Origin of the sequence: Rhodococcus mengyinensis (assembly GCF_048381435.1) — a bacterium.
Lineage (GTDB): Bacteria > Actinomycetota > Actinomycetes > Mycobacteriales > Mycobacteriaceae > Rhodococcus_F > Rhodococcus_F opacus_D.
Genome location: NZ_JBLWIT010000140.1, coordinates 1 through 54,898 on the forward strand (window position 1 = coordinate 1; position 54,898 = coordinate 54,898).

A 54,898-nucleotide genomic window follows, 5' to 3' on the forward strand; every position below is an offset into this window, starting at 1 on the left:
GTGGCGGGCGACCACTGCGGGTTGCGGTCCTTGTCCACGACCTGCGCCCGGATGCCCTCGACGAGGTCGGGCGAGCTCAGGCAGGCGACGGACACCCGGAACTCGTCGTTGAGCACTTCCTCGAGGCTGCCGGCCTGCCGTGCGCGGCGCAGCGATGTCAGGGTGACCGCGCACGCGGTCGGCGACTTCGAGCGCACCTGCTCGGCCGCCTTCTCCGCCTCGGGCACCCCACTGCCGCGCAGCCGGGCGACGATGTCGGCGACACTGTTCGCCGAGTACGCGGCGTCGATCCAGCCCTGCTGCGCCAGCAACTCCGAGACCGGAGCCGGTTCGGTGAACTGTGCGAGCGCGTCCTGAACCGACGCGGTCGACAGCGCGTCGAGGAACTGCTCGATCTTCTCCGACGGGATGAAGTGGTCGGCGAACCCGCACGCGATCGCGTCGCCGGCACTGAGCCGGGCGGTGGTCAGGGCGATGTGGGTGCCCAACTCGCCCGGGGCGCGGGCGAGCAGGTAGGTGCCCCCGACATCGGGGACGAAACCGATCCCGGTCTCGGGCATCCCGATCATCGACCGCTCGGTGACGATCCGCACGCTGCCGTGCGCCGACACCCCGACCCCACCGCCCATCACGATGCCGTCCATGATCGCCACATACGGCTTGCCGTACCCCGCGATGGCCGCGTTGAGGATGTACTCCTCGCGCCAGAACTCCCGCGAACCGGTGCCCCCGTCCTTGGCGTCGTGGTAGATCGACACGATGTCGCCGCCGGCGCACAGGCCCCGCTCACCCGCACCGGTGATCACCACCGCACGCACCTCGTCGTCGCCGGACCACCCGGCCAAGGCCGCCGCGATCTGCCGCACCATCGCATGATTGAGGGCGTTGATCGCCCTGGGCCGATTGAGCACGATCCGGCCCAGCCCGTCCCGCTTCTCGACAATTACCTCAGATTCAGAATTCACGTAGGTCACCCTGCCGTTCCACTATTTCCGACGACGCTCCGGGCGATGACCACCCGCATGATCTCGTTGCTGCCCTCGAGGATCTGATGGACCCGCAGGTCCCGGACGATCTTCTCGATTCCGTACTCGGCAAGATAGCCGTAACCGCCGTGCAGTTGCAGCGCCTTGTTGGCCACCTCGAAACCGGTGTCGGTGGCGAAGCGTTTGGCCATCGCACACAGTTCGACGACATCGGGAGCGCCGTCCTCGAGCGCGGCCGCCGCCCGCCACAGCAGGGTGCGGGCCGCCTCCAGTTCGGTGCGCATGTCGGCGAGCTGAAACTGCAGCGCCTGCGAGTCGATCAGCGGCGAACCGAACGCCTTCCGGTCCGTCAGGTAGGCGACGGCCCGCTCCAACGCGGTCTGCGCGCCGCCCACCGAGCACGCCGCGATGTTGAGCCGGCCACCGTTGAGGCCGGCCATCGCGATCCGGAAGCCACCGCCCTCGGAACCGAGCAGATTCGCCGCCGGCACCCGCACGTCCTCGAAGATCACCTGACGGGTGGGCTGGGCGTTCCAGCCCATCTTCACCTCGTTCGGCCCGAAGGACAGACCCGGCGACCCCTTGGGGACGATGAACGCCGAAATCCCCCGCGGCCCGCCCTCCCCGGTGCGGGCCATCACCACGTACACATCCGAGGTGCCGGCACCGGAGATGAACTGCTTGACCCCGTTCAGGACGTAGTCGTCGCCGTCGCGGACCGCCCGGGTACTCAGCGCCGCCGCATCCGAACCGGCACCCGGCTCGGTCAGGCAGTAACTGCCCAGCTGATCCATCGAACACAACCCCGGCACCCACGCGCGGCGCTGCTCGTCGGTGCCGAACCTGTCGATCATCCACGTGACCATGTTGTGGATGGAAATGTAGGCGGCGATCGACGGGCACCCCTTCGCGAGCTGCTCGAAGATGCGGGCGGCATCGACACGAGTGAGCTCGGATCCACCCACGTCCTCGCGGATGTAGATCCCACCCATCCCCAACGACGCCGCCTTACGCAGGACGTCCACCGGGAAATGCTTGGCCTGATCCCATTCCACGGCGTGCGGCGCGAGATGCTCGGCCGCGAAGTCGCGGGCAGTGTCGCTGATCGCCCGCTCGTCATCGGTCAAGGTGAACATGGAGTTCCGTTCAGTTCATGGTGGGGATGACGAAGTGGTTGGTCTGTTCCTTCTTGCCTGAGGGCCAACGCTGCGTCACGGTCTTGGTCTTGGTGTAGAAGCGGAACGAGTCGGGACCGTGCTGGTTCAGGTCGCCGAAGCCGGAGCGCTTCCAGCCGCCGAACGTGTGGTACGCGATCGGCACGGGGATCGGGACGTTGACGCCGACCATGCCGACGTTCACGCGGTTGGTGAAGTCGCGGGCGGTGTCGCCGTCGCGGGTGAAGATCGCGACGCCGTTGCCGTACTCGTGCTCGGTGGGCAGGCGGAGTGCTTCCTCGTAGTCCGCGGCACGGGCGACGAGCAGGACGGGTCCGAAGATCTCTTCCTTGTAGACGCGCATGTCGGTAGTGACCTTGTCGAACAGGGTCGCGCCGGCGAAGAAGCCGTTCTCGTGGCCCTCGAGGGTGAAGCCGCGGCCGTCGATGACGGCCTCCGCGCCCTCGTCGATGCCGATCTGGATGTAGCTGTTCACCCGCTCGAGGGCGTCCTTGCTGACGAGTGGACCGAAGTCGGCGGACTCGTCGTCGCTGCGGCCGATCGTGAGCTTGGCGACCCGTTCGGTCAGCTTGGCGACCAGCGCATCCGCCGTCTCCTCGCCCACCGGGACCGCGACGGAAATGGCCATGCACCGCTCACCCGCAGAGCCGTAACCAGCGCCGATGAGGGCGTCTGCCACCTCGTCGAGGTCGGCGTCGGGCATGATGATCGCGTGGTTCTTCGCGCCGCCGAAGCACTGGGCACGCTTGCCGTGGGCCGCGGCGGTCTCGTAGATGTACTGCGCGATCGGCGTGGAGCCGACGAAGCCGACAGCCTTGACGCGGTCGTCGGTGAGCAGGACGTCCACCACTTCCTTGTCACCGTTGACCACGTTGAACACGCCTGCGGGCAGACCTGCCTCGAGGAACAGCTCGGCCAGACGCAGCGGCACCGACGGGTCGCGCTCGGACGGCTTGAGGATGAACGCGTTGCCGGCGGCCAGCGCGGGGCCGGCCTTCCACAGCGGGATCATGGCCGGGAAGTTGAAGGGCGTGATGCCCGCGACGACACCGAGCGGCTGACGCATCGAGTACACGTCGATGCCGGTTCCGGCGGATTCCGTGTATTCACCCTTGAGAAGGTGCGGGGCGCCGAGTGCGAACTCGATGACCTCGAGGCCGCGCTGGATGTCGCCCTTCGCGTCGGGGATCGTCTTGCCGTGCTCGGACGACAGGAGGCGCGCCAGTGAATCCATCTCCTCCTGCGCGAGCTGGAGGAACTTCATCAGGACGCGGGCCCGCTTCTGCGGGTTGAACAGCGCCCATTCCCGCTGAGCATCCACCGCGTTCGCGATGATCGCCTCGGTCTCGGCCTTGTCGGCGAGAGGCACACGCGCCTGCACCTCACCGGTGTTGGGGTCGTAGACGTCGCCGAACTTGTTGGAGGCACCGGGGACGCGCTTGCCGCCGACGAAGTGGGATAGCTCTTGAACCATTGTGCGAACCCGTTTCTTGCTCGATGATGAAGGAGTTCCGAATATGTAGCCCATCCTATAGTTGGATGTCCATGTATGTCCAGACCATACGATCGATCATGCAGAGTCACTCTCCCGAGGAGCTGAACTTCGTCCGCATCCTCCGGACCAACCCGTGCATCACCACCATCCTGGACCGCGCACCCCAACTCGGCCTCTCGGAGTGGTACCTCACCGCAGGCGCCGTGTTCCAGACGGTCTGGAACCACCTCGACGGCCGCGACCCGCAGTCGGGAATCAACGACTACGACCTCTTCTACTTCGACGACAGCGACACCAGCCACGAGGCCGAAGACGACGTCATCCGCAAGGCCGGCGCACTGTTCGACGACCTCGACGTGCGTGTCGAGGTCAGAAACGAAGCACGGGTGCATCTTTGGTACGAAGACCACTTCGGCGTGCCCTCGACACCCTTCACCGACTGCAAGGACGCCATCGATCACTTCGCCTCCACCACCTGCTGCTACGGCATCCGGAGAACACCCAGCGGAGACGACGAGATCTACGCTCCCCACGGATTCGCCGACCTCTTCGACATGATCCTGCGCCCGAACCCCGTCCTCGCCCCGCGGGAGGTGTACGAATCCAAAGCCGCCCGGTGGCAGAGGGAATGGCCTCGCCTGACGGTGGTGCCGTGGCCGGAGTGAGCAGTCAGTGCTTCCGCACGATGTGCTCGGGCTCTCCCGGTTTCCAGATGGTGATGTCCATGTGGCCGTCGCCGACCTCCACTGCCGAGCCGCCGGTCAGGTCGGCTCGGTAGCAGTGATCGAATTCCTGCCCCCGGATGTCGAACCCGGTCTCGTCGAACAGCGCCTGCGCGAAACGCTGATGCAGGGCCTTGTCCTGGACGTCGTCGACGACACCCCACAGTTTCGCGTCGCCCTCCTTAACCTCGGTGTCGACGGTCGCGGTGTGCAGGCAGAAGCGCGGATCGCGAGCCAGATCCCGGAACTTCGTGGTGTTCGGCATTCCGGCGATCCACAACTGATTCTCGAAGAATCTCGGCTCGACCGGGCTGATCCGCGGGAATCCGTCGGAGCGAAGCGTGCCGAGCATGCAGAGGTTTCCGGTCGCCGCGTGTCTGCGGGAGAAGATAGCGGCAATCCGCGGAGCAGCTTCGGCGAACTCATTCCAGCTGGCCATGCCACGACCCTACGACGAATCCCGTGGCCGCTGGGTCAAGACGCCCGCAATTGCGCGATGAGCACCGCCTCGACCTCCGACTGTCGTGCCGCGGCCGGGAGCGGCGGGGCCGCCGATCGGTAGTGGTGCCCGGTCGCGGTACGCAGGTCGATGAAGTGGGTGCGCCCGGGCCGGTGTATCGGACGGGCAGCCCAGCCGGGCGCCTCTTTCGCGTAGTTGCATGCCTCGCAGAGCCCGGACCCGTTGTGCGCGCTGGTCGCCCCGTGCTTTCGGTGTGACCGGATGTGGTCGTGATGCCGGATCGGCGCATCGCACCACGGGGTGCGGCACGTCCGGTCGCGCAGGTCGATCAGCTTTCGCAGGCCCTTCGGGAACGTGCGCGACTGCGATTCCATCGCCGTCAACGCCCCCGACTGCGGGCACGAATACACCCGCTGCAACGACGTCTCCGCGTCGGCATCGACAGAATCGGCCACCAACTGCCGCGCAATCCCGGCCGGTACCGGCCCGAACCCCTGCAACTGCGCCGCCTCGTGCCCACCGGCCAGCAGAGTCTCGTCCGAGAGCACCAGATTCACCGCCACCGGAACACCCGCTGCCACCGACGCCCCGGTGCCGCGGTCGAACAACAAGTCCACCATCAGCTGATTGCGGGTGCGGCCACCGCTGTTGCCGGTCGCGATCAGACTGTCCGCATCCCGACCCAACGTCGCCTGCAGACACACCGCCCGCTCCACCGGCATCAGCACACTCAGATATGCCATCGAATCCGGCGCCGGCCGCGTCGTCACCCGACGCTCCGAGACCGCCGTGCGATGCCGGGCCACGACCGCCGCGGCATCGAGTTCGACCGCCAACGCTTTCGCCCGCGCGATCAGACCCCGGTCGCCGACGCCGTCGAGGGTGGCTGGGCCCGAGCACAACCGGCGGTCCACGATGCCCCGATCCGTCGCCGACAGGCACGCCGTCTCCCGCACGAGCAGTGTGGCTCGCCATTCGTTCAACCGGCCCGACCGCAACAGGGCCAGGGTGTGCGGCATCTCGTGCACCAACGCCCGCGCGAACCCGAGATGCCGACCACCGCGGTTCGGGGATTCCTTGCGCGCCAAAGCAATCTGCGAGGCAATGCCGCGGTCCCACTCCACCCGCGGCAACCCGGCAGCCTTGCGGTCCGCACGGATAGACGTGGCGACGCCGTCGGTGATCACCGCCTGCACCGCACACCCGACCGACTTCAACGTCTCGATCGCGTCGAGCAGATCGATGCCCAACCCCGCATCGCCACTCGCCGCCTCGGCACATTGCAACCGCGCCGTGAATGCGCGCACTTCCTCGAGAAGTAGTGCCCCCACAACCAACCTCCCCCAAGGCCGTTAGAATGTATGTTCGATTCTAGCAACAGCCCTTGCCCCGTGGCAATAGTCCGCGTTGACTCATCAGAAATGCCCGCGTAGTCCATCCGTCGCCTCACCTGAAAATGCCGGCGTAGCGGTCACCTCTGCAGAGTTGTTGCTGCTCAATCAGATTTGGGTGCTGCAGTCGCAGCTGACAAACTCCTTCTACGTGCCGCAGAAACTGGCGTCGAAAGAACGTGACGGCGCGAAGGTGATCAAGAAGTACGAGATCGCCACCACTCCACATCGTCGTGCAGACCAGCCCGAGGCCGTCACTGGAGAGGACAAGCAATCCTCGCCGACAGATACTCCCGATCAACCCCACCGCCATCCAACGTCAAATACAGGCATTGACCACCGAGCTCATCGCCACCGCCACGAACACACCAACGAGAGAAGCCGCTGCCACGGGGGCATTTCTGGATGAGTCAACGAATCAGACTTCGCGGACATCGTGACATGAGGCAACAGGGAGCCACCGAAATCAGAGCCCCAGCGCCGCGGCCGCTGCCAGCGCGAGGGTTTCGTCGACGGCATCGTAGCCGCCGGACCCACCACCCGGTCCGCCGCTGTCGGCGACGCTGCGGCGGGCGGAGAGGTGCACGGCGTCGACCCCGGTGCCCGCGACCGCGGCGATGTCCTCGACGCGGATCCCGCCACCTGCCATCACTTGAATTCGCCCGTGCGCGTGAGCGACCATGCCGGACAGAGCTTCGAGACCGTCGATGCACCGCGGTGCTCCGCCCGAGGTGAGAACCCGGATGATGCCCGACCGCGCGAGCGTGTCGACGGCGGTCGCCCTGTCGGCGACGACATCCATCGCACGATGGAACGTGACCTCGACCGTGTACGGGTCGATGCCGTCGAGCAGGCGGCGCAGAGCGTCGCGGTCGACGGACATGTCGGGAGTGAGTGCGCCGAGCACGACCCCGGAGGCGCCTGCGCTCACCGCGGCCAGGACGTCGCGAGCCATGACGGCGATCTCGTCGGCGTCGTAGACGAATCCACCGGGCCGGCAACGGATCAGCGGGTGCACCGCGATCCCCTGGGCCGCGATCGCTTCGATCATGCCGATGCTCGGCGTCAACCCGCCGGTCGCGCCGAGTGCGGTGCACAACTCGACGCGCACCGCGCCGGCACGTCGTGCGATCCGGGCGCCCGCGACATCCTGGACCGCCAATTCGAGTACGGGTGTCATCTAGAACGACTGCCAGGAAGGCTTGTGTTCCAGCGCATACCGGTAGTAGTCGGCGAGTTGCAGCTTGCTCGCTGCGGCTTCGTCGATCACGACGGTCACGTGCCGGTGCAGCTGCATCACCGATGCCGGGCAGAACGCGGAGAGCGGACCTTCCGCGGCTGCGGCGATCGCCTCGGCCTTGCCCTTGCCGAACGCGATCATCACCAGGTGCCGGGCCTCGCTGATGGTGCCCAGACCCTGGGTGAGGACGTGGTGCGGGACGTCGTCGACGCTGTCGAAGAACCGCGCGTTGTCGAGGCGGGTCTGCTCGGTGAGTGTCTTGACGCGGGTGCGTGAGGTCAGCGCGGAGCCCGGCTCGTTGAAGCCGATGTGGCCGTCGGTCCCGATGCCGAGAAGCTGCACGTCGACGCCGCCTGCCTCGGCGATGGCTGCGTCGTACCGCGCACCTTCCTCGGCGATGTCGGGCGATTCGCCGTTCGGGCTGAGCACACGATCGGTGTCGAGGTTGACGTGGTCGACGAACTCCGAGCGGATCACCGAGAAGTACGACTGGTCATGGCTTTTCGGAAGTCCGACGTACTCGTCCAGCAGGAAGGCTCGTGCTCGCGAGAAGTCCAGTCCGGACTCACGGTGCCTGCGTGCGAGTTCCCGGTAGCTCCCGAGCGGGGACGAGCCGGTCGCGAGGCCCAGCGTCGTCGGACCGCGTCGCACGTACCCCTCGACGATGTCGGCGACGGTCGAGCTGATCTCCGACGGCGTCTGCCGGATTACGATTTCCATGCGAGTCCTTCCGTTTCGGCGGGCATTCCGCCGACGAACACGCCGCGGGGGCGCAGTTGGTGATCGGTCACGACGATATCGGCGCGGCGGCCCGGGGCCAGGGTGCCGCGGTCGGACTCCAGGCCGAGCAGCCGGGCGGGAGTCCTGGTGGCGGAAGCGACGGCGTCGACGAGTCCGATGCCGCTGTCCACGACTGCGGTGCGCACCACGTCCAGCAGCCGTGCTGTGCCGCCCGCGATGGCCCCCTCGGACCCGTCGGCGGTCGCGAGCCGGGCCACACCGTGCGCGACGCGCACGTCCAGGGGCCCGAGCTGGTAGTCGCCGTCCGTGACACCGGCGGCGGCCATGGCGTCACTGACGAGGACGATCTGGTCGGGCCCGACGGTATCGAACACCATCGACACGGTCTCGGGCGCGAGATGCACTCCGTCCGCGATCAATTCGACGACGATGTCGCCGCGACCGGCCGCGGCCAGGAACGCGGCCACCGGTCCCGGCGCGCGGTGGTGCAGCGGCGGCATCGCGTTGAAGAGGTGGGTGGCGGTCAGTGGGCCGCCGGCGGCGTCGGCGATCCTCGCGGACGTGGTCGCCGCGTCGGTGTCGGTGTGGCCGAGGCTGGGTAGCACGTCACGCCGTCGCATCGCGGCGAGAAGTTCGCCGAAGTGCGCGGTCTCCGGCGCGAGCGTCATCGACCGGACGGTGCCACGCGCGGCGTCGCAGATCCTTTCGAACAGATCGGGATCGCCCGGGATCACGGACGCGGGATCCTGCGCGCCGCACCGGGCACCGGAAATGAACGGGCCCTCCAGGTGGATCCCGAGGAGCTCACCGCGTTCCACCAGATCGGCGAGAATCCTGGCCTGCCGGAGCAGGTCCTGCTCCCCCGCCGAGACGAGGCTGCCGAGCAGTCCGGTGGTGCCGTGCTCGCGGTGATGGTCCGCGGCCTGCCTTGCCCCGTCTGCGTCGGTGTTGGGAAATCCCGTGCCGGCGCCGCCGTGGCAGTGCAGGTCGATCAGACCCGGCAGCAGTATCGACGAACTCGGTTCCGGCAGCGGCACCTGTCCGCGGTACTGCACCGCGGACCCGACCCAGGAGATTCGGTCGCCGTCGGTGGTCACCACGCCGTCGGCGATGACGCCGTCCTCCACGACGACCTCGCCCCGCAGGATCATCGAGACGCTCCGGACGCGAGCGCGGCGACCGCCGATCGTGCGGACTGCGGGGACCGTGCGCCGCGTGCGGCGGCGGCCATGTCCCGGCACAGGCCGAGGTCGGTGGCGGCCAGACTGGCACGCACGGCACCCAGCGACGGGGCCACCATCGACAGGCTGGTGACGCCCAACCCGACCAGCACCGGCGCCAGCGCGGGATCGGACGCGGCCTCCCCGCAGACGCCGACGGGTGCGCCTGCCTCCGCTCCTGCCGCGCCGACCAGGCCGATCAGGTCCAGGACGGCGGGCTGCCACGGGTCGAGCAGTGGCGCGAGACTGCCCGCCATCCGGTCCGCGGCACACGTGTACTGGCTCAGGTCGTTGGTCCCGATACTGACGAAATCGAGGTGCTCGAGCAGGTCGCGTGCACGCAGCGCTGCCGAGGGGATTTCGATCATGGCCCCGACCGTGGCGATACCGGCTGAGCGGGCGAGCGCGGCGAAGCCCTCCGCTTCCTCCGCCGTCGCCACCATCGGCGCCATCACCCACAGGTCCGCGCCGGTGGTGGCCGCCGCGGCGCCGAGCGCCTCCAACTGGGTGGCCAGGACGTCCGGGTAGACGGTGCCGACCCGCAGCCCCCGCACGCCGAGTGCCGGGTTCTCCTCCGCGCCGAGGTCGAGGAACGGCAGTGGTTTGTCGGAGCCGCTGTCGAGGGTCCGGACCACCACCTTGCGTCCCGCGAACTGCTCCAGCACCGACGTGTAGGTGGCGATCTGTTCGTCGAGGGTGGGCGCGATCCGCCTGCCGAGGTACAGGAATTCGGTGCGGAACAGCCCGACGCCCTCGGAATCCGCGGTGGCGTCGCGGGTGGCGTCGTCGACGGTGCCGATGTTGACGAGCAGTCCGACGGGTGCCCCGTCCCGGGTGCGGCCGGGTCCACTCGTGGCCGTGACCCGCGCTCGCGCCTCCGCGACCTGCTCGGCCACCTCTGCCTGCCGAAGGTCGCCGGGGTCGACGACGATCTCGCCGGTCGTCCCGTCGAGCACCACCGGTCTTCCCTCGACCAACCGGTCGAGGTCGGCGCAGTTCACGATCGCCGGCAGACCGAGGGATTTCGCCAGGATCGCAGTGTGGCTCGTCGGCCCGCCCTCGGCGGTGAGCAGACCGACCACGTCGCTGCCGCCGAGCATCGCGGTGTCCGCGGGCGACAGGTCCCTGGCGACGAGAACGAACGGGTACCCGGGATCGGGGATGCCGGGCATCGGCACTCCCAGCAGCACCGCGACCGCGCGATGCCCGAGGTCACGCAGGTCCGCGACGCGTTCGGCCAGGTACCCACCGAGGGCCTCGAGTTTGGCGCAGTAACCGTCGAACGCGACGCTCACGGCGTGTGCCGTCGGCATGCCGGCGCGAAGGTTCTCCTCGGCGGCGGACACGATTCCCGGGTCGCGGGCCATGGCCGCCGACACGAGCAGGATCTCGGACGCGACGCCGTCCACCTGGGCGGCGCGGGCTTCGAGGTCGCCGGACACGGTCGCGAGGGCGTCCCGCGCACGGGCGGACTCGGCCGTGATCGATTCGCCGACAGGGTCTTCGGCCGACGTCGCGACCGGTGTCCCGAACGCGAGCCAGGGTGCGCAGACCAGCCCCGGACTCACCCCGAGGCCGTGTACGAGAAGTTCCGTAGCCGTCGACATCAGGCGGCGTCGAGGTCGGAGGCGAGCAGGTCTGCGAGGCGGTCGAGGGCCTCCTCGCTGCCCTCCCCTTCCGCGGTGATCGTCACCTCGGTACCGAATTCGGCGCCGAGGGTCATCACCGCGAGCATGCTGCCTGCGTCCACCGGCGCGGACTCGCCGACCGCGATCTGCACTGCGACCGGTACCGCCGCGGCGGCCTGAGTGAACTTCGCAGCGGGGCGGGCGTGCAGTCCGACCTTGGAACCGATGAGGACCGTTCGTGTAGCCATGCTCACTGACCTGCCTTTTCCGTGTCGGCGTTGGTGTCGGCGTTCGTTTCCGCGTCGTCCTCCCGGCCGGGAGTGCGCAGGTTCCACTTCTTGATGACGAAGCTGAACAGGACGTAATAGATGACCGCGTACCCGAGCCCGATGGGGATCAGCATCCACGCGTTGGTGGCCTTGCCGAAGTTGAGCACGTAGTCGAAGAAGCCTGCGGAGAACGTGAATCCGTCGTGGATGCCGAGGGCGTTGACGAGCGCCATCGACGTGCCGGTGAGAAACGCGTGGATCAGGTACAGCGGCCAAGCCACGAACATGAACGCGAATTCGAGGGGCTCGGTGATGCCGGTGAGGAACGCCGTCAGCGCGGTGGAGAGCATGATCCCACCCACGACCTTCTTCTGCGACGGCCGGGCGTTGCGCCAGATCGCCAGTGCGGCAGCGGGAAGGGCGAACATCATGATCGGGAAGAAGCCGGTCATGAAGATGCCTGCGCTCGGGTCGCCGGCGAAGAACCGGTTGAGGTCGCCGCGGACCAGCTCACCGCTCGCGTCCTGGTAGTCGCCGACGAGGAACCACACGGTGGAGTTCAGGATGTGGTGCAGTCCGGTCGGGATGAGCAGGCGGTTGGCCATGCCGTAGACGCCGCCACCGACGACGGAGTTCTCGGCGACGGTCTCGCCCACCCACGTCAGTGCGGAGTTGAACGCCGGGTACAGGAACGCCATGAGGACACCGACGACGAGACCGGTGACGGCGGTGAGGATGGGAACGAGCCTGCGCCCGTTGAAGAATCCGAGGTAGTCGGGCAGTTTGGTGCGGTAGAACCGCTGCCACAGAATCGCGGACAGCAGACCCATCACGATGCCTGCGAGCACACCGTAGTTGATCAGCGCCTGGTCGCCGTTCGGATCGGTCTTGCCTTCGAGGACGACCGGCGACATGGCCTCGAACACGCCGTTGATGACCATGTATCCGACCACGGCGGCCAGGGCGGTGGAACCGTCGGCTTTCTTGGCCCATCCGATGGCGATACCCACCGCGAAGATGAGGGGCAGCCAGGTGAACACTGCCTGGCCGGCTGCGGAGATGACGGACGCGGCGGTGTGCATCGGCTCGAACCGGCCGAGGAGGTCGTCCTGGCCGAGCCGCAGCAAGATGCCGGCCGCGGGAAGTACCGCGATCGGCAGCATCAGGCTGCGCCCGAGGCGCTGTAACCCGGCAAACACCGCTGATTCCTTTTTCGGGCTGTCTACGACAGTCATATCGGCCTTCTCTGTGCGCTTCGGTCGCCGAATCGGCGTCTGGTGAGTCCCGAAACCGGTGGCGGCGAGCGCGTCGTACGGCTTCGGGAAAACTATTGTGGACCAGCACCCCCAACGGGTACTGTCCGGTCATAACCAGTTGCTAGTTTGACCAGGTGAGCACAGGATGTCAACAGGCAAATGTGATCCAGCTAACCCGTCCGACACCATTCACCTGCGGCTCGAACACGAACTACGAGGGAGAACCGATGTCCAAAGCGGACGCAATCATCAGCGGCCTCGGCGGTGCCGACAACATCGTCGAGATCGAGGCCTGCATCACCCGGCTGCGCACCGAGGTCAAGGACGGCGCCAAGGTCGACGAGGCCGCGCTCAAGGCCGCAGGCGCCCACGGCGTGTTGAAGGCGGGCAGCGTCGTCCAGGTCATCGTCGGCCCCGAGGCGGACACGCTGGCCGAGGACATCGAGGACATCCTGTGAGCCTGTCCGTGCAGGCTCCACTGCCCGGCCGCGTGCTCGCCCTGGCCGACGTGCCCGACCCCGTGTTCGCCGGACAGATGGTGGGTTCCGGAGTCGCGATCGAGCCGGCGCGTGACCGCGGCGCCCTCGACGTGCTCGCGCCGATCTCGGGCAAGATCCTCAAATTGCACCCGCATGCGTTCGTCATCCTCGGCTCGGCGGGCGGCGGTGTGCTGGTGCACCTGGGAATCGACACCGTGAAGCTGAAGGGCGAAGGGTTCACCCTGCTGGCAGCGGAAGGCGACGACGTCGACGCCGGCGACCCCGTGGTGCGGTTCGATCCGACCGAGATCGACGGCACCGGATACTCCGCCATCTGCCCGGTCGTCGTCATGGATTCCAAGCCGGATTCGGTGTCCACCGACACCATCGGGTCCGACGTGGCCACCGGCGACGCCCTGTTCGACTGGACGGCGCCGTAGAAACATCGACGTGGTGCGGGTCGGCAAGGAAGCGCCGGCCCGCACCCTTGTTGTCCGGGCGCCAACGTTGTCCAGTGCCAGCGACCTGCTCGACTCTGTAACAGACCGGTCGGTCCGAACGATCAAGGTGCCGAGACGATATGCCGACAACAAGGAGCGAGAACTATGGGTTCGTCTGAAATTTTCACCGATCTGGTCGCCTGGGGTGCCGAGGGTTTTCTGAACGGAAACCCGGTGCAGTCGGCAGTGGGTGCCGTGCTGTTCCTGGGGCTGGGACTCTGGGACCTCGTCACGGGTGCACCCATCGTCATCTGACCGGCCAGACGCTCGACAACGGAGGTACACGATGACATCGCCCATGGAGTCCGTCCCCCAGCTGTCCACGCTCGTCGGGTCCTGGACATTGGACCCCGCTCGCACCTCGATCACTTTCCACACCAAGGCGTTATGGCTACTCCCGGTCACCGGGACGTTCCACGCCGTCGAGGGCGCCGGAACGGTCGGCGACGACGGACGTATCACCGGAACTCTGGTCGTCGACGCCGCCTCCGTGAACACCGAGAACGCCACACGCGACAAGCATCTGCACTCCGCCGACTTTTTCGACGTCCAGAAGTACCCCACCATCATCTTCACCGTGACAGACGCACGCCCCGCCGAACCGGGACACCTCCATCTCGACGGCGATCTGACCGTTCACGGCCAGACTCGACCGCTCACCGTCCCAGCCCAGGTCGTCGCCACGGAGGACACCGCGACGATCACCGCCGAAGTGCACCTCGACCGCAGCAGCTGGGGCCTGACCTACACGAAAAAGGGCTCCCTGCTCGCCACCCGCGTCGTGATCAAGGCGCACTTCAGCAAATCCTGATGACGCGGACGGAACGACCGCGGCCGTATTCGGTGGCTCAGACGCTGCGCTGAGCCCGCTCCCCCTGGACTTCCATCTGGAGTTGATAGCGATCGGACCGGTACCAGCTGCGGGTGTGCTCGACCGGTGTGGGGCCGCTGAAGGACACCCGGTCGAAGTACATCACCGGGGCGCCCTTCTTGATGCCGAGCAACGTCGCGATCTCCTGGCTCGCCCCGTCGGCGCTCACGGTCTGCTCCGCCCGGTCGATCGGCATGCCGTACTTGTCGGCGGTCGCACGGTAGATCGAGCCGGTGAGGTCGAGGTCCAGCAGGCCCGGAAGCAGTGCGGCGTTGAACCAGCCGTCGTCGACGCTGACCGGTTCGCCGTCCGCCAGCCGCAACCGTTTGACGTGATAGGCGCTGGTGTCCGGGGCGATGCGCAGCGCCTTCGCGGTGGCCTCCGGCGCCGCGTCCTCCTCGCTCTGGAGCACCACCGTCGTCGGCTTGTGGCCCTGCGCCCGCATCTCCTCCGTGAACGAGGCCAGGTGGAGTTTCGACTGCACCGGACGATGCGCCACGAACGTGCCCTTGCCACGCACCCGCACCAGGTGACCCTCGTTGACGAGCTGCCCGATCGCCTCACGAACCGTGATCCGACTGACGCCGTAGTCCTGCATCAGTTTTCGTTCACTCGTCATCAGGTCGCCGGGCTGAAGTTCCTTGGTGCACTTGTGCAGCAGGATGGCACGGAGTTGCTCGTGCTTCGGAATCACGCTGTCGCGTAGATGTACGGGCATCATTCCGGCGGCTCCAGCTCTGTCAGTGGTGGGACACATCGGATCAGGCAGTCGGACTGCAAAGGTCCCGTCCGGTCCGGTCCAACCACGAGAATACGTGATCCGGACGCTCCGGCCTACCGTGCGGCCTCGGCCAACGCCTCCAGATACTTGCGCGTCATCACCCGCTGCACGACCCGGCCGGCGGGTCCACCGAGCCGGGTGAACCACCGATCCGGTGTGGAGAACGCCGAGATGGTGGCGAGCACGGTGCCGTCCGGCCGCTGTTCGACGACGAAGCTCTCCTCGCCGCGCTCGGGGTGGCCCGGCAGCGTCCCATAGGCGAATCCCTTCCGGTTCGGTTCGTCGAGCACGTAGACGACGCGGCAGGAGAACGTCAGCCGAAACGGACCGATGCCCCATCGCAGTTCGACCGACGTGCCGGGCGCGGCCGTCGGAGCGTCGGCCCGTACGTCGAGCCCGGCGCCGCGGTGCATCCCCCAGGTACACAGGTGGGTGGCGGCTGCGTCGAATGCGTCTGCCCCGTAACCGATCACCTTCCGCTCGGTCAGATGGTGATATCCCGGAGGGAAGGGAACGTGGCGGCTCGCACCCACCTCGGGGTACGTGAACGCAGGCAGGTCGTCTCGGGAGGTACTGATGGCGGGATCCTCTCGGTCCGGACGTCACGAGCAGGTGGGAAGGCACGTTACCCGGCGCACGGTCTCGAGCCCGTCAGGGGTCCCCGGCCAGTGCCGCGCCACGACTTGCGGACCTGCGCGGCGAACCACCGAACGAAGCGTGAGGCCGATGACGATTACGTCGTCGGCGTATCCGATGACGGGGACGAAATCGGGTATCAGGTCGATCGGAACCGCGAGATAGGCCAGCAGCAGGACGAGCCGGACGCGCACACCCCGGGGCAGGTCCGGATCGGCGGCGAGCCGGCGCAGGAGACGGAGCAGGTCCGGCAGCACCCGGATCGCCTCCCCGATCCCGGTGCCGTCGGGTCTCGATCGCCACAGCACGAGCGCCAGTACCACCCAGACGGCCAGCAGGCCCGCTGCCGCGCCGATCAGGACGGGCCATGCCGCCGCCCACACCTGCCCCGCATCCATACGGCCGCGCCTATTGCTCCGACCGGACCGCGGGACGGATGTTCTGGTCCGCGAGCGCACCGTCCGATCCCAGGAGGCCACGGAGGTTGTGTAGTTCCCGCCGGAGGTTGGTGCGGGCCTGCTGCTCACTCGATTCGGGCCAGAACAGCCCCGCGAGACGGGTCCTGGACTGAGCGAGACCGGCATGCAGCACGAGGTAGGCCAGCAACGCGATCGCCCGTGACGAGATGGGGCCGACCCTGACATCTTCCGGGTTCGATACGCGCTGTTCGCCGAGCAGGTAGACCGTCAACATGACTGACCAGCTCCCGGTCGCGGAACGAGGCGAGCTTCCGCGTCCTCATCATCGCACGGTCAGCGGAAGTGCTGGTACAGCGCTTTCAGCTCCCGGATCGCGGCGTCCACCGCACGCTCGTCCTCACTGACCGATCGGATCGCCTTCCGCAACAGCAGCGGGTCGAGGTCGTCGATCGCCGCCCGGAAGTCGGCGTCGGGCAGGGCGGGCAGCGGGGACTCGTCACCGAACCAGTCGTCGACGTCCGCGTCGGAGGAATCGCCGCCGACGCCGTCGATCAGCATGTCCAGGTCGACGCCCCGCAACGTCAGGATTTCGAGCGGGTTCTCGTCGATGCGTTCGGTGGTGAGGTACGCGACCGCCGCCGCATGCTTGCAGGGCCAGCCGTCGTCCGGGCAGGTGCAGTCGTAATTCAGCGCGGACGCCCCGGCGGGCAGCAGCAGGGGTCCGAGAACCTCCGGAACTCCGCCGCCCGCCAGCATCGCGAGACTGCCGGGTTGCCGACGCACCAGCGCGACGAGTTCCGCGACCTCCGCGTCGTCGAGGCGATCGATCGAGACGGTCGCGACGAACGGCTGGAGCTGACTGCCCTGGACCTCCCCCGTCACCATCCCTGCGGCGATCTCGAGCGAGATCACCTGACCGCTGCGCGCGTAGCTTCGCCCACGGCTCATCCGGCCCTTGTCGGCGACGAACTCGATGATGTCCACGAACTCGCGGCCCCACCACGTGCGCCCGAACGATCCGCGCTGGGACCGTGCCTCCAGCCCGCCCGTCACCGGTCGACGCTTGCCGTACTGACCGAAGTGGGGCCCCGGTCGCCGATTCGTCATTCGCCCACCGCCTCGTCGCCGAGCCGGAGCAGTTCGCCCAGTTGTTCGGTGCTCATCTCCGTCACCCAGTTCTCGCCCGTCCCGACGGCGAGATCGGCCAGCTCCTGCTTGGTGGCGATCATCGCGTCGATCCGCTCCTCCAGGGTGCCGACGCACACGAGCTTGCGCACCTGCACGTCCCGCCGCTGACCGATCCGGAACGCCCGGTCCGTGGCCTGGTTCTCGACCGCCGGATTCCACCACCGGTCGAGGTGGACGACGTGATTGGCCGCGGTGAGGTTCAAACCCGTCCCGCCCGCCTTCAGCGAGAGCATCATGATCGGCGGCCCGTCGTCGCCCTGGAACGAGGCCACCATGTCGTCGCGTTTCTGCTTGGAGACGCCCCCATGCAGAAACGGCACGGGAGTACCGAACCGCTCCGCGAGGTACGGGGTCACGAGGTCGCCGAATTCCCGGAACTGGGTGAACAGCAACGCCTTCTCGCCGTCCGCGACCACGGAATCCAGGATGTCCTCGACGAGCCCCAGCTTGCCGGAGCGGTGCTGTCCGCGCCGCATCACCGCCGACCCGTCGCGCAGGAAGTGCGCCGGGTGGTTGCACACCTGCTTCAGTTTCGTCAGGGCGGCGAGGACGGCGCCCTTGCGCTTCATCCCCTTCTTGTCCTTGATCTGCGCCATCATGTCGTCGACCACCGCCCGGTACAGCGCGGCCTGCTCCGCGGTGAGGTTGGCGCGGACCGTCATCTCGAACTTGTCGGGGAGGTCGGCGATGACCGCGGGATCGGTCTTGACCCGGCGCAGCACGAACGGGGACGTGACCGCACGGAGCCGGGCGACGGCCGTCTCGTCCTGCTCCCGCTCGATCGGCACCACGAAACGCTTGCGGAACATCGCCTCCGAACCCAGGATGCCCGAATTCGCGAAGTCGAGGATCGAGCGCAGTTCGTCGAGGCGGTTCTCGACCGGAGTGCCCGTCAGCGCGACGCGGTGCGCCGCCGGAATGCTCCGCGCCGCCCGCGCCTGCGACGTCTTCGCGTTCTTGATGTGCTGCGCCTCGTCCAGAACGACACGCCGCCAGTCCTGCTCCTTCAGGTGCGCGACGTCGCGGGCCAGCAGCGCATACGTGGTGATCACCAGATCGCTCTGCGCAACGGCGGCGGTGAACTCCGCACCGCTCAGCCGCTGCGGACCGTGGTGGACGAGCACCCGCAGCGAGGGAACGAAGCGCGCCGCCTCGCGCTGCCAGTTCCCGACCACCGACATCGGACACACCAGCAAGGTGGGCGTGGGCGCCTTCTCGTGTGCCAGCAGCGCCAGCAACTGCAGCGTTTTGCCGAGACCCATGTCGTCGGCGAGAACGGCCCCGAGGCCGAGGCGGCTCATGAACACCAGCCAGTCGAGCCCCCGCTTCTGGTACGGGCGCAGCGTCGCGTCCAACCCGTCCGGGGCCGGCACGTCCTGCGGCTTCGTGTCGCCGTCCAGCAACGCGGCCGCCCAGCCGGTGGCCGTGACCTCCTCGACGGGAAGATCGGACAGATCGTCCGCGATCAGGTCCTTCAGCAGGTCCACGATGGCCCGGTCGCCGCTGGCGTGCCGCTCCGCCACGTAGCGCGCGGCGCGGGAGAGCACCTCCTGATCCGCCCGGACCCACTCACCACGCAGCCGCACGAGATCGCTCTTGGAGTTGACCAGCCGATTCATCTCCGCGGCGGTGAGCACCGTGTCGCCGAGTGCCAGCTCCCAGTTGTACTGCACCAGCTGGTCTTTGCCGACGGCCCGGTTCTCCGCGCTCGCCGGAGTGCTCGGCGAGCTCACCCGCAGACGCATCGACGGCGACGCCACACTCCACGCCCGCGGCAGCAGCAGGCTGATGCCCTTCTCCTTCAACGCCGCCGCACCGTGCCCCACGAGGTCGATGACCACGGCGGTGGGCAACATCAGGTCCAGGCTGTCGGGATCAGTGGGAACATCCTGCAGTCGCGGGTAGGCGGCCACGGCCTCCGTCAGCTTGCGCACCCCGATCTGCAGGCGACTCGCCTCCGTGCGGTGCAGCGGAATCGGCACCGGCGCTTCGCCTTCCGGACGAAGACAGACCTCCAGTCGCCACAGCACCGTGTCCGGGTCCCAATCCCCCTCCACGTCCACGTCTTCCGGCTCGAGGAGCCGCAGCACCAGTTCGGGCTCGTCCACCTTGAGGCTGTCACGCCACCCGTCCAGCGAGCCCGACAGCTGGGCGGTGCCCTCGGCGAACTGGTCACCCCGCACGAGCGCGTCGATCAGCGGATGATCCACGTCGCTGCCGGAATCGTCCGGGTGCCTGCGTTCGAGGACACGGCGGGCGACGGGGTCGGTCAGCTCGGTGACCATGTCGTCGAGCACGGCCCTGGGGGTCGTGCCGTGACGCTGGACCGGCGGCATCGCGACGGCCAGCTCCGTGAGCCACGCACGCTGCCGTTCACCGCCGAGCAGCCGCCAGCGCGGCCACCAACCGCCCTCCGCCCGGTGCACCTCGGGCACCACCCGCCCGGCCCGCGCCCACCGCTCGACACCGCGGGCGACGTGGGCGAGGTAGCGCAGATCCCCGGCGACCCGGGGGTCGCGGGCCGACACCGACAGCAGGAACTCCGTCGCATCCGGTGGTGCGAGCGCGACCGCGGCCCACTCGAGCATCTCCGGCCCCGACGGTGTCGGCATCGGCACCTTCACGTGATGCCGGAACTTCCGTGCCAGCACCCGCCCGACCGCATCCGTCGGCTCCGGGGCGGCCGGATTCCGGTCCTCAACCCACAGCATGAGACCCGATCCCGGTGTCCAGAGGCCGTGCAGCATGCACCCATCCAAGCAGGCGCGACCGACAGCGCGTGAAGTCCCTGCTCGAGACATGTAACCCTCGACGATATTCCACCGATGAACGAGTTGGCGGCTGTCCACGCCGGTAACTCACCGGGATCGCTGCCGAACGTGATCGCAGTGATCGGAGGAAGTCGAAATGGACATGGAACAGATCTTGGAAGTTCTCGTTCAACTCATCCAGGTCCTCGGACCGTTGATGGGTGGTGGCGGAGGCACAGGCTCGCTGGGCTCCTGAGAAATCCGCACGGAGGCCCGCCGGAAGATTGTCGCCGGCGGGCCTTCTGCCTGCCTGAACCCGGAGTCCCGATCGTGATAGGACTGTGGGCGTGAGCATGGCATACGGCTTCAGCGAGTACGGCGGCCCCGAGACGCAGCAGTTCTTCGACGTCCCCGTTCCCTCCCCCGGCCCCGGACAGTTGCTGGTCGCCGTCCACGCGGCCGGCGTGAATCCCGCCGATTGGAAGGTGCGGGCGGGCACGCGCAAGGACACCGTCCCCGTCACCCTTCCCGCCGTTCTGGGCCGGGAGGTCGCCGGTGTGGTCGCGGATGTCGGCCCCCGGGTGACCGGCTTCGCGGTCGGCGACGCCGTGTTCGGCGCGACCGCCACCGGATTCGGCGGATACACCGAGTACACCCTGCTCAACACGGCCTCGGCGGCGCACAAGCCCGACCCGGTCTCGTTCGCGGACGCGGCCACGCTCCCCGTCGCCGCGGGAACCGCGTACGACGCGCTGACCACCCTGGACCTGGCGCCCGGCAGTCGGTTGCTCGTCGTCGGTGCGGGCGGCGGCGTGGGGGTGGCGGCGCTGCAGTTGGCCGCGGCGCGGGACGTCACGGTGATCGGCGTCGCGAGCGAGAGCAAGCGGGAGGTCGTCGAATCGCTCGGTGCCACCTGGGTGGCGTCCGGAGACGGACTGGCCGCACGCCTACCCGGCCCGGTCGACGCCGTCTTCGACCTCGTCGGCGGTGACGCGCTCGCCGAGGCCGCGCGGGTGGTCGCGGATCCGGCGGCGATCATCAGCGTCGGCGACTCGCTCGCCGCGCGCGATCTCGGCGGCTCGGGAGTGGAACGGCGTCGAACGTCCGCGGTGTTCGCGGAGGTGGCCGCACTGGTGGCGGACGGGACCCTGGACCCGCGGGTCGCCCACCGATTCCCGTTCGCACACGCCGGTGACGCTCTCGCCATGGTCGAGTCCGGTCACACGAGCGGCAAGGTCGTGATCGAGTTCGGTGAGCAGGTCTGGCTTTCACCCGTTCCGAGGTAGATGCTGGAGAGACGTAACTGCCGGACACTCGGGAGTCGGTCATGAGCATCCTGATCCAGGTTCTCGAACAGGGGTACGCGCTCACCACTCCGTGGGAGCAACGGAAGTACGCCTTCGTCGATGCCACGCACATCGTGACGATTCGACTGGACGGACAGTCGGGCGTGTGGCTCGACGGGATGAAACACGGTGAGGCACACAGGCTTGCGGTCACCCCCACCCCCAGCGAGGCGATCTTCTTCCTCCTCCGCACCCTCGACCTGCTCGCCGAGTGCAGGCAGAGCGGAGGTTCCTGGGTGATCGGCCACGACGGAACGCACCTGTCGTCGATCGCCGCTGTGCGCCTGCCCTTCACTTGACCTGTCGGGGGCCCGGTGCATACTCCCCCGTGGTAGGGGGAGATGGGTCGAGCGCCGGGGGACGCATGAGACTTCTGTACGTGGCCGCGTGGCTGGCGGCGATCCTGACGGTCTGCGGTTGCGGGGTGTCGCTTCTCGACCTCAGCGGCCCCGGCCCCGCTCCGGGCAGTCCGCCCCGCGCACACATCGAGGAGTTGCTCGGCCGGGTCGCGACGGTCGAGTCCCGTCCGCACCCCGGCGGATACCAGCGCGGGTGTTCCGGCAAGGAGTTGTGTGTCTTCGGCCCGGCCTGGACCGACGACCAGGACGCCGCGGCCGGCCACGACGGGTGCGACACCCGCAACAACGTTCTCGCGCTCGATCTCCGCTCGGTGGCGTTCCGCGACGGCACCCGCGACTGCGTAGTGCTGAGCGGGGTCCTCGCCGATCCGTATTCCGGCGAGGTGCTCCAATTCGACCGAGCCGACGCCAAAGCCGTTCAGATCGACCACGTCTACCCCTTGGCGGCGGCGTGGGACATGGGCGCGTCGACGTGGTCGCCCGAGCGTCGGCTCCGGTTCGCCAACGACGTCACGTTCAATCTGCTGGCCGTCAACGGTGCGGACAATCAGGACAAGGGCGACCGGACCCCGCAGGACTGGCTTCCGCCGAATCCGGCGTACCACTGCTTCTACGCCGGCAAGTATCTCTCCGTGGCGGTGGAGTACGGGCTTCCGGTGACGCTGGCGGACCGCGACGCGCTCGCCGAGGTGGCGGAGAAGTGTCCGTGAGCGCCTCAGTAGACGGTGCCTCAAGACACGGTGAAGGAACGCGTGTGCCAGCCGGTGGCGCCACCCGGAATCGGCGGCGTCCGCTCCTCCACCTGAACGTTGCCGCCCAGATCCGTGGCGCGCACCTGGAGGGTGTGCAGGCCGGACGTGGCCTGCCACTCCCAGGTCCACTGCCGCCAGGTGTCGATGGTGTACTGGGGGGCGAGGGTCGCGGTCTGCCATTCGCCGTTGTCGACCCGCACCTCCACCTTCTCGATGCCGCGGTGCTGCGCCCACGCGGTTCCGGCGACGAGGACGGGTCCGGGTGCGGTGGGCGCGAACGAGGCGGGCACGTCGATCCGCGACGCAGTCTTGATCGGACCCTTCGCCGACCATCCGCGCTGGGTCCAGTAGGCCTCCGCCTCGTCGAATCGCGTGAGTTCCCAATCCACCACCCATTTGGTGGCCGACACGTAGCCGTAGAGACCGGGGACGACCTGCCGCACCGGATAACCGTGCTCGAACGGCAACGGCTGACCGTTCATCGCCACCGCGAGAATCGCGTCGCGCCCGTCCCGCAGGGCCTCGACCGGGGTGCCCGCCGTGAAGTCGTCGCTACTCGTGGACAGCAGCATGTCGGCACCGGGCTGCACGCCGGCCTCGTCGAGGATGTCCTTGATCGGGTAGCCGATCCACGTCGCGTTGCCGGCAAGGTTTCCGCCGACCTCGTTGGACACGCACGTCAGCGTGATCACCCGTTCGACGGGCGTCCTCGCGATCAGGTCGTCCCACGTCAGCGTGAGCTCGCGGTCGACCATGCCGTGGATGCGCAGTTGCCAGTCGTCCGTCGTCAACCGCGGGACCCGCAGTGCGGTGTCGATCCGGTAGAACTCCTCGTTCGACGTGACGAACGGGGTGGCGCCCGGCACGTCGACGTCGGTGCCGGGAGCGATCGGGGCCGCCCGGTCCGACACGTCGGGAAGGGCGAAGGCGCGGCGGTTGTCCAGAGCTCCCGCGGCCTGCTGCCCGAGGTACCGGCCGGCGGCTCCCGCGGCCGCGGCCGTCGCGGCGGCGGCCGCGGCCAACAGTAGAAAAGTCCGGCGCGGCAACCACGAATCCTCGGCATCGGAGTCCTCGGGCGCCCGCGCGGCGGTCGTCAGCACCCGCAGAACCGCGATGCCGGCGACGACTCCCACCACGGTCGGCAGCGCAAACATCCACGTGGCGCTGGGACGCTGGGTCGAGGCAAAGATTCCCACCAGCCCGAGAACCGCCAGGATCGCGCTGCCGAACGGGGCGCGGGGACGCTCGACGATGCCCGCTGTCGCAGCGAGGAGCACGATGAGGATCGTCATCCCGACGAACAGTGCGGGTTTGTCGTTGGTGCCGAACGTGTCGATCGCGAACTCGCGAGCCCAGGCAGGACTGCGGTCCACCGTCGTCGATCCGACCGCGTAGAACGGCGACGAGTTCGGGTCGATCAGCACCGACAGCAGTTCGCCCACCCCGAGCACGACTCCGGCGGCGATCACTCCGGCGAGCGCGCGGGAGAACAGGTGCCGCCGTCTCCGGGGCGTCCGCGCCGCCTCGTGCCGGTCACCGATCGTCGTAGTCATCGCAGCCCTGCTCCTTTGCCGTCGTCACCGTGTATTCGGAGCTGAGAACGCGCACGGATGGGAGCCCACTACTAGTATTTACCGGATGAACCAGCTCGACAAAGACACTCTTCTCTGCATCTCGCTCTCCGGCCGCCCGAGCAACATCGGCACCCGGTTTCACAATTATCTGTACGGCGAGCTGGGCCTCAATTTCGTCTACAAAGCGTTCACCACCAACGACCTCCAGGCTGCGGTCGGCGGCATCCGCGCGCTGGGCATTCGCGGCGCCGGTGTCTCCATGCCGTTCAAGGAGCAGATCATCGAGTACGTCGACGTGATGCACGAATCGGCGTCGGTCATCGAGTCCGTCAACACGGTGGTCAACGAGGACGGAGTGTTGCACGCCTACAACACCGACTACCAGGCCATCGCGAACCTGTTGCGCGACAACGCGTTGCCCCACTCGCTGTCCGTCGCGGTGGCCGGGAGCGGCGGAATGGCCAAAGCGGTGGTCGCCGCCGTGCGCGACTACGGCTTCACCGACGTCACGGTGGTCGCCCGCAACGAGACGACGGGCGGTGCCGTCGCGAAGCAGTACGGATTCGACTGGCAACCCGAACTCGGCGCGGCACGGCCGGGGCTCCTGATCAATGCCACCCCCGTCGGCATGGCGGGCGGTCCCGAAGCGGACGATCTGGCGTTCGAACTCGATGCGATCGATGCGGCGGAGGCCGTGTTCGATGTGGTTGCCATGCCCGCCGCGACGCCGCTGATCCGGGCCGCGGCCGAACGCCACAAGACCGTCATCACCGGCGCCGAGGTGATTGCACTGCAAGCGGCGGAGCAGTTCGTGCTCTACACCGGTGTCCGCCCGTCCCCCGAAGAGATCCGCAGGGCCTCCGAGTACTCACGGTCGTGAGGTGAGCACCGAGGAGTTCTTGCAACGGCTCACACGCAACTCGAGCGAGCTGCTGCAGGAACTCCGTGTCGCGCAGGCAGGCGTGCAGATCCCGTCCGCCTCCTCGCGGTCGCCTTCACCGGGACGGCATCCTGCGCAAGGCCGACCTGTTCGCGCCGGCTGTGAGGACCCGAACCCCGCATTTCGGCGCGACCGCGCCCGCGCACTGTTGTCCTACAACAGCTTTCGCGGGTCGTGATTCCAGCACGCCGCGGACCGCACTCGCATCCGAATCTGGATTAATTCAATTTTGGGTCTTGACATGAATTGTGACCCCTGTCACGCTTCTCTATACGGAATCATTATTTCGCATTGTGGAAGAAGGGTCGCATGGATCTCGATGCAGGACTCCAACGATTCAACGAGGCTTCACACTCCGAGGCAACGGAACTGGCGCGAATCTGCCTGGATATTCCCCGGTGGGCAGACGAACTCGTGTCCGCCCGGCCGTACACCGATCGCGCCTCACTTCTCACCGCCGCCAGGTCGGGCTCGGGACCGCTCTCCGCGGACGAGATCGAGCAAGCCCTCGCGCACCATCCCCGAATCGGTGAACCCCCGGGAGGCGACGACGCCCAGGCGCACCTGGCACGCTCGGAGCAGTCGAACGTCGATTCGTCCGATGCGGCGGCGCAGAAGCGGCTCACCGACGGCAACCGCGCCTACGAGGACAAGTTCGGCCGGGTCTTCCTCGTCCGCGCCGCCGGCCGCAGCACGTCCGACATCCTCACCGCACTCGACCGCCGGCTCCTCAACGACGAGGACAGCGAATTAGCCGTTGTCGCAGAGGAACTGCGCGACATCGCCGCACGTCGGCTCGCCGGGATGCTGGACGCATGAGCGAGATCAGCCAGGTCACCACCCACGTGCTGGATGCGGCCGAAGGCATGCCCGCGCGGGAGGTGCCGGTCACGCTGACGGTCCAGCGGCAGTCCGACTGGATCACCGTGGCCGAGGCCGTCACCGACGACGACGGACGCGTCACGACCCTGGGTCCCGCCCGACTCGAGCCGGGCACCTACCGGATCGTCTTCGACACCGGACGCTATTTCGCCTCGAAGGGACGTCCGGCGTTCTACCCCGACATCACCATCACGTTCGCGCTGACCGACAGCGAACAGCACTACCACGTACCAGTCCTTCTCAGCCCGTTCGCATACTCGACCTACCGAGGGAGCTAATCATGAGCAAGATCGTGCTCGGCCAGAACCAGTACGGCAAGGCAGAAGTCCGGTTGGTCAAGATCACCCGGGACACGAAGCGACACGAGATCGAAGACGTCACCGTGACGTCGCAACTGCGCGGCGACCTCGACGCGGTGCACACCGACGGCGACAACGCGCACGTCGTGGCCACGGACACCCAGAAGAACACGGTGTACGCGTTCGCCCGCGACGGCGTCGGCTCGATCGAGACGTTCGCCATGCGGCTCGGACAGCACTTCACGGGGGAATTCGAGTGGATCACCGGCGGCCGGTGGGAGATCGAGCAGTACTCGTGGGCGCGGATCCCGGTCGACGGCGAGGGCCACGACCATTCCTTCGTCCGATCGAGCGACGAACGGCGAAACACCGTGGTCACCATCGACGGCGATCGGACGTGGATCGTGTCCGGTCTCAGCAACATGGTGGTGTTGAAGTCGACGGGCTCGGAGTTCCGAGGCTACCCGAAGGACAAGTACACCACGCTGCAGGAGACGTCCGACCGGATCCTCGCGACGTCGGTGAGCGCCCGGTGGCGGTACCTCACCACCGACGTCGACTTCGACAAGACCTTCGAGAACGTGCGGGCAATCATGCTGGAGGCCTTCGCCACGACGCATTCGCTCGCGCTGCAGCAGTCCCTGTTCCAGATGGGTTCGGCGGTACTCGAGGCGCACCCCGAGATCGCCGAGGTGAAGTTCTCGATGCCGAACAAACACCACTTCCTCGTCGACCTGGAACCGTTCGGACTCGACAACCCCGGCGAGGTGTTCTTCGCGGCCGACCGCCCCTACGGGTTGATCGAGGCGACCGTCGAGCGCGAGGACGCTCCCGACGCCGGCCGCGCCTGGGATTCCGTTCCCGGATTCTGCTAGGAGCGCGGCGATGAAGCGGATCGGACACCGGGTTGCCGGAACTCCCGGACCCGAGGACGAGCGTTTGCCGCTCGGAAAGTCGTATGTCTACGGTTTGCAGCACATCCTGACGATGTACGGCGGCGTGATCGCGCCTCCCCTGATCGTCGGCGGCGCCGCCGGACTGACCGGCGTCGAGATCGGACTGCTCGTGTCGGCGGCTTTGTTCGTCAGCGGTGCGGCCACACTGCTGCAGACCCTCGGCGTTCCGTATTTCGGGGCAAAACTTCCCCTCGTTCAGGGCATTTCCTTTGCCTCGGTGTCCACGATGGTGGCGGTGGCCAGCGGTCCGGGCGGACTGCGCTCGGTGTTCGGAGCCATCATGGTCGCCGGTGCGATCGGGCTGTTGATCAGCCCGTTCTTCTGCAGGATCGTGCGCTACTTCCCGCCGGTCGTCACCGGATCGATCATCACGGTCATCGGCATCTCCCTCCTTCCGGTCGCGGTGCGCTGGGCGATGGGCGGCAACGCCAAGGCTCCGGACTGGGGGTCGATGTCCAATATCGGACTCGCCGGGTTCAGCCTGTTCATCGTGTTGCTGGTGAGCCGGCTGGTGCAGGGAACCCTGTCGCGGTTGTCGATCCTGATCGGCATCGTCGTGGGAACCCTGTTCGCCGCGCTGATCGGCAAGGCCGACTTCGGTGCCGTCGGAAAGGGCGCGATCTTCGAACTGCCGCAGGTGTTCTCGTTCGGCACTCCCCTGTTCCAGATCGGCGCGATCATCTCGATGACGGTGGTGATCCTCGTGATCATGACCGAGACGACGGCGGACATCCTGGCCGTCGGCGAGATCGTGGAAACGAAAGTCGACGCCCGCCGGGTGGGCGACGGTCTTCGCGCCGACATGCTCGCCACCACCGTGGCACCGGTGTTCGGCACGTTCCCGGCCAGCGCGTTCGCTCAGAACGTCGGGCTGGTCGCGATCACCGGAATCAAGAGCAGATACGTTGTCGCGGCCGGAGGTTCAGTTCTGTTCGCTCTCGGACTGTTCCCCGTCCTGGGGCGACTGGTGGCGTCCGTGCCGCTGCCCGTCCTCGGCGGTGCGGGGATCGTCCTCTTCGGTTCGGTGGCCGCGAGTGGAATCCGGACACTGTCCAAGGTGTCGTACGACGGCAACCTCAACCTGGTGATCGTTGCGGTGGCCCTCGGATTCGGGGTCATTCCGATCGCGGTGCCCGAGTTCTACGCGGCCTTCCCGGAATGGGTGCACATCGTCTTCGACTCGGGAATCAGCGCGGCCAGCATCGTCGCGGTGCTGCTCAACATCCTGTTCAACGAGATCAAGGCCGGCAACCGGCCCACTCCCTCGGTGGTCTCGGCGGCGCCGCCCGTCCTCGTCCACCCAGCCGAGGACTCGGAGCACCCGGCAGACACGGCGCGCACCTCCGCCGTGCGCAATGAGTAAACAGACAGGCCACCCCCTGGTCGGGCGGTGCGGTCGCGACGCTACCGGTCCGCGACTGCACCGCCCTCCCTGCGAAGATCGAGCAGGCGCATCACCCGTGTCGCACTCACCCCGTGAACGAGGACGGAGAGGACGACGGTGAAGGCCACCGTCGACCACAACCATTTCTCGTCGTCCACGCCGGCTTCCGCAGCGGCGTAGGCGAGATAGTAGATCGATCCGATTCCGCGAACCCCGAAGAACGCGGTGACCCGGCGCTCGGGCCCGGACATTTCCTCGCAGCCCAGAAGCGAAAGCCATCCCACCATCGGCCGGATGACGAACACGAGGGCTGCCGCGACGAGAACCCCGCCCCACGTCAGTCCGGTCAGCAGACCGGAGGTGAGCGCCACCCCCAGCAGGAGCAGGACGGCGAGGGTGAGCACGTGTTCGAGTTGCTCGATCAGGCTGTGCATCTCGGCGTGGTAGTCGTGGGCCCGCTCCGTCCGACGGATCGCGACGGCGCAGGCGAAGACGGCGAGAAAGCCGTATCCCCCGGCCAGTTCGGTGAGTCCGTACACGGCGAACGTGGCGGCGAGCGCGAAGATCGGTTCGCTGCGTTCGGCGAGGCGCATGTGTGTGATCGGGAAGCGGAAGACCGCGCGGCCGAACAGATCACCGGCAATCCACCCCAGGGCCGCGCCGATGACGACCTTGCCGATCAGCTCCCAGGCCACCCACTGCACGATCCACTGCTCGATCGGTCCCTTGCCGATCATGAACAGCGCCAGATACACGAACGGGAAAGCGAGAGCGTCGTTGAGCCCGGCCTCCGAGGTGAGCGCGAACCGGACCTCGTCGTCCTCCCGATGGGACTCACCGCCCGAGGTGGGACCCTCCACCTGCACGTCGGACGCCAGAACCGGGTCGGTGGGCGCGAGGACGGCCCCGAGCAGGATCGCTACGGCGGGGGTCAGTGCCGCCACCCACCAGCCGAGCAGCGCGACAGCGGCGATTCCGAGAGGCATCGCGATGAGCAGCAGGCGCCACGTCGAATTCCACGTCCGCCAGCCCAGAGGCCTGTCGATCGCCAGTCCCACACCCATCAGGGCGACGATGACGCAGGTTTCACTCAGGTGCTCCGTCACAGCCGGATGCAGTGCCGGCGACAGGGTATCCGTGCCCGACTCGCCGAGCAGCAGGCCGCCGCCGGCCCCGACCGCCAGGACGATCAGCGGCGCCGAGACGGCACGGTCCTGGAACAGGCGCGGAACGGTGGCGGCCAGCAGAAGAGCCAGTCCTGCCGTGAGATACACGAAATCGGTGTTCAGCGCGGTCCACCGCCTCCGCGTGGGGAAGATCCAGTCCGGTCGCCTCCGGTTACCCCCGTGCGCGAATCCGAACCAGCGCCGTCACCCCACCTCACCCCGCAGCAGGGACGCCATTCGCGCGTCGAACGCCACGAACAGCACCCGGGGGATTCCGGCGTCCGACTCACGGACGGCACCGACCGCCTGCCGGACGGCGTCGTCCGCGGGCCAGCCGTACACCCCGGACGAGATCAGCGGGAACGCGACGGACTGCGCGCCGAGATCGGAGGCCACCGCCAGGCTGCTGGTGTAGGCGCTGCGCAGGGTGGCCGACCGATCGTCCGACGCGGAGTACACGGGGCCGACCGTGTGGATCACCCATCGAGCCGGCAACCGGCCCGCCGTCGTCGCGACCGCCTGCCCCGCCAGGAGCCCGTCCTGCAGTGTGGTGGCCCGCAGCTGCCTGCATTCGGCGAGGATCTCGGGGCCACCGGCCCGGTGGATGGCGCCGTCCACGCCACCACCGCCGAGCAGACCGGAGTTGGCGGCGTTGACAATGGCGTCGACCTCGACCGTCGTGATGTCACCCTGCACTACCTCGATGGTGGTCATCACCCCATTATCGCCGCGAGCTCACCGCGACCCGCACGATCAGTCCGGCGACCAGCGCCCAGAACGCGGACCCGATGCCGAGGATGCTCACCCCCGACGCGGCGATCAGGAAGGTGACGACGGCGCCTTCCCGTTCGCGGACGTCGTCGAGGGCGGAGGCCAGTGCCCCGCCGAGGGTGCCGAGGAGCGCGAGACCGGCGACCGCCTCCACGACGCCCTCAGGTGCCGCGGCGATGAGCGTGGCCACCGCGGCGGAACAGGCGGCGAGCACCAGGTAGGCCCAGCCTGCCGTGAAGGCCGCGACCCAGCGCTTTTTGGGATCGGGGTGTGCGGACGGTGCGGCGGCGAGGGCGGCGCTGATGGCGGCGAGGTTGATGGCGTGTCCACCGGCGGGCGCGCCCACCAGGGTCCCGACTCCGGTCACCAGCATGGCCGGCCGCCACGGCACCCGGTAGCCGAACGAATTCATGACGGCGGTCCCGGGGATGTTCTGGGACGCCATCGTCACGATGTACAGCGGGATCGCGATCCCGATCATCGCCTGCCACGTCCAGGCCGGTGCGGTGACGTCGAGTCTCGGCAGGAGCGCGCTGGTGTCCAGCCCGTCGCTGCCGGAGGCGAGACCGATCGCGATCACCACTGCGGCAGCCGCGAACGCGGCCGGCACCGCCCACCGCGGCGAGTACCGCTGCAGGACCAGCCACACGAGAATCACGGGTGCGACGGCCATCGGAGCGTCACGCAGCGCCAGCACCGGCGCCAGGCAAAGCGGCAGTAGCACCCCCGCGAGCATCGCCTGCGCCAACGCCGACGGGATGGCCGCGATGAGCCGTCCCAGCCGCGGCCACAGTCCCGTGAGGATCACCGCCGCCCCCACGACGACGAACGCCCCGACCGCGGCCGGCCAGCCGCCGCTCACCGTCCCCGCACCGGCGAGGAGAGCGGCGCCCGGCGTCGACCACGCCAGCGTGATCGGCATGCGGTAGTGCCGCGACATCCACAGCATGCCCAGCGCCTGCGTCACACACAACGCCAGCAGTCCCGACGCGGCCTGGGCGGAGTTCGCTCCCACCGCCGTCAGTCCGGTGAGTACGACCGCGAACGAACTGGTGAAGCCCACCAGGGCGGTGACGATTCCGGCGCTGATCGGCTGGGCGGCGGAATCGGGTGAGCGCACATCGCTGTCGGGCACAGACATAGGACGCGATTCTGCCCGACGCATGGTCCGGGGGATCCGTGGCATTAGGGTCGGCACGGTGAAACACGACGACGCCCCCGCACTGCCGACGGCCGCCGACTTCCCCGCCCTGTGGCCGGTGCCGACCCGTTGGGCCGACAACGACCACTACGGGCACGTCAACAACGTCACGTACTACTCGTACTTCGACACGGCCGTCAACGGCTGGCTGATCGCGACGACGGGCACCGACATCCGCGATCTGTCCGCCATCGGCGTGGTCGCCGAGACGTCCTGCAAGTACGTCAGCGAGCTGACGTTCCCGGACCGTCTGCAGGTGGGGTTGTCCGTCGAGAAGCTGGGCACCCGGAGCATCGTGTATGCGCTCGCGATCTTCCGCGAGAACGACGACGCGCTCGAACTCGCTGCTCTCGGCCGTTTCGTGCACGTGTACGTGGACGCGAAGACCCGGCGACCGGTGCCGATTCCTGCCAAAATCCGGAGCGCTGCAACCCTTCTGGTGGCGCCGGACGCCGTCTGAACGTCCGGCACGACCAGGCGGTTCAGCGCAGTCCCTCAGCCTCCGCCGTGGCCACCGCCCGGGCGATGATGCCGTCGATCAGCGCGACCGTGGGCGCACCGGTCTCGGCCTTGTTCCGGGGGTCGTCGATCACCCGGCGCAGGACGCCTTCGGCGATGATCGCCAACTTCCACAACGCCAGCACGTGCCAGTACCCGACATGCGTGACATCGCGTTTCGTGTGGTGGACGTAGGCCTCCACGAGGTCGGCCCGGGTGGGGAATCCCTCCAGAGTGGAGGCAGGGAACGGTCCGGCGTCCTCGTCGCCCGCCTCGGGCCAGTAGGCCAGCAATGCGCCGACGTCGGCGAGGGGGTCGCCCAGCGTGCACAGTTCCCAGTCGACCACTGCGACCACCTCACCTTCCTCGGGCGAGGTGATGACGTTGCTCAGGTGAAAATCACCGTGCACCAACGACAGTTCGGTCTGCTCCGGCATGTTGCGCTCGAGGATGCCCGCCAGGTCCTCGATCGCGGGCACGTCGCGGGTGCGGGACTTCTCCCACTGATCCGTCCAGCGGTTCAACTGCCTTGCCGCGTACGGCTTGTGACTGGCCAGATCCTCCAGCCCGGCGTCCCCGAGATCGACCGCATGGATCTTCGCGAGAGCCTTCGGCATCGCCAGTCCGACGGCATTCCGCTGTTCGGGTGTCAGCTTCTTCGCCACGCCGATACTGTCGATCACCACCCCCGCGACGTAACTCATCAGCACGAGCGGCGCGTCCGTGACCTCCGGATCGTCGGTGAGCCCGAGGATCTTCGGCACCGGAACGTCGGATCCCTGCAGAGAGGACAGAATCCGATGTTCGCGGACCACGTCGTGCGCCGACGCGAGCAGATGTCCGAGCGGTGGCCGCCGCAGCACCCACCGACCACCACCCGCGTCGCTGACCGCGTACGTGAGATTCGACTGACCGTTCCCGATCCTCTCGAAGCTCAGCGGCGCGATCGCTCCCACGCCGAGTCCGGCAATCCACGCAGAAACGGCATCTTCGTTCAGCCCCACAGCATTCACGCGCTCGATGCTAACCGCTCGGAAGCCCGATGCGGAGGGAACCGGTCCGCACCGCAGGTCGCGGCCCTAGGGTGGCAACAGTGAGGCCGATTCGGCCGGAACTGGAGGGACCGACGTGGAAGTTTTCCTCATCGTGTGCGGCGTGCTCCTCGCCGTGAGTGCCGTCGCCGTGAGCATTCCCAAGCTGAGGCTGAAGGGAACCGCGTGGACGGGGTTGCAATCCCGGGGCCTGAGCGGGCAGCAGGTGCGGCTGATCGGCGTGGCGGAACTCGCCGGGGGTGTCGGCGTTCTCGTCGGCCTCTACTGGACTCCACTGGGAGTGATCGCGGCGGTGGCGCTGCTGATTCTCCTCCTGTGCGCAATCGGCTTTCACGTCCGGCACGGCGACTACGGCAACCCCGACACCCGGGCCGTCGCGATGCCCGCGGTGTACCTCGCGGTGCTGGCCGTCCTCGCCTCGATCGGGTTCGTGTTCGCGGGGTGATCCGGGTCCTCGGACCCTTGCAGCAACAACCTGGCGTCGGCTGTGTCCGAATTGGTCATTAGACACAGCATGACACCTCCCGACCCCCTGAAAATGGGCATTCTGCCCGAAGCCGGCGGTGCCACTTGCGCACTTCGCGTTCCCGTGGATGCTGTGAAGTAGGACACACACTTGTCCTGCCGCAGTACCCGTCTCCTACGAACCCACAAGGTTCACGGACTCGACAACGCGAGGTGACCCCGATGGTCGACAAGATTGCCTATCCGGTCCAGCTCATCCAGCCGGACGGCCGACGGGTCTTCAGACCCGACTACACGAGCCTGGTCCGCGACATCGGACCCGACCAACTGCGCGGCCTCTACGAGGACCTCGTGGTCGCGCGTCGGATGGATGTCGAAGCGGTCGCCCTGCAACGCCAGGGCGAACTGGGACTCTGGGCCCCCATGCTCGGGCAGGAAGCCGCACAGGTCGGCTCCGCCCGCGCCCTCCGCCCCGACGACTACGCGTTCATCAGCTACCGCGAACACGCCGTCGCCTACTGCCGGGGCGTGGACCCGGGGGTGATGACCCGCATGTGGAGGGGATGCGCCCATTCCGCATGGGATCCGAGTGCCGTGAACGTGACGAATCCCGCGATCGTCGTCGGCTCCCAGGGGCTGCACGCCACCGGCTACGCCATGGGCGCCCACCTGGACGGCGCGGAGATCGCGACGATCGCCTATTTCGGCGACGGCGCCACCAGTCAGGGCGACCTCGCCGAGGCCCTCGGCTTCTCGATGAGCTTCAACGCGCCGGTCGTATTCTTCTGCCAGAACAACCAGTTCGCGATCAGCGAACCGGTCCACCTGCAGAGTCCGGTCCCCATCGCGCAGCGCGCCGCCGGGTACGGCATGCCCGCCCTCCGAGTGGACGGCAACGACGTTCTCGCGGTCCTCGCGGTCACCCGCCAGGCCACTCAGCGGGCGCGCGAAGGCAGTGGGCCGACGTTCATCGAGGCCGTCACGTACCGGATGGGCCCCCACACCACGTCGGACGATCCCACCCGGTATCGGGCGGCAGCCGAGACCGAGGTCTGGAAGGCCCGCGACCCGATCGACCGGGTGAGGCGCCTCCTCGACCGGGAGGGCCTGCTCGACGACACGTTCCTCGCCGGGGTGCAGGCCACCGCCGACGACGTCGCGGCGCGACTGCGGTCCGGGACCATCGGCGCTCCCGATCCGGAGCCGCTCGACCTGTTCGAGCACGTGTATTCCACCGCCCACCCACTCATCGACGAGGAACGCGAGCAGTACGCCGCGTACCTCGCGGGCTTCGCAGGCATCGAGGAGGCACTGTCATGACCACCACCACACTGTCGCTCGGCGCCGCACTCAACGCAGGCCTCCGGCGCGCCCTCGAACACGACCGCAAGGTCGTGATCATGGGTGAGGACGTCGGACGCCTCGGCGGGGTCTTCCGCGTCACCGACACCCTGCAGAAGGATTTCGGCGACAACCGGGTCATCGACACCCCACTCGCGGAATCCGGAATCATCGGCGCCGCGTTCGGCATGGCCCTGCGCGGCTACCGGCCCGTCTGCGAGATCCAGTTCGACGGCTTCGTCTACCCCGCGTTCGACCAGATCGTGTCCCAGGTGGCCAAGATTCACTACCGCACGCAGGGCCGGGTCACCGCGCCCCTCACGATCCGGATCCCGTACGGCGGCGGCATCGGCGCGGTCGAGCACCATTCGGAGTCGCCGGAGGCGTACTTCGCTCACACCGCCGGACTGCGCGTCGTGACTCCCAGCAACCCGGCGGACGCGTTCCACATGATCCAGCAGTCCGTCGCGGCGGACGACCCGGTGGTGTTCTTCGAACCGAAGCGGCGGTACTGGGACAAGGCCGAGTTCGACGTGCACGCCGAACCGGACCTGCCGCTGCATCGGGCCCGGGTGGCCAGGGAGGGCACGGACGCCACCATCGTCGCGTACGGTTCCGTCGTGCCGACGGCCCTGTCGGCCGCGTCCATCGCCGCCGACGAGGGGCACTCGCTCGAGGTGATCGACCTGCGCTCCCTCGCGCCGATCGACTTCGACACCATCGAGGAGTCGGTTCGCAAGACCCGAAGACTCGTCGTCGCGCACGAGGCGTCGACGTTCCTCGGCCTGGGCGCGGAGATCGCCGCCCGCATTTCCGAGCGGTGCTTCTACCAGCTGGACGCGCCGGTCCTGAGGGTCGGCGGATTCGACGTTCCGTATCCCCCGGCGAAACTGGAACTGCACCATCTGCCGGACGCCGACCGCCTGCTCGACGCGGTCGATCGCAGCCTCGCGGCCTGATCGCACCCATCGGAGGAGAGGAGCCGTCCGTTGGCGCAGGAATTCCGCCTACCCGATCTCGGTGAGGGGCTGACGGAGGCCGAGTTGGTCTCCTGGGCCGTCGAGGTGGGCCAGACGATCGAACTCAATCAGGTGATCGGAGAGGTCGAGACAGCGAAGGCGCTCGTCGAGTTGCCTTCGCCGTACGCGGGTGTCGTGGAGGAACTGCTGGTTCCGGCTGGCGCGACAGTGCCGGTCGGGACGCCGATCATCCGGATCGCGACGGATGCGGCCACCGAGGAACCTCCCGCGCGCACGCCCGTTCTGGTGGGGTACGGGCCCGAGGCCGCCGCCGAGAGCAAACGGGCCCGGCGGAAGCTGGCGACCGCTCCGGAAACCGGCACGTCCGGCCCGGACCGTCGGCGCCCCGATGCCTCGCCGGCAGCCCGGGCGGCCGCACGTGAACTCGGGGTCGAGCTCGCCGCTGTCGCGGGGACGGGGCCGTCCGGCGCCGTCACCCGGAACGACGTCGAATCCCACGCGGGTTCGGCCGGGCAGTCCGTGCCGTCGACACCGGGCTCGCCGGAGCCGCCGGAGCGCGAGACCCGCACCCCGATCCGCAGCGTCCGGAAGCAGACCGCGGCGGCGATGGTCCGCAGCGCGTTCACCGCCCCGCACGTCACCGAATTCGTGACCGTCGACGTGACCCGGTCGGTGGAACTGCTCGACCGCCTGCGTGACCTCCCCGCTTTCGAGGGACTGTCGGTGACACCACTGAGCCTGGTCGCGAAGGCGATGATCGTCGCGCTGCGCGAGAACCCGAGCCTCAACGCCTCGTGGGACGAGGAGAACCAGGAGATCGTCACCAAGCACTACGTCAACCTCGGCATCGCCGCGGCCACGCCCCGCGGTCTGGTCGTCCCCAACATCAAGGAGGCGCAGTCGCTGAGCCTGCTCGAACTGTGCCGCGCGATCACCGAACTGACCGCGACCGCGCGCAGCGGCAGAGCCGAACCCGCGCAGCTGACCGGCGGCACCGTGTCGATCACCAACGTCGGAGTGTTCGGTGTCGACGCGGGCACACCCATCCTCAACCCCGGCGAATCGGCCATCCTCTGCCTGGGCAGCGTCACCAGGCGACCGTGGGTGCACGAGGACGAACTCGCGGTGCGGTGGGTCACCACCCTGAGCGTGTCGTTCGATCACCGGGTGGTCGACGGCGAGCAGGGGTCGAGGTTCCTGTCGTCCGTCGCGGCGATGCTGCACGATCCCGCCTCACTGCTCGCGCACCTCTGATCCTCGGTACGTTTGGTCGGTGAGCACTTCCCGAGCGTCCGCGGTCGACACGCGTCCACCAGTGACCGAGCCGCTCCGCCGGGCTCGTGCGGGAACGTTCGGGATCTTCGGGATCAACGGGTTCCTGCTCGGCATGTGGGTCGTGCACATTCCGGCGATCGAGGACCGGACCGGCATCAGCCACTCCACGCTGGGTTCGCTGCTGCTCCTGCTCGCGGTCGGCGCGATCGGCGGCATGCAGGTCAGCGGTCCACTGGCCGACCGGTTCGGCAGCAGGCGCATGGTGATCATCGCCGGACTCCTCCTGTCGGCCGCCACCGTGGGCCCAGGGCTGGCGTCCGCGGCCTGGCAACTCGGTCTCGCCCTGCTCGTGTTCGGCTTCGCCAACGGCGCACTGGACGTGTCGATGAACTCGCAGGCCGTCGAAGTCGAGCAGCGGTACGGACGGCCGATCATGTCGGCGTTCCACGCCCTGTTCTCCGTCGGCGGGGTGGCAGGATCGCTGCTCGGAGCGGCGACGCTCGCCGCCGGGTGGGCACCCGTGACGGCGTTGCTGGTCGCCGGGGCTGTCGGGGTCGTCACCGTCGCCGCGGGCTCGCGGTGGCTGATGGCGGACCGTCCCCGCTCTCGGCACGACACCGCTCCCGCCGAGAAGGCACAGGGCCGGCTGTCCACCCGGGTCCTCGCGCTCGGTGGCATCGCCTTCGTCCTCATGCTGTCGGAGGGTGTCGCGAACGACTGGAGCACCCTGCAGGTCAAGGAACACCTCGGAACGTCCGATTCCGTCGCCGCCCTCGCGTTCGGAGCCTTCTCTGTGATGATGACGGTGGGCCGGTTCACCGCGGACCGTGTGAGCGGCGCGCTCGGTCCCGTCGCCGTCGTCCGCTACGGCACCCTGATCGCCGCCCTCGGAATGCTGCTCGTCGTCGTCTCCGGGCTGCTCCCGCTCACCGTTCTGGGCTGGGCGCTGTTCGGCCTCGGGTTGTCGGGTTGCGTCCCGCAGATCTTCACCGCCGCGGGGAACCTCGGCGCGGGCTCCGCGGGCACCAACATGTCCCGGGTGGTCGGGCTGGGGTACGTCGGATTCCTCGCCGGCCCGGCCACCATCGGCTGGATCACCCAGGTGGTTCCGCTCACCGTCGCGATGGTGGTGCCCCTGGTCTGCGTGCTCGTGGCCGCCACGTTCGCGGGGGCGGTCCGGCGCACCTGACACGCTCGCCGCACGAACAGGACCGTTCACCGACCTCACAGCGGCCTCTCATCGATCGTTCAGCGTCGGTTGGCACACTGTGTGTCGTGACCGAATCGACTAGCAGGCTGCGTCGCAGTCTTCGTCGCCTCGCCTTCGCTGCGGCGGGTGTGGCGGCACTGTTCGCGCTGTACCTCATCCGCCCCGAATCGTCGGGTCTCGTCCTCCCTGAGGCACTCCGACCCGTCGCCGATCCTGTGATCCAGGCGATCGACGTCACCACGGTGCTCGCGGCGACCGTCGTCCTCGCCATCGTCGCGGCGATGCGAAAACTTTCGTACGGCATGGGTGCGGTACTGCTGCTGTGTATCGGCGCGAATCTCACCAGCGCCGCAGTCCGGGCATGGGAATCGGATGCACCGTCGGTGCTCCTGCCGAGCGGGCACGTCGTCGCCGTCACCGCGCTGTACGGTTCGGCGCTGCTGGTGTCGGCGCCGCGGTTCCGGCCAGTCATCGCGGGCCTGGGTTTCGCCGTCGTCCTCGGTGTCGCGGGGGCCGCCGCGCTGATCGAACCGATCGGCATCTTCGGCCTCGCCGCCGGCCTGATGATCTTGGCGATCTGGTGGGCGCTGGCGTCCACCCTGATGCTGTACTCCCCCGTCGCCGCCGAGCGTGAAGAGCGACGGCCCGACACCGCGGCCATCGCCTTCTCCCGGCACCGCGGCAGTCTGCGCCTCTGAGGCGCTTCGCGCCCGTGCGCCTTTCTGGTAGCTGGTGCTACCAAAAAGGCGCACGGGCCCGGAGGGCCTACAGGGCCTTGAGTTCCTCGGTGACCTCGGAGACCGACTTCTTCGCGTCCCCGAAGAGCATGGAGGTGGTGTCCGCGAAGAACAGCGGGTTGTCGATGCCGGCGAAGCCGGAGTTCATCGACCGCTTGAGCACGATCACCGACTTCGACTGATCCACATTCAAGATGGGCATCCCGTGGATCGGCGACGACGGGTCGTTGCGGGCGGCGGGGTTGGTGACATCGTTCGCACCGATCACCAGGGTGACGTCGGTGCGGGCGAACTCGTCGTTGATGTCGTCCATTTCCTTCATCGCGTCGTACTCGACGTCGGCCTCGGCGAGCAGCACGTTCATGTGCCCGGGCATCCGGCCCGCCACCGGGTGAATGGCGTACTTGACCTCCACCCCCTTCGACTCGAGCATCTTGGCCATGTCCTTGACCGCGTGCTGGGCCTGCGCCACGGCCAACCCGTAGCCGGGGACCACGATCACCTGGTTGGCGTACGCCATCTGGATCGCCGCATCCGCCGCCGAGGTCGACTTCGCCGTCTTCACGGTCCCGTCCCCGACCGCCGCCGCGACACCGCCGCCACCGAACCCGCCGGCCACGATCGCCGGGATGGACCGGTTCATCGCCTTCGCCATCAGGTTGGTCAGGATCGAACCCGACGCACCGACGATCATGCCGGCCACGATCATCGCCTGATTATTGAGCGCCAGACCGGCGGCCGCCGCGGACAGACCCGTCAACGCGTTCAGCAGCGAAATCACCACGGGCATGTCGGCGCCGCCGATCGGCAGCACCACCATCAACCCGAGCACCGCCGCCAGCACCAGCACCCCCACGATCCACCACTGCGACGTGGGTCCGGTCGGATCGATCGCCTTGACCCCGATGGCCACCGCCAATGCGACGGCCCCGATCAGCAGCACCGCATTGAGCGGTTGCTGCAGCTTGCCGATGCCGATCGGCCGGCCCGGCAACGTTTCCTGCAGCTTCAAGAACGCGATCACCGAACCCCAGAACGAGATCGACCCGATGATCGCCGCGAACAACGACGCGATGACGATGTGCACCGTCGGCGACTCACCGTGCTGAAACGCGGTGAACCCGTCCGAGTCCAGGAACTCGGCGTACGCGATCAACGCGACCGTGCCGCCACCGACACCGTTGAAGAGGGCCACCAGCTGCGGCATCGCGGTCATCTTCGTCCGCAACGCCGGCGGCACCCCCAACACCACACCGATCACCAGACCGGCGACGATCAGCACCCAGTTGGAGGTGTCCCGGATCGCGATCAACGTCGCGACCACCGCGACACCCATCCCGACCGCGGCGATCTGGTTACCGCGGACCGCGGTCTTCGGGCCGGTCAGGCCCATCAGACCGTAGATGAACATCGCGAACGCCACGATGTACAGAACGTTGACGAGGTACTCCATTACCGGTCCCCACCCTTCTCAACAACAACAACGGGGGCGGTGGGCTTGGACTTGAACATCGCCAGCATCCGGTCGGTGACCACGAAACCACCGACCACGTTGATCGTTCCGAAGACCAGGGCCACGAACAGGATCACCTGCAGCCCCCACGGCGGGTCCTCGACCTTGCCGAGCACCACCAGCGCACCCAACACGACGATGCCGTGGATGGCGTTCGTGCCCGACATCAGCGGGGTGTGCAACGTGTTCGGGACCTTGGAGATCACCGCGAACCCCACGAACCCGGACAACACCAGGATCGCGATGTTCGCCAACAATTCGGTGTACATCTAGGACACACCCTCCTCACGGGTGACGCAGGACGCGGCGAGGACCTCGTCCGAGAAATCGGGGGCCAGCGCCCCGTCGACGAGCATCAACTCGAGCAGCGCGGAGATGTTCTTCGAGTACAGCTCCGACGCGTGCTCGGGCATGCTGGCGGGCAGGTTCAGCGGCGAGCAGATCGTCACCCCGTGCTTGACCACGGTCTGACCGGGCTCGGTGAGCTCGCAGTTACCGCCGGTCTCACCGGCCAGGTCGACCACCACGGAGCCGGGCTTCATGCCCTCCACCGCGGCCGCGGTCACCAGGCGCGGCGCCGGACGGCCCGGCACCAGCGCGGTGGTAATGACCACGTCGAAGCCCTTGATCGCGTCCTCGAGCGCCTGCTGCTGCTGCGCCCGCTCCTCCTCGGTCAGCTCGCGGGCGTAGCCGCCCTCACCGGCGGCGTCGATCCCCAGATCGAGCCACTGCGCACCGACCGAGCGGACCTGGTCGGCGACCTCCGGGCGCACGTCGTAGCCGGTGGCCCGGCCCCCGAGACGCTTCGCCGTGGCCAGGGCCTGCAGGCCGGCGACACCGACACCGAGCACCAGCACCGTGGCCGGCTTGACGGTGCCGGCGGCGGTGGTGAGCATCGGGAAGAACCGGGTCGACTCCGACGCCGCGAGCAGCACCGACTTGTACCCGGACACGTTCGCCTGCGAGGACAACGCGTCCATCACCTGGGCGCGGGAAATACGCGGGATCGCCTCCACCGCGAACGCCTGCACCCCCGCCGCCTTCAGCGCGGCGACCTGATTGTCCTGGTTGCGGGGGGCGAGGAACCCGATCAGGGTCTGCCCGGCATGCAACCGGCCCACTTCCTCGTCCGATGGCGGCGCGACCTTGACGATCACGTCCGCCGACCACGGGTCGGCAATGGCGGCTCCTGCCAATTTGTACAACTCGTCCGGGATCAGCGCGCCCAAACCGGCACCCGACTCGACCACCACGTCGACGCCCTTGGCGATCAACGACGCCACGATCTTCGGCACCAACGCGACCCGACGCTCACCGTCGTTCGACTCCCGAACGACGCCGACCGTCGGGCGCGCAGTGGACGCGCTCTGCGATGTATCCATGTATCGACTTCCTGCGGTAGATGGTGTGTGTGCCGCGACGAGCGGCGATCAACCGATGATGAGCGGAAATATTTCCCCCGACTCGACTGAGTTAGCTGATAGTAGCCAGAGAAAGCGTGACGTAGGGAACAGAGAAGTCCGTGGGTAGGCGTCTGAATCGAGTCCGAACAGTCGTTCTCACAGATCTTTCTGCTCGTTTGTGAACCCGGTCACAGGGTGTTTCGTCGTAGTCTGACGGTAGACAGCCGCACGGAAGCGGAGGTTCGGCCATGAGCACACCGAAGGAACGGAGCGCGGAGGACGTCACCGCGAATCCACCGGTCGTCGTCGAGCGGGTCTACGACCATCCGACCGAGGGCGACGGACTCCGACTGTTCGTGGACCGGCTGTGGCCGCGGGGGCTCCGCAAGGACGCGTTCCATTTCGACGACTGGGCCAAGGACCTCGCACCGTCGACGGAGCTGCGTCACTGGTACTCGCACGACGTCGCCGCATTCAGCGAGTTCCGCGAGCGGTACGTCCACGAGCTCGACTCGCCGAGCGGACGGAAGGCCGTCGCGCGGGTGCAGGAACTCGCGCAGGGGCGGCCGATCGTTCTCCTGACCGCGACGAAGGACGTCAGCCACAGTCACGCCGAGGTGCTCGCCGAATACATGCTGGATCGGTTGTGACCGCCCACCGCGACGACGCCGCGCCCATCACCGAACCGGACGACGACCTCGGCGGCGACCCCGTCTGCTGGCTCGACCGCGTGTGCCCCGACTGCGGGTTGTTCCTCACCGACCACACCGCGGGCACCTGCCCGCGCTGCGGGGCGGCGCGAGACAGGTGACGTGCAGGACAGGTGACGTGCCGGAATTCAGCCGGCGTTCAGGTACCGGGCACGGAGTTTGTGCTTGACCAGTTTGCCCGTGGGCGTGCGCGGCAGGTCGTCGGAGAAGTCGATGCTGCGCGGCGCCTTGAAGTGACTCACCCGGTCGCGCACGTAGTCGAGTAATTCGCGGGCGACGGCATCGGACGGCTCCACCCCCTCGACGAGTTGCACGACGGCTTTGACCTGTTCGCCCATCTCCTCGTCGGGCACGCCGATCACCGCGACGTCGAACACCTTGGGATGCATCGTGAGAACATTCTCCGACTCCTGCGGGTAGATGTTCACCCCACCCGAGATGATCATGAACGCGGCGCGGTCGGTGAGATAGAGGAAGCGGTCGGAGTCGATGTACCCGATGTCGCCGCTCGTAGTCCACGTCGGATGGTCGGGGTGCGTCGCGGATTCGGTCTTGGCCGGGTCGTTGTGATACTCGAACGGCCGTTCCTCCCTCTCCCAGTAGACGGTCCCGATGTCACCGACGGGTACGTCCGCACCGTTGTCGTCGCAGATGTGGACGATGCCCATGACCCCGTCGTGGCCGACCGATCCCGGCTTCGCGAGGGCCTGGGCGCTGTCGATGAACGTGGCACCGGCGCCTTCGGTGGACGCGTAGTACTCGTGGATCACCGGGCCCCACCACTCGATCATCGAACGCTTCACGTCGGGCGGGCACGGCGCCGCCGCGTGGATCGCCACCTTCAGACTCGACACGTCGAACTTGTCGCGAACGTCCTTGGGCAGCTTGAGCATCCGGACGAACATCGTCGGGACCCACTGGCTGTGGGTCACCCGGTACTCCTCGATGAGCCGCAGCGCCTCCTCGGCTTCGAAGCGGTCCATCAGGACGATCGTGCCGCCGACGGACGTGATGGTGCCGCAGAAGCGCAGCGGCGCTGCGTGATACAGGGGTGCGGGGCACAGATAGACGGTGTCGGAATCGAATCCGTACATCGGGGCGAACACGGCGGTGTACGGATCCGTGGTGGTGTCCACCTCGCCCTCGGGCAGAGCGGGTTTGATCCCCTTGGGCCTGCCGGTGGTGCCCGAGGAGTACAGCATGTCCTGCCCGCGGGGCTGCGAATCGAGCGGTTCGGCCGACTGCGCCGCCACGGCGTCGTCGTAGCTGTCGAATCCGTCGAGTTCGCCGCCGTACACGAGACGGTGACGAATGCGGGGCAGCTGATTCTCCTCGCGCGGCACGGCGCCGCCCGCATCGGCGGACACGATGAGCACCTCGGCTCCGCAGTCGTCCACGACGTAACCGGCTTCCTCCGGGGTGAGATGCCAGTTCACCACGGTGATGTACAGCCCGGATCGCAGCGCCGCCCAGTACACCTCGAGAACCCGGAGGTCGTTGCTCGACACGAGCGCCAGGTGGTCGCCGACCTTCAGGCCGAGCGAACGCAGGTGCCGCGCGAGGCGGGTGGACCGCTCGTCCAGCTCCCGGTAGGTCAGCTGCTCCCCCGTCGAGGGACGAATGACAGCGGGCTTGTCCGGGGTGGTCGCCACGAAGTTTCCAGGGAACATCCGCACTCCTTTTGTTAATGGAGATTCTCACCATCGGTCTACCACACCGAACCCGGGACGGGGAGGCCTTCGACGCCGTCACCGGCGCATTCGTCTGCCCGCGGCGAAAACCCTCGGACGCGTCGGCGGGAGGTCCTAGAGTTGAGGCAAAAGGAGGGTTACCACCCGTGAATGGCCTGCAGAAGGAACCGATCCTCGACGCGTTGTTCGAGGAATGGGACGTACTCGACGACGTGCTGTCCACGTTGTCCGGCGATGCGTGGTTCACGCCCACCGCGTTGCCGGGCTGGACCGTCCACGACGTGACCGCGCATCTCATCGGCACGGAGTCGCTCCTCGCCGGAATCTCCGCACCGCACACCAGTATCGACGTCCGCGGCCTCGCGCACGTGCGCAACGCGATCGGTGCGTTCAACGAAGAGTGGGTCGAAGGGCTGCGGGGCTGCTCCGGCCCCGAGATGCTCGAGCGTTTCCGGGTGATCGTGGCCCGCAGGCGGTCGGAGCTGAGCGAGATGACCGACGAGGCGTTCGAGGCCGAGACCACCACACCGGTCGGTCCGGCTCCCTACCTCCGGTTCATGCGCATCCGCGTGTTCGACTGCTGGATGCACGAGCTCGACCTGCGCGACGCCCTCGCGCTGCCCGGCGACGAGGGCGGCCTGCGCGGGGAGACGGCGTTCGAGGAGATCGCGGGCGCTGTCGCGTTCCTCGTCGGCAAGCGCGGTAAGGCCCCGGACGGGTCGCGGATCACCCTGGAGCTGACTGGACCGCTCGCGCGGAACATTCACGTCGCCGTCGACGGCAGAGCCGCGGTGGTCGACGCACTGCCGTCCGAGGCCACCGCGACCGTGACTCTCGACTCCCGGCTGTTCACCCGGTTGGCGGGCGGCCGGACGACGGCGGCCGATCACCGCGACGAGATCGCGTTGAGCGGCGACACCGCCGTGGGCAAGAGGATCGTCGACAACCTCGCGTTCACGATCTGACCGCGGTGCGCCTGTTCCTGTCTTCGTATCGGTTCGGTGCGGATCCCGCGCCGCTGCTGGCGCTCGTCGGCCGCCCGGGGCGTGTGGGGGTGATCGCTGCGGCCGCGGACGCGTGGCCGCGGACGGCGCGGACGTCCGCGGTGGTGAGTGACGTGATGCCGCTGACGCGGCTGGGCTTCACCCCGGAAGAGGTGGATCTGCGCGACTACATCGGCAGCGACGGGCACGCGCATTCGGCCGCGCTGAGGGAGCGGCTGGCGGGGTTCGGCATGCTGTGGGTGCGCGGTGGGAACACGTTCGTGTTGCGCGCGCAGATGGCCCGGAGCGGGGCGGACCGGGTGATCCCGGACCTACTGCTGAGCGATTCGCTGGTGTACGCCGGCTACAGCGCGGGGGCGTGTGTGATGACTCCGACGCTGCACGGTCTCGACTCCTCCGATGACCCGGCGGAGGTGGTCGCCACCTGCGGCATGGAGCCGCTCTGGGACGGTCTGGGCGTGGTGGGCTTCGCGATCGTGCCGCATCACCCGCCTGCGGAGCTTCCAGGGGCCGAAGACGCCGTCCCCTTGGAGGACGCGGCAGCCGTTCGGCGCACTGTCACCGCTTTGAGGCTCGCCGGCATCGAGTACCGCACTTTGACGGACGATCAGGCGATCGTCGTGAACGGAGATCGAACCGAACTCGTGTGACGACGGCGAGCCCTGCGACGGGAAGACCTTCAGCCGAAGACGGCGACCGGCACGGACGGAGTGAACGGGGCGACGCGGTCGAGTGCGGCCCAGGTGACCTCGCAGCGCTTGGCGGTGACTTCGTCCGCGTCGGCGAGGAGCGTGTTCAGGAGGGTCTTCGGGTTCAGGCGCCATTCCTGCACCATGGACCGAACTTCCTCGTTGGTGAACAACCCCGAACCGGCCAGTGCGAAGATCCATTCGTCGAACTCGCCACGGTGGATCTGTTCGATGGAATCGTAGTCGATACCACCGTCGAGGAACTCGTACGAGAACATCGCGGAGATGTAGCTGCTGGGATCTCGGTGGAGTGCATTCATCGGTGCGGGTCCTTCCAGGGTCGGTGCGGCAAAACCCGGCCCCAACCGTGTTCTAGCTCACATTTCGTGAGAATCTCCGTTTGGGTGTAACGCCTCGCCGGTGTTTGACGATGCAAGACGCTAACCCGTAGAAGTGAGTTTTTGCATTGCCTGGTCGATACGATCCGGTAACGGAGTGACGAATGTGACCTGTGTTACACCCGATTCGTCCGGTTCCTCGCGGTTCGCGGGACGCCCCTACCTGCATTTTCTCCTCCGGACCCGGTTGCATACCCCATCGCCGGAACCCCGGAAAAAATTCACCCCCCTGATCCCACATCGTGAGACTCCTACGCGTAAGTAACTAACAGATGGACTATTAGGGTCTCACTTCCAAGCCGAACGTCCAGGTTGGAGCGATATCCGTACAAGCCGGTCGGAATCGGTTCAGTTGGACGTCTGACCAATTCGAGGACACCCGCGGCCCGCTGGGTTACCGTCGGGGCGCCCGACACCCGCATTTCAGGAGTCACGATGACGGTCACCGACGACGCACTCGCGACGCTCGCCGCCGCGCTCCCCCAGGGGTGTCTCGTCACCGATCCGGACATCCTGGTCTCCTATCGCCAGGACTGGGCGCGCGACCCCGATGCCGTCCTCCCCCTCGCCGTCGCCCGCCCCGCGACCACCGAGGAAGTCCAGGTGGTGATGCGCTGGGCGACCGAGCACCGGGTCCCCGTGATCCCACGCGGGGCGGGATCCGGGCTCAGCGGCGGCGCCACCGCCGTGGCGGGGTGCGTGGTGGTCAGCACCGAGCGCATGCGCCGGATCGAGGTGGACCCGGTGACACGGATCGCCGTCGTCGAACCGGGACTGCTCAACGCGGAGGTCAAGGCCGCGGCCGCCGAGCACGGACTCTGGTACCCACCGGATCCGTCGTCGTTCGAGATGTGCTCGATCGGCGGCAACGTCGCGACCAACGCCGGCGGCCTGTGCTGCGTCAAGTACGGCGTCACCACCGACTACGTCCTCGCGCTGCGCGTGGTCCTGGCGGACGGGACGGACGTGCGCCTGGGCGGGCCGCGACTGAAGGACGTGGCCGGCCTGTCGCTGACCAAGCTGTTCGTCGGGAGCGAGGGAACCCTCGGCATCGTCACGGAGGCGACGCTGAGGCTGATCCCGGCCCAGCCGCCGTCGAGCACCCTCGTCGCGTCGTTCGCCTCCGTCCAGGCCGCCGCCGACACGGTGCTGGCCATCACCCGCACGTTGCGGCCGTCGATGCTCGAATTCATGGACCGCGCCTCGATCGGCGCCGTCGAGGACGCGCTGAAGATGGGCCTGGACCGGACGGCGGAGGCGATGCTCATCGCCCGCTCGGACGCGCCCGGTGCGATTGCGGCCGAAGAGATTTCCGTGATGGCGGACGCGTGCACGGTGAACGGCGCGTCCGAGGTATTCACCACCGACGACCCCGAGGAGGGCGAAGCCTTCGCCGCGGCAAGACGATTCGCGATCCCCGCGGTCGAGAGACTCGGCAGCCTGCTCCTCGAGGACGTCGGGGTCCCGCTCCCGAAACTGCCTGCGCTGGTGGAGGGAATCGCTGCCATCTCCCGCGAGCGTGACGTGATGGTGGCGGTGATCGCGCACGCGGGCGACGGAAACACGCACCCGCTCATCGTGTTCGACCCCGAGGACGCCGCGATGGCCGAGCGTGCCCACCTCGCCTTCGGCGAGATCATGGACCTCGCAATCTCTCTCGGCGGCACGATCACCGGCGAGCACGGCGTGGGCCGGCTGAAGAAGGCCTGGCTGCCCGACCAGTTGGGCGAGGACGTCATGGAATTGACGCATCGGATCAAGAACGCACTGGACCCACTGGGGATCCTCAACCCCGGAGCGATTCTGTAGCTACACAGTCCGGGATGCGATACCCAATGGTTACCCAAGGGGCTGGTGTGGCAGGTGAGGTATTGCTAGCGTGACCGGACCCGACTCGATTCCTCGCAGAGAGGTGCGCTCGTGACCAGACTCCGCCGTGTCGCCTCCCTGGCGATGCCCGCCTTACTTGCTTCTACCTGCACGTTTTTCACGATGACGCCCCCCGTAGCGACGGCGGCGCCGTGCCTCGGCGGAACCGGCAGCCTCGGATCGAGCGGCTCCAACCAGGGCATCAACCCCATTCCCTGGCTCAACGGAAGTGACGGTCGCCTTCCCGAACTGCGTGGCAAAACTCAGGCTATCGCGCACATCACCGGGCCGCGCAGCTCCAACGACACGATCGGCAGGTTCCGGGTGCTCGGCACCGACCTCGGCATCATGTGGGACAACGGCGGCGGTGAGATCCTCACCGCGTTCGGTGACACCGTCGGGCTGAGCGACAACCCGCTGTGCGGTCTTGTCGGCGACTGGCGCAGCAACATCCTGTTGCGCAGCTCCGACAAGGACCTCACCGACGGGATGCGCATCGACAATTCCCCGGTCGATACCCCGAACCATTCCAAGGAGATCATCCAGAGCAAGAAGATCCCGGGTGTGGAGCAGACCGTCATCCCCACCACCGGCATCTCGGTCGGTGAGGGTCCCGGGGCGACGCAGTACATCAACTACATGTCCGTGCGGAGCTGGGGCGCCCCCGGCGAGTGGGACACCAACGCGTCCGGCATCGCGTACTCCGTGGACAACGGCGAGAACTGGGTCACCGACCCTCTGACGCTGCGGCCCAACGTCCCGGGTACGGGCGCCGAGAACTTCCAGATGGGCTCGTACGTCAAGCACGACGGATTCGTCTACGCGTTCGGCACGCCGTCGGGTCGATCCGGCGACGCCCGGCTGTCGCGGGTGAAGGAAGCGGACATCCGGAACCTCACGCTGTACGAGTACTGGGACGGCAAGGCGTGGGTGAAGGCCAACGCCACCGTCGCCGCACCGGTCATCCCCGGACCCGTCAGCGAGTTGTCGGTGCAGTTCAACCAGTACCTCGGTCAGTTCGTGGCGATGTACACCGATGCCGGCAATTCGGTGGTCATGCGCCGGTCCGACCACCTCGAATCCGGCTGGAGCGAACCCGAGGTGCTGGTGAGCAGCCGGGACGTGCCGGAGCTGTACGGTGCGTACATGCACCCGTGGTCGCAGGGATCCGATCTGTATTTCCTGGCCACCACCTGGTCGGACTACAACGTCATGCTGCTGCGCACCAACCTCGCGGACTGACGGTAATCTGCGAGTGACAGCGTGCGCGGGACAGCGCGCACGCCACACGAGCAGAGGAGCGGTCTGTGGCGGCCACGGTGGAGCACGACGTGTCGGAATCCCGGTTCGAGATCTACCTCGACGGCCAGCTGGCCGGATACGCCGACTATTTCGAGCGGAACGGGGCCCGCGACTTCCACCACACCGTGACGTACCCCCAGTTCCGCGGTCAGGGTCTGGCCGCGGAAGTGGTGAAGGCCGCCCTCGACGACACGAAGGCCAGCGGGCTCACCGTGATTCCGTCGTGCTCGTACGTCGAGAAGTACATCGCCGAGAATCCGAGCTATGCGGAGCTCGTCTGATCCGGTCCGCCTGACCGTCCGCGCGTCGTGTCTGGTCGCCGCGGCGGTCGTGCTGGCCGGCTGCGGTTCCGGCGACGGTTCCGAGACCGATCCGGCGGCGTCCGCGCCGACCACGTCGGTGTCCGCACAGCCCGGCGCGTTCGTGGGTGAATGCGGCTCGCTGACCGACGCCGAGGTGTACGAGCGGGCCGGGATCACCGCGCTCACCCCGGTGTCGCGCAACGGCATCAAATGCCGGTGGGAGGCGGACGGCGGCGAACGGTACGTGATGTTCACCTGGTACCGCGGCAGCCCCATCGACCGGGAGCGGTCGGTGGCCAAGGGCATCGGTCACGAGGTCCACGACCTCGAGATCGCCGGGCACCGCGGGTTCTCCTCGCAGAACGTCGGATTCTGCGAGGTCGCGCTCGGCACGGGTTCCGACTTCGTGCACTGGCTGGTCCGCTACGGCACGGGCACCGCACCCTCCGATCCGTGCGCGGCCCCGACCGCGCTCGGCCGGCTGACGTTGGAGAAGGTCAAGTGAGCGTCGCCCGCGGGGTCGCCGCGGCGCTGGCGTCGGCGATGATTCTGGCCGGCTGCGGCACCTCCGTCACCGGCAGTCCCCTGCCCGAGGGCGCCGCATCCTCCGACGACGGCGGCTCGCCGCAGTTCGACAAGCTCCTCCGCGAGTGCGGCGCCGTCCCCAACGACAAGATCGCGGAGACCCTCCACGGCGCCGGCATCGACCAGTACTTCTTCGGCGCGGTGTGCATGTGGACGGTGTCGTCCGCCGCCGGTTCGATCGACGTCACGTTCGGCTGGTTCGAGAACAACTCGCTGCAACGCGAGCGGAGTGTGGCCGATGGGCTGGGCTACCAGGTGGAAACGACGTCGATCGCGGGCACGTCGGCGTTCAGCGCCCGGCGTCCGGGTGATTCGGCGGCGTGCGGGATCACCGCCGCCTACTCCGGCGTCATCACCTGGTGGGTGCAGCAGCGGTCGGGAACCGGCGACCCGTGCGACGGAGCGCGCACCCTCGCCGAACTGACCCTGCAACGCAACCAATAGCGGCCGAAATTCGCTCGCGGTGGCCACGACCTCGCTGTTAGCGTCGAAGGACCACCGATCGAGCCGACCAGAGGACCCTTGCCGTGACCGCCACCGAGACGGCTGTGACTCGCCGGTTCGGGCCCCTGATCCTCCTGAACCTCGCGACGCTGTTCTCGTCCACCGGCAACGGCATCGCGATCGTCGTGCTGCCCTGGCTCGTGCTCGAGAGGACCGGTCGCGCGTCCGACGCCGCGATCGTCGCGGGCGCGGCCACCCTCCCGCTGCTGGTGTCGAGCCTGTTCGCGGGCACGTTCGTCGACCTGTTCGGACGTCGCCGCACGTCGATGATCTCCGACTGCCTGTCCGCCCTGTCCGTGGCGGCCATCCCGGTGATCGCGAACACGACGGGCCTCACCGTCACGGTGATCGCCGTCCTCGCCGCGATCGGCGCCGCGTTCGATCCGGCCGGAATCGCGGCGCGGGAGTCGATGCTGCCGGCCGCCACGAAGTCCGCGGGCTGGTCACTCGACCGGATGAACAGCCTCTACGAGGCCAACTACAACGTGGCGTATCTCGTCGGACCCGGCATCGGCGGCGTCCTCATCGCCACCGTGGGTGCGGTGAACACGTTGTGGGTCACCGCCGTCGGATTCGTGCTGTCCGTGGTGACCATCGCATTCCTGCGACTGGAGAACGCAGGCAGACCCGACACGTCCACGCGCCCGACGTCCATCTGGCACGGCACGCTCGAGGGCCTGAAGTTCGTGTGGCACAACCGGCTCCTGCGCACGATCGCTCTGGTCGACATGGCGGTGGTCGCGCTGTACATGCCCGTCGAATCGGTGGTGTTCCCGGTGTACTTCACCGAACTCGACAAGCCCGCGCAACTGGGTTCGGTGCTGATGGCGCTCAGCATCGGCGGCGTGGTGGGTGCCCTCGCGTACGGACCGCTCGCGCCGTATGTGTCGCGCAGGATGCTGATGGTGGTGGCGGTGACGGTGCTGGGCGCGGCCATGGTCGCGATGGCGTTCCTGCCGCCGCTGTGGGCGATTCTGGCGCTGGCCCTCCTCCAGGGTCTCGTGTTCGGTCCGGTCGGCCCGATCGCCAACTACGCCATGCAGACTCGTAGTCCGGAGCACATGCGCGGGCGCGTCACCGGGGTCATGACGTCCACCGCGTACGCCGCGGGTCCGCTGGGTTACCTGCTGGCCGGTCCCCTCCTCGACAAGTGGGGAATCCAGCCGACCTTCTTCGTGCTCGCGATCCCGGTCCTGATCATCGGGCTGGCCTGCTTCGCGCTGCCCGTCCTGAAGGAACTGGACGACAAGGTCCCCGTCAGTTGAAGCCCATGACGTCGTTGCCCCACGCGATCCGCATCTCGTGGTCCGGGTCCTTCACGAGGGTGTCCGCGCCGTCGATCAGCAACGTCGAGCGGTTCTCCTCGTCGTAGGGCGCCCAGTGCTTGGACCCGTCCAACGCGGCGGGGACACCGTGCCGCGCGAACGCGAGCCACCGGCGCTGGATCCGGCCCGACACCTCGAGCGCCGTCTTCCGGCCCCCGAGCCAGAACGTCGGGTCGATGTTGAGGGTATCGAAATTGCCGAAGACGTACGGGAGTTCGGTGGCGTGGCCGGCTCCGATCCGTGCGGCCTTGAGCATCGGCGTGGCCTGATCGAACCGGTACATCCATGTCGGCGAGTGCCGGCTGTGGGCGTCGGCCACCCACAGGGCGGGCATCCGGAACGCGGCGTCCCTCGACATCGCGAGCGCGCCCTTCGGCTTTCCGCGGTCCGGATACGCCGACAGGATGTCGGCGAGGCGGGCGGCGGGCAGTTCCGGGTGATCGGCCGCGATCGCCCTCAGCATCTCCTGCACCGAATCCGACGTGACCGGCAGCAGAGGCGATTTCATGAACTTGAAGATCGACGACTCGTCCTTGTTGGAACCGATGATGAGAGGGATGCGGTGGGAGTGCCCCTTCTGGAACGCGGCCACCGGGTAACGGGGCAGGAAGTCGCGGTCCACCACGGGCGCCATCGCGAGCGTGCCCGGAATCCTCGTCGGCACCTCGTTGACGAGCGTGTCGCTGGCCTCGATCACCGTGCGGTACGGAAGGTGCAGCAGGGTGTCGATCTGCGCGGGTTCCACCTCGAGGATGTCGAGGAACTGTTTCGCGACGGTGGCCGCCCGCTCGCTCCCGTAGACCGACGTGGCGGGCGGGCTCTGGGCGATCGCGCGGTGGAACAGCCCCTCCGCGCTCGGACACGTCATCAGCGTGGTGATCGACCCGGCTCCGGACGACTCCCCGAACACCGTCACCTCGTCCGGGTCACCGCCGAACGACGCGATGTTGTCGCGGACCCATTCGAGGGCTGCGACCTGGTCGCGCAGCCCACAGTTGGTCTCGAACACTCGCTCGGCCGTCGAGAACGACGACAGGTCGAGGAAGCCGAGCGCTCCCACCCGGTAGTTGAACGAGACCAGCACGACGTCGCCGATTGTGGACAGGATGCGCCCGTTGTAGATGCCCTGAGCTGCGGTTCCCAGGCAGTAGGCACCGCCGTGGATCCACACCATCACCGGCCGCGGGGTGCCGTCGGGTCTCGGGGCCCAGACGTTGACGGACAGGCAGTCCTCGTCCATCTCGAGTCCCGCGTCGATGGGGACGGCGGTGCCGTGCCCCTGCGGCGCCATCGGGCCGAAGTCGACGCAGTCGCGCACACCCTCCCACGGTGCGGGCGGGGCCGGGGCGCGGAACCGCAGATCGCCGACGGGGGCCGCGGCGAACGGAATGCCCTTCCACGCGTAGACGTCGCCCTCGGGGTAGCCACGCACCTCACCGTCCCGCGCGCGGACGACGAGCGTGTCGCCGGACTTGTCGACCTCCACGGACGAATCTCCTCACGCATCACGTTCCGGGAATCTCTCGCCAAACTACCAACGATGAGCAGGCAGGACCGATCGAACGCGACATAGATCAACAGTGCGCTAACATTCCCGCGTGGCCGCATGGACCGATTCCGAGGGCAGGAGCCTCCTCGACTACCCGCGCCCGTCCGTGGCGGTCGACGTCGCCGTCCTCACCGTCGACGGCCCGGAACTGAAAGTTCTTGTGGTTCCCCGTCGTTCGGGCCGGACCGCCCTCCCCGGCACGTTCCTCCACCAGGGTGAGCGACTGCGGGACGCCGCCGAGCGGTGCCTGCGGATCAAGGCCGGCCTGACGGGCACCGAATTCCATCAGCTGGCGATGCTGGACGATCCCGGCCGCGACGATCGCGGGTGGGTGCTGTCGATGACGCACGGCGCCGCGCTGCCCCGCACGGCACTCCCCCGCGACACGATGTTGGTCACCGTCGACGACGACCGGGTGAGGCAGGACCTGGCGTTCGACCACGCGGACGTCGTCGCCCTCGCCGTCGCCGACCTGAGAGAGCGGTACGCGCGGGCCGTCGACCCGTCCGGCCTGGCCGGCGACACGTTCACGGTGCTCGAACTCCGCCGGGTGTACGAGGTGGTGTTCGGGCGTCCACTGCCGAAGGACTCGTTCCGGCGGCACCTGATGCCGGCCCTCGAGAACACCGGCGACATGGCCGTCGTCGGAACCGGCCGGC

61 protein-coding genes (1 of these 61 cut by a window edge) are annotated in these 54,898 nt (G+C 67.9%); 33 read left to right on the forward strand and 28 right to left on the reverse strand.

From position 1 onward, the window contains the following. The 3 genes from ACNJ7E_RS35605 to ACNJ7E_RS35615 form a co-directional block, all read right to left on the reverse strand. On the reverse strand, positions 1–965 hold a 965-nt coding region (locus tag ACNJ7E_RS35605), incomplete at its 3' end, for an enoyl-CoA hydratase/isomerase family protein (protein ID WP_418341175.1). 5 nt (positions 966–970) lie between these two features. After that, positions 971–2,122 (reverse strand): isobutyryl-CoA dehydrogenase, encoded by a 1,152-nt coding sequence (locus ACNJ7E_RS35610; protein ID WP_280781155.1) that lies wholly within the window; start codon positions 2,120–2,122, stop codon positions 971–973. A gap of 10 nt (positions 2,123–2,132) precedes the next feature. After that, positions 2,133–3,635: a CoA-acylating methylmalonate-semialdehyde dehydrogenase gene (locus tag ACNJ7E_RS35615; RefSeq protein WP_283335875.1), complete on the reverse strand. Its 1,503-nt coding sequence runs from the start codon at positions 3,633–3,635 to the stop codon at positions 2,133–2,135. A 98-nt stretch (positions 3,636–3,733) separates the two neighbouring features. Here ACNJ7E_RS35615 and ACNJ7E_RS35620 point away from each other — a divergent pair, with 98 nt between their 5' ends. Continuing rightward, positions 3,734–4,321 carry a nucleotidyltransferase family protein gene (locus ACNJ7E_RS35620; RefSeq protein ID WP_418342089.1) on the forward strand — a complete coding sequence of 196 codons (588 nt, stop codon included), beginning with the start codon at positions 3,734–3,736 and terminating at the stop codon, positions 4,319–4,321. A 4-nt stretch (positions 4,322–4,325) separates the two neighbouring features. Here the strand turns inward: ACNJ7E_RS35620 and ACNJ7E_RS35625 are convergent, their stop codons facing one another. Both ACNJ7E_RS35625 and ACNJ7E_RS35630 read right to left on the reverse strand, forming a co-directional pair. Further along, entirely contained in the window at positions 4,326–4,817 is a 492-nt protein-coding gene (locus tag ACNJ7E_RS35625) for a pyridoxamine 5'-phosphate oxidase family protein (RefSeq protein WP_280783652.1), read from the reverse strand. Between the two features lie 35 nt (positions 4,818–4,852). Then, the gene (locus tag ACNJ7E_RS35630; protein WP_418342090.1) at positions 4,853–6,169 is read right to left on the reverse strand and encodes an HNH endonuclease; all 1,317 of its coding nucleotides are present in this window, start codon (positions 6,167–6,169) and stop codon (positions 4,853–4,855) included. A gap of 76 nt (positions 6,170–6,245) precedes the next feature. Here ACNJ7E_RS35630 and ACNJ7E_RS35635 point away from each other — a divergent pair, with 76 nt between their 5' ends. Continuing rightward, positions 6,246–6,638, forward strand: a complete 393-nt coding sequence (locus ACNJ7E_RS35635) for a hypothetical protein (protein ID WP_418342091.1) — start codon at positions 6,246–6,248, stop codon at positions 6,636–6,638. Positions 6,639–6,695: 57 nt separating this feature from the next. Here the strand turns inward: ACNJ7E_RS35635 and ACNJ7E_RS35640 are convergent, their stop codons facing one another. From ACNJ7E_RS35640 to ACNJ7E_RS35665, 6 genes are read right to left on the reverse strand one after another with little or no spacing between them, the layout of a single operon-like run. Continuing rightward, positions 6,696–7,409: a copper homeostasis protein CutC gene (locus ACNJ7E_RS35640; protein ID WP_418342092.1), complete on the reverse strand. Its 714-nt coding sequence runs from the start codon at positions 7,407–7,409 to the stop codon at positions 6,696–6,698. After that, entirely contained in the window at positions 7,410–8,189 is a 780-nt protein-coding gene (nagB, locus tag ACNJ7E_RS35645; RefSeq protein ID WP_418342093.1) for a glucosamine-6-phosphate deaminase, read from the reverse strand. Beyond that, the gene (locus tag ACNJ7E_RS35650; RefSeq protein ID WP_418342094.1) at positions 8,177–9,361 is read right to left on the reverse strand and encodes an N-acetylglucosamine-6-phosphate deacetylase; all 1,185 of its coding nucleotides are present in this window, start codon (positions 9,359–9,361) and stop codon (positions 8,177–8,179) included. The genes nagB and ACNJ7E_RS35650 overlap by 13 nt, the downstream gene beginning before the upstream one ends. Then, the gene (gene ptsP, locus ACNJ7E_RS35655; RefSeq protein WP_418342095.1) at positions 9,358–11,037 is read right to left on the reverse strand and encodes a phosphoenolpyruvate--protein phosphotransferase; all 1,680 of its coding nucleotides are present in this window, start codon (positions 11,035–11,037) and stop codon (positions 9,358–9,360) included. Before ptsP ends, ACNJ7E_RS35650 begins: the two co-directional genes overlap by 4 nt. Further along, positions 11,037–11,312 carry an HPr family phosphocarrier protein gene (locus tag ACNJ7E_RS35660; protein ID WP_005563035.1) on the reverse strand — a complete coding sequence of 92 codons (276 nt, stop codon included), beginning with the start codon at positions 11,310–11,312 and terminating at the stop codon, positions 11,037–11,039. The genes ptsP and ACNJ7E_RS35660 overlap by 1 nt, the downstream gene beginning before the upstream one ends. Next, positions 11,309–12,562: a PTS transporter subunit EIIC gene (locus ACNJ7E_RS35665; RefSeq protein WP_280783659.1), complete on the reverse strand. Its 1,254-nt coding sequence runs from the start codon at positions 12,560–12,562 to the stop codon at positions 11,309–11,311. Before ACNJ7E_RS35665 ends, ACNJ7E_RS35660 begins: the two co-directional genes overlap by 4 nt. 248 nt (positions 12,563–12,810) lie before the next feature. Here ACNJ7E_RS35665 and ACNJ7E_RS35670 point away from each other — a divergent pair, with 248 nt between their 5' ends. The 4 genes from ACNJ7E_RS35670 to ACNJ7E_RS35685 all read left to right on the forward strand — a co-directional run bounded on the left by ACNJ7E_RS35670 (position 12,811) and on the right by ACNJ7E_RS35685 (position 14,373). Next, a complete protein-coding gene (locus tag ACNJ7E_RS35670; RefSeq protein ID WP_005563039.1) occupies positions 12,811–13,041 on the forward strand; it encodes a PTS sugar transporter subunit IIB in 231 nt (76 codons plus the stop codon). Further along, positions 13,038–13,502, forward strand: a complete 465-nt coding sequence (locus tag ACNJ7E_RS35675; protein ID WP_280783660.1) for a PTS sugar transporter subunit IIA — start codon at positions 13,038–13,040, stop codon at positions 13,500–13,502. The genes ACNJ7E_RS35670 and ACNJ7E_RS35675 overlap by 4 nt, the downstream gene beginning before the upstream one ends. Before the next feature lie 165 nt (positions 13,503–13,667). Beyond that, positions 13,668–13,817: a hypothetical protein gene (locus ACNJ7E_RS35680; RefSeq protein WP_167344014.1), complete on the forward strand. Its 150-nt coding sequence runs from the start codon at positions 13,668–13,670 to the stop codon at positions 13,815–13,817. Between the two features lie 31 nt (positions 13,818–13,848). After that, positions 13,849–14,373: a YceI family protein gene (locus ACNJ7E_RS35685; protein WP_418342096.1), complete on the forward strand. Its 525-nt coding sequence runs from the start codon at positions 13,849–13,851 to the stop codon at positions 14,371–14,373. Between the two features lie 37 nt (positions 14,374–14,410). Here ACNJ7E_RS35685 and ACNJ7E_RS35690 read toward each other — a convergent pair whose 3' ends face one another. From ACNJ7E_RS35690 to ACNJ7E_RS35715, 6 genes are all read right to left on the reverse strand, one after another. Next, entirely contained in the window at positions 14,411–15,154 is a 744-nt protein-coding gene (locus ACNJ7E_RS35690; protein ID WP_005265200.1) for a GntR family transcriptional regulator, read from the reverse strand. 113 nt (positions 15,155–15,267) lie between these two features. Beyond that, the gene (locus tag ACNJ7E_RS35695; protein ID WP_418342097.1) at positions 15,268–15,747 is read right to left on the reverse strand and encodes a DUF1990 domain-containing protein; all 480 of its coding nucleotides are present in this window, start codon (positions 15,745–15,747) and stop codon (positions 15,268–15,270) included. Positions 15,748–15,816: 69 nt separating this feature from the next. Then, positions 15,817–16,248: a YkvA family protein gene (locus tag ACNJ7E_RS35700; protein ID WP_283335862.1), complete on the reverse strand. Its 432-nt coding sequence runs from the start codon at positions 16,246–16,248 to the stop codon at positions 15,817–15,819. Positions 16,249–16,258: 10 nt separating this feature from the next. Continuing rightward, positions 16,259–16,543 (reverse strand): AfsR/SARP family transcriptional regulator, encoded by a 285-nt coding sequence (locus ACNJ7E_RS35705; RefSeq protein WP_283335861.1) that lies wholly within the window; start codon positions 16,541–16,543, stop codon positions 16,259–16,261. 59 nt (positions 16,544–16,602) lie between these two features. Further along, positions 16,603–17,376, reverse strand: a complete 774-nt coding sequence (locus ACNJ7E_RS35710; protein ID WP_105422892.1) for an SWIM zinc finger family protein — start codon at positions 17,374–17,376, stop codon at positions 16,603–16,605. Continuing rightward, positions 17,373–20,204: a DEAD/DEAH box helicase gene (locus ACNJ7E_RS35715; protein WP_280783665.1), complete on the reverse strand. Its 2,832-nt coding sequence runs from the start codon at positions 20,202–20,204 to the stop codon at positions 17,373–17,375. The genes ACNJ7E_RS35710 and ACNJ7E_RS35715 overlap by 4 nt, the downstream gene beginning before the upstream one ends. Before the next feature lie 356 nt (positions 20,205–20,560). On the opposite strand from ACNJ7E_RS35715, the gene ACNJ7E_RS35720 reads away from it, so the two are divergent. The 3 genes from ACNJ7E_RS35720 (at position 20,561) to ACNJ7E_RS35730 (ending at position 22,622) form a co-directional block, all read left to right on the forward strand. Next, on the forward strand, positions 20,561–21,493 hold the full coding sequence (locus ACNJ7E_RS35720; RefSeq protein WP_280783711.1) for an NADP-dependent oxidoreductase: 933 nt from the start codon (positions 20,561–20,563) through the stop codon (positions 21,491–21,493). A gap of 41 nt (positions 21,494–21,534) precedes the next feature. Then, positions 21,535–21,852 carry a hypothetical protein gene (locus tag ACNJ7E_RS35725; protein ID WP_005252838.1) on the forward strand — a complete coding sequence of 106 codons (318 nt, stop codon included), beginning with the start codon at positions 21,535–21,537 and terminating at the stop codon, positions 21,850–21,852. A gap of 65 nt (positions 21,853–21,917) precedes the next feature. Continuing rightward, the gene (locus tag ACNJ7E_RS35730) at positions 21,918–22,622 is read left to right on the forward strand and encodes an HNH endonuclease family protein (RefSeq protein ID WP_418342098.1); all 705 of its coding nucleotides are present in this window, start codon (positions 21,918–21,920) and stop codon (positions 22,620–22,622) included. Positions 22,623–22,642: 20 nt separating this feature from the next. On the opposite strand, the gene ACNJ7E_RS35735 is transcribed toward ACNJ7E_RS35730, so the two are convergent. Continuing rightward, positions 22,643–24,217 (reverse strand): molybdopterin-dependent oxidoreductase, encoded by a 1,575-nt coding sequence (locus ACNJ7E_RS35735; protein ID WP_418342099.1) that lies wholly within the window; start codon positions 24,215–24,217, stop codon positions 22,643–22,645. An 85-nt stretch (positions 24,218–24,302) separates the two neighbouring features. Between ACNJ7E_RS35735 and ACNJ7E_RS35740 the strand changes: the two genes are divergently transcribed. The 6 genes from ACNJ7E_RS35740 (at position 24,303) to ACNJ7E_RS35765 (ending at position 28,678) form a co-directional block, all read left to right on the forward strand. Further along, entirely contained in the window at positions 24,303–25,118 is an 816-nt protein-coding gene (locus ACNJ7E_RS35740) for a shikimate 5-dehydrogenase (RefSeq protein WP_280783668.1), read from the forward strand. 1 nt (position 25,119) lies between these two features. Next, a complete protein-coding gene (locus tag ACNJ7E_RS35745) occupies positions 25,120–25,356 on the forward strand; it encodes a DUF6328 family protein (protein ID WP_280783669.1) in 237 nt (78 codons plus the stop codon). A 131-nt stretch (positions 25,357–25,487) separates the two neighbouring features. Next, on the forward strand, positions 25,488–25,997 hold the full coding sequence (gene uraD, locus ACNJ7E_RS35750) for a 2-oxo-4-hydroxy-4-carboxy-5-ureidoimidazoline decarboxylase (protein WP_280783670.1): 510 nt from the start codon (positions 25,488–25,490) through the stop codon (positions 25,995–25,997). Next, complete coding sequence (uraH, locus tag ACNJ7E_RS35755) at positions 25,994–26,338, forward strand: hydroxyisourate hydrolase (protein WP_280783671.1); 345 nt, start codon at positions 25,994–25,996, stop codon at positions 26,336–26,338. The genes uraD and uraH overlap by 4 nt, the downstream gene beginning before the upstream one ends. A 2-nt stretch (positions 26,339–26,340) precedes the next feature. Next, positions 26,341–27,234, forward strand: coding sequence for a factor-independent urate hydroxylase (gene pucL / locus ACNJ7E_RS35760; protein ID WP_280783672.1), 894 nt, complete (start codon positions 26,341–26,343; stop codon positions 27,232–27,234). Between the two features lie 10 nt (positions 27,235–27,244). Then, the gene (locus ACNJ7E_RS35765) at positions 27,245–28,678 is read left to right on the forward strand and encodes a nucleobase:cation symporter-2 family protein (protein WP_280783673.1); all 1,434 of its coding nucleotides are present in this window, start codon (positions 27,245–27,247) and stop codon (positions 28,676–28,678) included. Between the two features lie 41 nt (positions 28,679–28,719). Here ACNJ7E_RS35765 and ACNJ7E_RS35770 read toward each other — a convergent pair whose 3' ends face one another. The 3 genes from ACNJ7E_RS35770 to ACNJ7E_RS35780 form a co-directional block, all read right to left on the reverse strand. Further along, positions 28,720–29,973: a cation:proton antiporter gene (locus ACNJ7E_RS35770; RefSeq protein WP_280783674.1), complete on the reverse strand. Its 1,254-nt coding sequence runs from the start codon at positions 29,971–29,973 to the stop codon at positions 28,720–28,722. A gap of 96 nt (positions 29,974–30,069) precedes the next feature. Beyond that, entirely contained in the window at positions 30,070–30,579 is a 510-nt protein-coding gene (locus tag ACNJ7E_RS35775) for an O-acetyl-ADP-ribose deacetylase (RefSeq protein ID WP_418342100.1), read from the reverse strand. Between the two features lie 7 nt (positions 30,580–30,586). Next, the gene (locus tag ACNJ7E_RS35780; RefSeq protein WP_418342101.1) at positions 30,587–31,777 is read right to left on the reverse strand and encodes a benzoate/H(+) symporter BenE family transporter; all 1,191 of its coding nucleotides are present in this window, start codon (positions 31,775–31,777) and stop codon (positions 30,587–30,589) included. A 22-nt stretch (positions 31,778–31,799) separates the two neighbouring features. Here ACNJ7E_RS35780 and ACNJ7E_RS35785 point away from each other — a divergent pair, with 22 nt between their 5' ends. After that, complete coding sequence (locus ACNJ7E_RS35785) at positions 31,800–32,297, forward strand: acyl-CoA thioesterase (RefSeq protein ID WP_418342102.1); 498 nt, start codon at positions 31,800–31,802, stop codon at positions 32,295–32,297. Positions 32,298–32,319: 22 nt separating this feature from the next. On the opposite strand, the gene ACNJ7E_RS35790 is transcribed toward ACNJ7E_RS35785, so the two are convergent. After that, the gene (locus ACNJ7E_RS35790) at positions 32,320–33,348 is read right to left on the reverse strand and encodes a phosphotransferase family protein (RefSeq protein WP_280783676.1); all 1,029 of its coding nucleotides are present in this window, start codon (positions 33,346–33,348) and stop codon (positions 32,320–32,322) included. A gap of 115 nt (positions 33,349–33,463) precedes the next feature. Between ACNJ7E_RS35790 and ACNJ7E_RS35795 the strand changes: the two genes are divergently transcribed. The 6 genes from ACNJ7E_RS35795 (at position 33,464) to ACNJ7E_RS35820 (ending at position 39,356) form a co-directional block, all read left to right on the forward strand. Continuing rightward, entirely contained in the window at positions 33,464–33,832 is a 369-nt protein-coding gene (locus ACNJ7E_RS35795) for a DoxX family protein (RefSeq protein WP_283335842.1), read from the forward strand. A gap of 242 nt (positions 33,833–34,074) precedes the next feature. Next, on the forward strand, positions 34,075–35,172 hold the full coding sequence (gene pdhA, locus ACNJ7E_RS35800) for a pyruvate dehydrogenase (acetyl-transferring) E1 component subunit alpha (protein WP_418342103.1): 1,098 nt from the start codon (positions 34,075–34,077) through the stop codon (positions 35,170–35,172). Continuing rightward, positions 35,169–36,152, forward strand: a complete 984-nt coding sequence (locus ACNJ7E_RS35805) for an alpha-ketoacid dehydrogenase subunit beta (RefSeq protein ID WP_280783679.1) — start codon at positions 35,169–35,171, stop codon at positions 36,150–36,152. The genes pdhA and ACNJ7E_RS35805 overlap by 4 nt, the downstream gene beginning before the upstream one ends. Before the next feature lie 30 nt (positions 36,153–36,182). Next, positions 36,183–37,427, forward strand: coding sequence for a dihydrolipoamide acetyltransferase family protein (locus ACNJ7E_RS35810; protein ID WP_418342104.1), 1,245 nt, complete (start codon positions 36,183–36,185; stop codon positions 37,425–37,427). A gap of 61 nt (positions 37,428–37,488) precedes the next feature. After that, positions 37,489–38,637, forward strand: a complete 1,149-nt coding sequence (locus ACNJ7E_RS35815) for an MFS transporter (RefSeq protein ID WP_418342112.1) — start codon at positions 37,489–37,491, stop codon at positions 38,635–38,637. An 86-nt stretch (positions 38,638–38,723) separates the two neighbouring features. Further along, complete coding sequence (locus ACNJ7E_RS35820; protein WP_418342105.1) at positions 38,724–39,356, forward strand: hypothetical protein; 633 nt, start codon at positions 38,724–38,726, stop codon at positions 39,354–39,356. A gap of 67 nt (positions 39,357–39,423) precedes the next feature. Here the strand turns inward: ACNJ7E_RS35820 and ACNJ7E_RS35825 are convergent, their stop codons facing one another. From ACNJ7E_RS35825 to ACNJ7E_RS35835, 3 genes are read right to left on the reverse strand one after another with little or no spacing between them, the layout of a single operon-like run. Then, on the reverse strand, positions 39,424–40,848 hold the full coding sequence (locus ACNJ7E_RS35825; protein ID WP_418342106.1) for an NAD(P)(+) transhydrogenase (Re/Si-specific) subunit beta: 1,425 nt from the start codon (positions 40,846–40,848) through the stop codon (positions 39,424–39,426). Continuing rightward, positions 40,848–41,177: an NAD(P) transhydrogenase subunit alpha part 2 gene (locus ACNJ7E_RS35830; protein WP_271213171.1), complete on the reverse strand. Its 330-nt coding sequence runs from the start codon at positions 41,175–41,177 to the stop codon at positions 40,848–40,850. The genes ACNJ7E_RS35825 and ACNJ7E_RS35830 overlap by 1 nt, the downstream gene beginning before the upstream one ends. Next, entirely contained in the window at positions 41,178–42,290 is a 1,113-nt protein-coding gene (locus ACNJ7E_RS35835) for a Re/Si-specific NAD(P)(+) transhydrogenase subunit alpha (RefSeq protein WP_280783683.1), read from the reverse strand. Positions 42,291–42,559: 269 nt separating this feature from the next. On the opposite strand from ACNJ7E_RS35835, the gene ACNJ7E_RS35840 reads away from it, so the two are divergent. Both ACNJ7E_RS35840 and ACNJ7E_RS35845 read left to right on the forward strand, forming a co-directional pair. Further along, positions 42,560–42,961, forward strand: coding sequence for a DUF488 domain-containing protein (locus ACNJ7E_RS35840; RefSeq protein WP_280783684.1), 402 nt, complete (start codon positions 42,560–42,562; stop codon positions 42,959–42,961). Next, positions 42,958–43,122: a hypothetical protein gene (locus ACNJ7E_RS35845; protein ID WP_280783685.1), complete on the forward strand. Its 165-nt coding sequence runs from the start codon at positions 42,958–42,960 to the stop codon at positions 43,120–43,122. The genes ACNJ7E_RS35840 and ACNJ7E_RS35845 overlap by 4 nt, the downstream gene beginning before the upstream one ends. A 27-nt stretch (positions 43,123–43,149) precedes the next feature. On the opposite strand, the gene ACNJ7E_RS35850 is transcribed toward ACNJ7E_RS35845, so the two are convergent. Further along, complete coding sequence (locus ACNJ7E_RS35850) at positions 43,150–44,691, reverse strand: AMP-binding protein (RefSeq protein ID WP_418342107.1); 1,542 nt, start codon at positions 44,689–44,691, stop codon at positions 43,150–43,152. Between the two features lie 167 nt (positions 44,692–44,858). Here ACNJ7E_RS35850 and ACNJ7E_RS35855 point away from each other — a divergent pair, with 167 nt between their 5' ends. Further along, a complete protein-coding gene (locus tag ACNJ7E_RS35855; RefSeq protein ID WP_418342108.1) occupies positions 44,859–45,677 on the forward strand; it encodes a maleylpyruvate isomerase family mycothiol-dependent enzyme in 819 nt (272 codons plus the stop codon). A 5-nt stretch (positions 45,678–45,682) separates the two neighbouring features. After that, entirely contained in the window at positions 45,683–46,366 is a 684-nt protein-coding gene (locus ACNJ7E_RS35860) for a Type 1 glutamine amidotransferase-like domain-containing protein (protein ID WP_280783688.1), read from the forward strand. A 29-nt stretch (positions 46,367–46,395) separates the two neighbouring features. On the opposite strand, the gene ACNJ7E_RS35865 is transcribed toward ACNJ7E_RS35860, so the two are convergent. Then, complete coding sequence (locus ACNJ7E_RS35865) at positions 46,396–46,725, reverse strand: hypothetical protein (protein WP_011594545.1); 330 nt, start codon at positions 46,723–46,725, stop codon at positions 46,396–46,398. Between the two features lie 513 nt (positions 46,726–47,238). On the opposite strand from ACNJ7E_RS35865, the gene ACNJ7E_RS35870 reads away from it, so the two are divergent. The 6 genes from ACNJ7E_RS35870 to ACNJ7E_RS35895 all read left to right on the forward strand — a co-directional run bounded on the left by ACNJ7E_RS35870 (position 47,239) and on the right by ACNJ7E_RS35895 (position 52,630). Next, positions 47,239–48,612, forward strand: coding sequence for an FAD-binding oxidoreductase (locus tag ACNJ7E_RS35870; RefSeq protein WP_418342109.1), 1,374 nt, complete (start codon positions 47,239–47,241; stop codon positions 48,610–48,612). A 183-nt stretch (positions 48,613–48,795) separates the two neighbouring features. Continuing rightward, positions 48,796–49,914 (forward strand): glycoside hydrolase family 183 protein, encoded by a 1,119-nt coding sequence (locus ACNJ7E_RS35875; RefSeq protein ID WP_280783690.1) that lies wholly within the window; start codon positions 48,796–48,798, stop codon positions 49,912–49,914. A gap of 65 nt (positions 49,915–49,979) precedes the next feature. After that, positions 49,980–50,255 (forward strand): GNAT family N-acetyltransferase, encoded by a 276-nt coding sequence (locus ACNJ7E_RS35880; protein WP_005252788.1) that lies wholly within the window; start codon positions 49,980–49,982, stop codon positions 50,253–50,255. After that, positions 50,239–50,781 carry a DUF3558 domain-containing protein gene (locus tag ACNJ7E_RS35885; RefSeq protein ID WP_280783691.1) on the forward strand — a complete coding sequence of 181 codons (543 nt, stop codon included), beginning with the start codon at positions 50,239–50,241 and terminating at the stop codon, positions 50,779–50,781. The genes ACNJ7E_RS35880 and ACNJ7E_RS35885 overlap by 17 nt, the downstream gene beginning before the upstream one ends. Continuing rightward, positions 50,778–51,305, forward strand: coding sequence for a DUF3558 domain-containing protein (locus tag ACNJ7E_RS35890; protein WP_418342110.1), 528 nt, complete (start codon positions 50,778–50,780; stop codon positions 51,303–51,305). The genes ACNJ7E_RS35885 and ACNJ7E_RS35890 overlap by 4 nt, the downstream gene beginning before the upstream one ends. 83 nt (positions 51,306–51,388) lie before the next feature. After that, complete coding sequence (locus tag ACNJ7E_RS35895) at positions 51,389–52,630, forward strand: MFS transporter (protein WP_011594550.1); 1,242 nt, start codon at positions 51,389–51,391, stop codon at positions 52,628–52,630. Here ACNJ7E_RS35895 and ACNJ7E_RS35900 read toward each other — a convergent pair. Continuing rightward, entirely contained in the window at positions 52,623–54,176 is a 1,554-nt protein-coding gene (locus ACNJ7E_RS35900; RefSeq protein WP_283335823.1) for a carboxylesterase/lipase family protein, read from the reverse strand. The genes ACNJ7E_RS35895 and ACNJ7E_RS35900 overlap by 8 nt on opposite strands. A 112-nt stretch (positions 54,177–54,288) precedes the next feature. On the opposite strand from ACNJ7E_RS35900, the gene ACNJ7E_RS35905 reads away from it, so the two are divergent. Then, a protein-coding gene (locus ACNJ7E_RS35905; RefSeq protein WP_280783694.1) for an NUDIX hydrolase crosses the window boundary here: on the forward strand, positions 54,289–54,898 show its 5' portion. It continues 68 nt past the right edge of the window; the window shows 610 of its 678 coding nt (coding positions 1–610); its start codon is at positions 54,289–54,291; the stop codon falls past the right edge of the window.

Bases quoted from the DNA above. Each gene is read 5' to 3' on its own strand.
- ACNJ7E_RS35610 (WP_280781155.1), bottom strand. From the start codon at position 2,122: ATGTTCACCTTGACCGATGACGAGCGGGCGATCAGCGACACTGCCCGC.
- ACNJ7E_RS35615 (WP_283335875.1), bottom strand. From the start codon at position 3,635: ATGGTTCAAGAGCTATCCCACTTCGTCGGCGGCAAGCGCGTCCCCGGT.
- ACNJ7E_RS35620 (WP_418342089.1), top strand. From the start codon at position 3,734: ATGCAGAGTCACTCTCCCGAGGAGCTGAACTTCGTCCGCATCCTCCGG.
- ACNJ7E_RS35625 (WP_280783652.1), bottom strand. From the start codon at position 4,817: ATGGCCAGCTGGAATGAGTTCGCCGAAGCTGCTCCGCGGATTGCCGCT.
- ACNJ7E_RS35640 (WP_418342092.1), bottom strand. From the start codon at position 7,409: ATGACACCCGTACTCGAATTGGCGGTCCAGGATGTCGCGGGCGCCCGG.
- nagB (WP_418342093.1), bottom strand. From the start codon at position 8,189: ATGGAAATCGTAATCCGGCAGACGCCGTCGGAGATCAGCTCGACCGTC.
- ACNJ7E_RS35650 (WP_418342094.1), bottom strand. From the start codon at position 9,361: ATGATCCTGCGGGGCGAGGTCGTCGTGGAGGACGGCGTCATCGCCGAC.
- ptsP (WP_418342095.1), bottom strand. From the start codon at position 11,037: ATGTCGACGGCTACGGAACTTCTCGTACACGGCCTCGGGGTGAGTCCG.
- ACNJ7E_RS35665 (WP_280783659.1), bottom strand. From the start codon at position 12,562: ATGACTGTCGTAGACAGCCCGAAAAAGGAATCAGCGGTGTTTGCCGGG.
- ACNJ7E_RS35670 (WP_005563039.1), top strand. From the start codon at position 12,811: ATGTCCAAAGCGGACGCAATCATCAGCGGCCTCGGCGGTGCCGACAAC.
- ACNJ7E_RS35680 (WP_167344014.1), top strand. From the start codon at position 13,668: ATGGGTTCGTCTGAAATTTTCACCGATCTGGTCGCCTGGGGTGCCGAG.
- ACNJ7E_RS35685 (WP_418342096.1), top strand. From the start codon at position 13,849: ATGACATCGCCCATGGAGTCCGTCCCCCAGCTGTCCACGCTCGTCGGG.
- ACNJ7E_RS35690 (WP_005265200.1), bottom strand. From the start codon at position 15,154: ATGATGCCCGTACATCTACGCGACAGCGTGATTCCGAAGCACGAGCAA.
- ACNJ7E_RS35700 (WP_283335862.1), bottom strand. From the start codon at position 16,248: ATGGATGCGGGGCAGGTGTGGGCGGCGGCATGGCCCGTCCTGATCGGC.
- ACNJ7E_RS35705 (WP_283335861.1), bottom strand. From the start codon at position 16,543: ATGTTGACGGTCTACCTGCTCGGCGAACAGCGCGTATCGAACCCGGAA.
- ACNJ7E_RS35710 (WP_105422892.1), bottom strand. From the start codon at position 17,376: ATGACGAATCGGCGACCGGGGCCCCACTTCGGTCAGTACGGCAAGCGT.
- ACNJ7E_RS35715 (WP_280783665.1), bottom strand. From the start codon at position 20,204: ATGCTGCACGGCCTCTGGACACCGGGATCGGGTCTCATGCTGTGGGTT.
- ACNJ7E_RS35720 (WP_280783711.1), top strand. From the start codon at position 20,561: ATGGCATACGGCTTCAGCGAGTACGGCGGCCCCGAGACGCAGCAGTTC.
- ACNJ7E_RS35725 (WP_005252838.1), top strand. From the start codon at position 21,535: ATGAGCATCCTGATCCAGGTTCTCGAACAGGGGTACGCGCTCACCACT.
- ACNJ7E_RS35730 (WP_418342098.1), top strand. From the start codon at position 21,918: ATGAGACTTCTGTACGTGGCCGCGTGGCTGGCGGCGATCCTGACGGTC.
- ACNJ7E_RS35735 (WP_418342099.1), bottom strand. From the start codon at position 24,217: ATGACTACGACGATCGGTGACCGGCACGAGGCGGCGCGGACGCCCCGG.
- ACNJ7E_RS35740 (WP_280783668.1), top strand. From the start codon at position 24,303: ATGAACCAGCTCGACAAAGACACTCTTCTCTGCATCTCGCTCTCCGGC.
- uraD (WP_280783670.1), top strand. From the start codon at position 25,488: ATGGATCTCGATGCAGGACTCCAACGATTCAACGAGGCTTCACACTCC.
- uraH (WP_280783671.1), top strand. From the start codon at position 25,994: ATGAGCGAGATCAGCCAGGTCACCACCCACGTGCTGGATGCGGCCGAA.
- pucL (WP_280783672.1), top strand. From the start codon at position 26,341: ATGAGCAAGATCGTGCTCGGCCAGAACCAGTACGGCAAGGCAGAAGTC.
- ACNJ7E_RS35765 (WP_280783673.1), top strand. From the start codon at position 27,245: ATGAAGCGGATCGGACACCGGGTTGCCGGAACTCCCGGACCCGAGGAC.
- ACNJ7E_RS35775 (WP_418342100.1), bottom strand. From the start codon at position 30,579: ATGACCACCATCGAGGTAGTGCAGGGTGACATCACGACGGTCGAGGTC.
- ACNJ7E_RS35780 (WP_418342101.1), bottom strand. From the start codon at position 31,777: ATGTCTGTGCCCGACAGCGATGTGCGCTCACCCGATTCCGCCGCCCAG.
- ACNJ7E_RS35785 (WP_418342102.1), top strand. From the start codon at position 31,800: ATGGTCCGGGGGATCCGTGGCATTAGGGTCGGCACGGTGAAACACGAC.
- pdhA (WP_418342103.1), top strand. From the start codon at position 34,075: ATGGTCGACAAGATTGCCTATCCGGTCCAGCTCATCCAGCCGGACGGC.
- ACNJ7E_RS35805 (WP_280783679.1), top strand. From the start codon at position 35,169: ATGACCACCACCACACTGTCGCTCGGCGCCGCACTCAACGCAGGCCTC.
- ACNJ7E_RS35825 (WP_418342106.1), bottom strand. From the start codon at position 40,848: ATGGAGTACCTCGTCAACGTTCTGTACATCGTGGCGTTCGCGATGTTC.
- ACNJ7E_RS35830 (WP_271213171.1), bottom strand. From the start codon at position 41,177: ATGTACACCGAATTGTTGGCGAACATCGCGATCCTGGTGTTGTCCGGG.
- ACNJ7E_RS35835 (WP_280783683.1), bottom strand. From the start codon at position 42,290: ATGGATACATCGCAGAGCGCGTCCACTGCGCGCCCGACGGTCGGCGTC.
- ACNJ7E_RS35840 (WP_280783684.1), top strand. From the start codon at position 42,560: ATGAGCACACCGAAGGAACGGAGCGCGGAGGACGTCACCGCGAATCCA.
- ACNJ7E_RS35850 (WP_418342107.1), bottom strand. From the start codon at position 44,691: ATGTTCCCTGGAAACTTCGTGGCGACCACCCCGGACAAGCCCGCTGTC.
- ACNJ7E_RS35865 (WP_011594545.1), bottom strand. From the start codon at position 46,725: ATGAATGCACTCCACCGAGATCCCAGCAGCTACATCTCCGCGATGTTC.
- ACNJ7E_RS35870 (WP_418342109.1), top strand. From the start codon at position 47,239: ATGACGGTCACCGACGACGCACTCGCGACGCTCGCCGCCGCGCTCCCC.
- ACNJ7E_RS35875 (WP_280783690.1), top strand. From the start codon at position 48,796: ATGACGCCCCCCGTAGCGACGGCGGCGCCGTGCCTCGGCGGAACCGGC.
- ACNJ7E_RS35885 (WP_280783691.1), top strand. From the start codon at position 50,239: ATGCGGAGCTCGTCTGATCCGGTCCGCCTGACCGTCCGCGCGTCGTGT.